The sequence below is a fragment of the Xanthomonas sp. D-109 genome, from assembly GCF_017746095.1.
GTDB classification, from domain to species: domain Bacteria; phylum Pseudomonadota; class Gammaproteobacteria; order Xanthomonadales; family Xanthomonadaceae; genus Xanthomonas_A; species Xanthomonas_A sacchari.
Map to the genome: position 1 here is coordinate 1 of NZ_JAGHWV010000021.1, position 54,867 is coordinate 54,867.

A 54,867-nucleotide genomic window follows, 5' to 3' on the forward strand; every position below is an offset into this window, starting at 1 on the left:
GCCGGTGCCGGCGCCTCGGCGGCAGCCGGTGCCGGCGCCGGACGCGCCTTGACCACGCGCACGCCACGCGCCTTCATCCAGGCGTCGAACTCCTCGGCGGTCATGCGCTTGCCGTTCTGGCTCATGTCGAACCGCCAGGGGGTGTTGTCGAACGCGGTAGCCGGCTTGTAGGCGGCCGGATCGTTCGGCTTCACCGCGCCAGGGGTGGCGTTGGCCAGGCTCTGGCAACCTTCGGCGCGCAACCGCAGCAGCACGCGGTCCAGCGACTGGTCGCTGCTGTAGGACTGGGTCAGCACGCCGCTGGGCATGCCCAGCTGCACGTTGCGGCTGAACAGTTCCGAAGCGACCGGTGCGGCGACCGTCGCCGGCAGCGCCAGCGGCTTGGGCAGCAGATCGCCGGAGCAATCCGGTGCGGCGTGGGCCGCAGGAATCAGGGCAAGCGCGAGCAGGCTGGCCGTCACGATACGCAGCATCGGTTTTTTTCCATTCAGGCGAGTCGACGAGCGAGTGTAGGCAGGCCCCGGCGTGCTTTCAACTGTTACCGGCACTACATGCGCTAAATAATTGGGATTGCTGAAAAAGTTCAGCTTGAACGCTTCGCAGGCACAGGTCGGCGCCCGGTCTCCGCGTAGGAGCGGTTTAGCCGCGATGGGCATTTCTGGGAACGTCCGTCGCGGCTGAAGCCGCTCCTACGGCGACAAAGCGAGGACAGCGCAACGCATGCCCCACCCCACAAAGACAAAGCCCGGCACGAGGCCGGGCTTTGCTTGAGACTGGAAGCGTCCGATTAGTTCTGGACGTTCAGCTCGGTACGACGGTTCTTCGCACGGCCTTCCGGATTGTCCGAACCATCCGGGTTGGTGTTCGGGGCAATCGGACGGCTCTCGCCGTAGCCGATCGGACCGACCAGACGCGAAGCGTCCACGCCGTTCTTGGTCAGGTAGTCGTACACGACGCGGGCGCGGCGCTCGGACAGCTTCTGGTTGTAGGCTTCGGTACCCTTCGAGTCGGTGTGACCGGCAACCTCGACGCGCAGGTCGGGGTAACGCTTCAGGATCTCGGTGGCCTCGCCCAGGATCGCCACGGCGTCCGGACGCAGGTTCGCCTTGTTGAAGTCGAAGTTGACGCCCTTCAGGTCGATCGACACCGGCACCGGGCAGCCGTCCGGACCGATGGTCTGGCCAGGCTGGGAGTTCGGGCACTTGTCGTCGCAGTTGTTGACGCCGTCACCGTCGTCGTCCAGATCGGCGCAGCTCGGCGCAGCGGCCGGCGGCGGCGGCGGGGCGACCGGGGCAGCCGGCGGCGGGCCCAGCGGGATCACGACGCCGACCGAGGCCAGCACGTCGCCGAACCAGTTCTGCGACGGAGCGGCAACGCTCTGGTCGTCGAAGTCAGCGCGGTAGGCCACTTCGGCACGCACGGCAACGCGCTTGTCGAAGGTGGTCTGCAGACCGACGCCGGCCTTGGCGGCAAAGTTGCCGTCCTTGCGCTGGCCCGGGGAGACCGGACCGCCGGTGTCGAACTCTTCTTCCGAGCGCTGGTAGCCCAGGCCGAACAGCAGGTACGGGTTCCAGCCGCGGCCTTCCTGGATGAAGTGGCGACGCAGGTCGAACGAGATGCCGTACTGGCTCCAGTTCAGGTCCTGGTTCTTGTCGAAGTTCGGGTTCTGATAGTTCAGCTCACCGTCCAGCGACCAGTTCGGGTTGATGAACTTGCCCAGCCCCAGGGTGACGAAGGGCGCATCGTTGGTGGTGCGGTCCTTGTCCTGGAAGTTGAAACCAGCCGAACCGGTCAGGTACCAGCGGTCGTCGAATTCCTGCGCGGACGCTGCCTGGGCGACGGCCAGACCGCCCAGCAACGCGGCGGTGAGAATTTTCTTGTTCATTAATACAACTCCTTGTTTCGGGGAGATAGAAACCGGTAGAGGCATGGTTCAGTACAGATGTCTCGTCACATCCAGACGGCCGTTTCCGCACGCCATCGCCGCGCACATTATGCGCGGCATAGTGAAGATGGCGTTAACGAGCACGTAACATGTGAAAGTCAACGCCAGCCGCTGCCAGGCCGTGGATACACCCTATACAGCTTGATGAAATCCCGCAATGCGGCAGGCGCATGACCGTTTGCGGTCGTAGACAAGGACCCGCAGGGCGACCCAGGTCTCACCCTGGCCGTGCCCACGGCGGCGGGTCCGCCAACTCGGCCTGCATGAACTCGACGAAGGCCCGCACCCGTGGCGGCACCAGCCGGCGCTGCGGCATCACCGCGTAGATGCCGGTCTCGGTCAGCGGGTAGTCGGGCAGCACCTGGCACAGCCGTCCCTGCCGCAGGTCCTCGGCCACGTGCCATTCCGAATGCAGGGCGATGCCCTGGCCGTTGACCGCGGCATCGCGCAGCACCTCGCCGAAGTTGGTCTCCAGCGGCCCGGCCACGCGCACCGCGATCTCGCCGTCGGGTCCCTGCAGCCGCCAGGTGTCCTGGCGGCCGTCGCTGCCGGTCAGCAGCAGGCAGGCGTGCGCGGCCAGGTCGGCCGGCGTGGCCGGGGTGCCGTGGCGGCGCAGGTAGTCGGGCGAGGCGCAGAGCATGCGTCGATTGCCGGCCAGGCGCCGCGCGACCAGGCTGGAGTCGCGCAGGGTGCCGATGCGGATCGCCAGATCGAAACCTTCGCTGACCAGGTCCACGACGTTGTCGCTCAGGTGCACGCTCAGCCGCACCTGCGGATGCAGGGCCATGAAGCGCGGCAGCACGGGCGAGACATACAGGCGCCCGAATGCGGCCGACATCGTCACCCGCAGGGTGCCGGCGGCGCTGGCGCCGGCCTGGCGCAGGCCGCCGGCCAGCGACTCCAGGTCCTCGACCAGCGGCCGCCCCTGCTCGGCCAGTTGCAGGCCTTCCGGGGTCGGGTGCAGGCGCCGCGTGGTCCGGTGCAGCAGACGCACGCCGAGCGCGCGTTCCAGCCGCTGCAGCCGCTGGCTGGCCACCGCCACCGACAGGTCCAGGCTGCGCGCGGCGGCGCTGATCGAGCCGAGGTCGAGCACGCGCAGGAACAGGGCGATGTCGCCGATCCGGTCCATTGTGTGGATTCCATTGAAAGTCGTTCAATATTTTTACTGTTTTTACTGAAGACATGCAGACCTAGGCTGCCGTCCTCCCGCCACTTCCGGAGCCGCCGCATGGCCGCCTCGCTCGCTCCACCTCCCCAGCAACCCGCTGCAGGACGCACGCCGCTCGCGCTGTATGCGCTGACCGCCGGCGCCTTCGGCATCGGCACCACCGAGTTCGTGATCATGGGCCTGCTGCTGCAGGTCGCCGCCGACCTGCGGGTCAGCCTTCCGGCCGCCGGGCTGCTGATCTCCGGCTATGCGCTGGGCGTGTTCCTCGGCGCGCCGCTGCTGACCGTGGCCAGCCGGCGCTGGCCGCGCAAGCGCGTGCTGCTGGCGCTGATGCTGGTGTTCACCGCCGGCAACCTGGCCTGCGCACTGGCGCCGAACTACGCCGCGCTGATGGCGGCGCGGGTGGTGACCTCGCTGGCGCACGGCACCTTCTTCGGCGTCGGTGCGGTGGTCGCCACCACCCTGGTGCCGCCGCAGCGCAAGGCCTCGGCGATCTCGACCATGTTCACCGGCCTCACCGTCGCCACCCTGCTCGGGGTGCCGGCCGGCGCCTGGCTGGGCCTGCACTACGGCTGGCGCGCCACGTTCTGGGCGGTGGCGGCGATCGGCGCGCTGGCCACCGTGGTGATCGCCGCGCTGGTGCCGGCCAACCGCGCCGCACCGGCGGCCGTGCCGCTGCGCGAGGAACTGCGCGCGGTCGGCCGCGCGCCGGTGCTGCTGGGCCTGGCGACGACGGTGCTGGGCTATGCCGGCGTGTTCGCCGTGTACACCTATGTGCAGCCGCTGCTGACCCAGGTCACCGGAGTTTCCGAGAGTGCGGTGTCGCCGCTGCTGCTGGTGTTCGGCGTGGGCATGATCGTCGGCAACCTGCTTGGCGGACGCCTGGCCGACCGCCGCCCGCGGCAGGCGCTGCCGCTGAGCCTGGGCGTGCTGGCAGTGGTGCTGGCGGCGCTGACCCTCGCCCTGCCCTCGGCGCCGGCGATGGCGCTGGGCATCGGCCTGCTGGGCGTGGCCGCGTTCGCCACGGTGGCGCCGCTGCAGGTATGGGTGCTGGGCAAGGCCGGCGAGGCCGGCCGGCATCTGGCCTCGAGCCTGAACATCGGCGCGTTCAACCTGGGCAATGCGCTGGGCGCCTGGCTCGGGGGCCTGGTGCTCGGCCATGGCGGCAGCCTGTCGCAACTGCCCTGGGTGGCGGCACTGCTGACCCTGGCCGGACTGGCGGTGGCGCTGGGCGCGCTGCGGCTGTCGCCGGCCACCGCCACACCCGCCGCCAATCACGGCGCGGGTTGCGCCGCCGGCGGTGCGGCATGAGCCGGCCGATGGCGACGGCCGCGCTGGCGGCGGCGCTGCTGGGCACGGCGATCATGGCGGATGCCGCACCGCGCGACTGGATCGCGACCTGGCAGGCCAGCCCGCAGCCGCTGTGGAGCGCGGACTTCCCGTTCCCGACGCAGACGCCGTTCCACCTGTGGCGGCAGACCGTGCGCCAGGTGGCGCGGGTCAGCCTGGGCGGCAACGAGGTGCGGGTGGAACTGAGCAACGCCTATGGCGATGCGCCGCTGCACATCGGTGCGGCGTCGCTGGCGCTGGCCGGCGACGGCGCGGCAATCCTGCCCGGCTCGCAGCGACCGCTGCGCTTCGGCGGCAGGACCGAGGTGACCGTGCCGCCGGGCGCGCCAGTGCTCAGCGACCCGGTGGCGCTGAGCGTGCCGGACCTGGCCCGGCTCAGCATCAGTCTGTACCTGCCGCAGCCGACCGCACCGTCCACCTTCCACTGGGAGGGCCTGCAGAGCGCATGGCTGACCGAGGGCGAGCGCACCGCCGACGCCAGCCTGGCCGACGCGACGGCGCTGCCGGTGCGGCTGTTCGTCAGCGGCATCCAGGTGCGCCGAGCCGATGCCATCGGCGCGGTGGTGGCGCTGGGCGATTCGATCACCGACGGCGCCGCCTCGACGCCGGGGCAGGACCGGCGCTGGCCGGACCAGTTGGCCACGCGGCTGGCCGCGCAGCGGGTGGCGGTGCTCAACGCGGGCATCTCCGGCGGGCGCGTGCTGCGCGACCGCATGGGCCAGAACGCGCTGGCGCGGCTGGACCGCGACGTGCTGGCGCAGCCCGGCGTGCACACCGTGATCCTGCTGATGGGCATCAACGACATCAGTTGGTACGGCACGCCGTTCGCGCCGGACGATGCGCCGGTGTCGGCCGAGGACCTGATCGCCGGCTACCGGCAACTGCTGCAGCGCGCGCAGGCGCGCGGGCTGCGGGTGATCGGCGCCACCCTCACCCCGTTCGAGAGCGCGCTGCCGGACTCGCCGATCCCCGGCTACTACAGCCCGAAGAAGGAGGCCGTGCGCCAGCAGGTCAATGCCTGGCTGCGCGCCGGCAACGGCTTCGACGCGCTCCTGGATTTCGATGCGCTGCTGCGCGACCCCGCGCACCCCACGCGGATGCGTGCGGATTTCGACTCGGGCGATCACCTGCATCCCGGCGATGCCGGTTACGCGGCCATGGCCGAGGCCGCTGCGCAGTTGCTCGGCGCCACCGCGCCCGCTCCCACCTCCGCTGCGACCGACGCCGTCGACACCGACGCGGCGGGGCGCTGACGCCTTCTCTCTCCTCACTTCCCCCTTCGCCATCAGGAGTTCTCCATGGAATACCGTCATCTCGGCGCATCCGGCTTCAAGGTCCCCGTGCTCAGCTTCGGCACCGGCACCTTCGCCGGCACCGATCCGTTCTTCGCCACCTGGGGCAATTCGGACGTGCATCAGGCGCGGCGCCTGATCGACATCTGCCTGGAGGCCGGCGTCACCCTGTTCGACAGCGCCGACGTCTACTCCGGCGGCGCTGCCGAATCGGTGCTGGGCGCGGCGATCAAGGGCCGCCGCGACCAGGTGCTGCTCTCGACCAAGGCCGGTTTCCGCTTCGACCGCGCGGCGCCCAACAGCGTCGGGTCCTCGCGCTTCCATTTGATCCGCGCAGTGGAGGCGGCGCTGACCCGCCTGGGCACCGACTATCTCGACCTGTTCCAGTTGCACGGCTTCGACGCGTACACGCCGGTGGAAGAAACCCTGTCCACGCTCGACGACCTGGTGCGTGCCGGCAAGATCCGCTACCTCGGCGTGTCCAACTTCTCCGGCTGGCAGTTGATGAAGTCGCTGGCGGTGGCCGACCGCCACGGCTGGTCGCGCTATGTCGCGCACCAGGCCTACTACTCGCTGATCGGCCGCGACTACGAGGAAGAACTGATGCCGCTGGGCCTGGACCAGGGCGTGGGTGCGCTGGTGTGGAGCCCGCTGGGCTGGGGCCGGCTGACCGGCAAGCTGCGTCGCGGCCAGCCGCTGCCGGACAGCAGCCGCCTGCACGACAAGGCGGTCACCGAGGCCGGCCCGCCGGTGGAGGACGAGCGCCTGTACCGCGTCCTCGACGCACTGGAGGCGATCGCCGCGGAGACCGGCAAAAGCGTGCCGCAGATCGCGCTGAACTGGCTGCTGCAGCGGCCGACGGTCAGCAGCGTGATCATCGGCGCACGGACCGAGGAGCAGTTGCGGCAGAATCTGGGGGCGGTCGGCTGGACCCTCGAAGCCGCCCACCTGCAACAACTGGATGCAGCCAGCGCCGCGGTGCCGGCGTATCCGTCCTGGCACCAGCGCGGCTTCGCCGAGCGCAACCCGCGGCCGGTCTGAGCCGCGGCCGTGCCCTCCTTTCCCTCACGTCCAGGAGCCTCCATGAAAGCGGTCGCCACCCTCCATCCCCTGCCGATCGACGATCCGCAGTCGCTGCACGACCTCGACCTGCCGACCCCGCCCGCGCCCGGCGGCCACGACCTGCTGGTGCGGGTCGAAGCGGTATCGGTCAATCCGGTGGACACCAAGGTCCGCGCCAAGGGCGCGAGCGACGGCCAGCCCAAGGTGCTGGGCTACGACGCCGCCGGCGTGGTCGAGGCGGTCGGGCCCGAGGTCGACGGCTTCGAGCCGGGCGACGAGGTCTACTACGCCGGCGACATCACCCGTGCCGGCAGCAACGCGCAGTACCAACTGGTGGATGCGCGCATCGTCGCGCGCAAGCCGGCCACGCTGGACTTCGCCCAGGCCGCGGCGCTGCCGCTGACCACGCTGACCGCCTGGGAGTTGCTGTTCCAGCGCATGCCGTTCGACTTCGACGACGCGCGCAACCGCGGCCGCCGCCTGCTGGTGATCGGCGGCGCGGGCGGGGTCGGCTCGATCGCGATCCAGTTGGCGCGGCATGCCGGCTTCGAGGTGATCGCCACGGCCTCGCGGCCGCAGACCCGCGACTGGTGCCTGCAACTCGGCGCGCACCACGTGATCGACCATCGCCAGGAGCTGGCGCCGCAATTGCATGCGCTGGGCATCGACCAGGTGGACGCGGCGCTGAACCTGGCCGACACCGACCGCTACTGGCAGGCGCTGGGCGAGCTGCTGGCGCCGCAGGGCCACGTCGGCCTGATCGTCGAGCCGAGCGGTCCGCTGCACATCGGCGACCCGTACAAGGCCAAGTGCATCGGCATCCACTGGGAAATGATGTTCGCGCGCGCCCGGTTCCGCACCGAGGACATGATCGAACAGCACCGCATCCTGGCGCGCACCGCCAGCCTGGTGGACGCGGGCGAACTGCGCACCACCCTGACCGAGACACTGAGCCCGATCAACGCCACCACCCTGCGCGAGGCACACCGCCGCCTGGAGTCGGGCAGCACCATCGGCAAACTGGCCCTGGTCGGCTGGGGCTGAGCAGGCGGCGCAGCGATCGGAACATTGGTGCGATCGCCCCGCCGTCCGTAACCGCTCCTGCTGGTGCTGTTGCTGTGCTTTCGCTGTGCTTTTGATCTACCGGGTCCCCTCAGCGCGGCAGACGCGGCGGGGAAAAACCCGAAGGGCGGCGCACATGGATGTGCGCCGTTCGCGGCAGGGGCAGGATGCCCCTTCCGCGAATCCCCGTCGTGGCTGCGAACCCGGAGCGCGCAGCGCGGAGGGCGCGCTGCGGGGTGTGCTTTCTTTTGGTTACTTTTCTTTGCACAAGCAAAGAAAAGTAACCCGCGCCAGCGGAAGCTTTCGCTCTTGATTCAAAGCTTCATGCTTCAAATCGCAGCGTCAGAACGAGTGCAACCTCAACTTCACCGTAAGGCATGGAAGGGCACGTAGGCCAACACCCCTCTTGCCGCCAGCCAGGTTTCACGGCACCCTGCGCCCTTCCGTACGCCTGCGTATCCACGCCATGTCGCCCGCCCCCGGCCAGCCCGACCCCACCCCCACCGCCTACCCGCACCTGTTCGCCCCGCTGGACCTGGGCTTCACCCAGCTGCGCAACCGCATCCTGATGGGCTCCATGCACACCGGCCTGGAAGACCGCGCCCGCGACTTCCCCAAACTGGCCGCGTACTTCGCCGAGCGCGCCGCCGGCGGCGTCGGCCTGATCGTCACCGGCGGCTTCGCGCCGAACGTGGTCGGCTGGCTGAAACCGTTCGGCGGCAAGCTGTCGTGGCCGTGGGAGGTACGCCCGCACCGGCAGGTGACCGCCGCGGTGCACGCGCACGGCGCCAAGATCTGCCTGCAGTTGCTGCACGCCGGGCGCTACGCCTACCACCCCTTGTCGGTGGCGCCGTCGAAACTGAAGGCGCCGATCAATCCGTTCACCCCGCGCGCGCTGTCGGCGCGCGGCGTCGAACGCCAGATCGACGCCTACGCCCATGCCGCCAAGCTGGCGCGCGAGGCCGGCTACGACGGCGTGGAAGTGATGGGCTCGGAAGGCTATCTGATCAACGAGTTCATCGCCCCGCGCAGCAACCTCCGCAACGACGCCTGGGGCGGCGACGCCGCCAAGCGCATGCGCTTCGCGGTGGAGATCGTGCGCCGCATCCGCGCCGCCTGCGGGCCGGACTTCATCATCGTCTATCGGCTGTCGCTGGTGGACCTGGTCGAGGACGGCAGCGACTGGCAGGAGATCGTGCTGCAGGCGCAGGCGATCGAGGCCGCCGGCGCGACCCTCATCAACTCCGGCATCGGCTGGCACGAAGCACGCGTGCCGACCATCGCCACCTCGGTCCCGCGTGCGGCGTTCGCGGCGGTGACCGCCAAACTCAAGCCGCACGTGCGGCTGCCGCTGATCGCCACCAACCGCATCAACATGCCCGACGTGGCCGAGCGCATCCTCGCCGGCGGCGGCGCCGACATGGTGTCGCTGGCGCGGCCGCTGCTGGCCGACCCGGAATGGGCGAACAAGGCGCAGCGTGGCCAGGCGCAGGCGATCAACACCTGCATCGCCTGCAACCAGGCCTGCCTGGACCACGTGTTCGAGAACAAGACCGCCAGTTGCCTGGTCAATCCGCGCGCGGCCGCCGAGACCGAACTGAACTACCTCCCGACCCGCGCGCCCAAGCGCATCGCCGTGGTCGGCGCAGGCCCGGCCGGCCTGGCCTGCGCCACCGTGGCCGCACAACGCGGCCACCGCGTCACCCTGTTCGACAGCGCCAGCGAGATCGGCGGCCAGTTCAACGTGGCCAAGCGCATTCCCGGCAAGGAGGAATTCCACGAGACGCTGCGCTACTTCCGCCACCAGATCGACGCCACCGGCGTGGAGTTGCGCCTGCACACCACCGCCGATGCGGCGCTGCTGGCCGACTTCGACGAGGTGGTGCTGGCCACCGGCATCGTGCCGCGCGCGGTGGACTTCCCCGGCGCCGACCATCCCAGCGTGGTCAGCTATCTGGACGTGCTGCAGGGCCGGGTGCAGGCGGCGGACAAGGTGGCGATCATCGGCGCCGGCGGCATCGGCTTCGATGTCGGCGAGTTCCTGGTGCACGCCGGTGCGTCGACCGCGCTGGACCCGGCGCGGTGGATGGCCGAGTGGGGCGTGGACCCGCAGTTCGAAGGCCGCGGCGCGCTGTGCAAGCCGCGCCCGGAGCCGCCGGCGCGCAGCGTGTGGCTGCTGCAGCGCAGCCCGGGCCGGCCCGGCGCGCGGCTGGGCAAGACCACCGGCTGGATCCATCGCGCCACGCTCAAGGCCAAGGGCGTGACCATGCTCGGCGGCGTCGAATACCTGGGCGTGGACGACAGCGGCCTGCGCATCCGCGTGGACGGCGCCGAGCAAGTGTTGCCGGTCGGGACCGTGGTGGTCTGCGCCGGCCAGGAACCGCGGCGCGACCTGCACGCGACGCTGCAGGCCGCCGGCCGCGGCGCGCACCTGATCGGCGGCGCCGACGTCGCCGCCGAACTGGACGCCAAGCGCGCCATCGCCCAGGGCAGCCGGCTGGCCGCGCAACTTTAGGCATGGTCCGCCGGTAGCCGGGAGTCCGCCGGCCAGGGCAGCGGACTTGGTGCTGTCGCATCGCGAGGCTATAAGCCTGGGCATGCCGCGTCCCTCGCCCCTGCCCGCCCTGCCCCAACTGCCGCAAGCGGCCTTGGCGGCGTATGCCGGCGCGCATTTCGGCAAGAGCCTGCTGTGGTACGCCGGCGAACTGCTGCTGATCTATTCGCTGACCGAACATGCTGGGCTGCGCGCGATCGCGGCCGGGCTGGTGCTGGCGTTGGGCCTGCTGCTCAGCGCCGCGATCGGCCTGGGCGCCGGCTGGGGCCTGCGCCGGCGCCTGCGCGACGTGCGCAGCGCCGGGCGCCTGCAATGGCACGGCCTGGCCGCCGCGGCGCTGGCGCTACTGCTGGTGTTCGCCGCGCCGTTGCTGCCGCCGCCGTGGCGGCTGGGCTACGTGCTGGCGGTGAGCCTGCTGTTCCGGTTGGCCTACGCTGCCTGCGACGTGGCCCAGAACACCTTGCTGAGCCTGGCGCAGTGGCCCTGGCGCGGCCACGACGGCGCCAGCGCGCTGCGCCTGGCCGGCAGCGGCGCCGCGGCCTTGCTGATCAGCAGCGTGGTCGGTGCGGTGCTGGCGCGCGGCACCGATGGCGGCAGCCTGGCGCTGCAGGCCAGCGCGGTGCTCGCAGCGGTGGCGATGCTGTGCGCCTGGCAGTTGCAGCGGGTGCTGCGCGGTACCGCGGTCCACCCGTCACCAGCCGACGCCACAGCACTGGCCGCAAACGACCAGGCGCCCTCCTGGCGCGCGATTCCCTGGCAGCCGCTGGCGCTGATCGCGGCGGTCTCGCTGACCCTGCCCGCGTTCACCAAGCTCGCCCCGTACGTGGCCGCCTACGGCCTGCTCTCGCCCGGCTGGGGCAGCGCGGTCCTGATCGCCTATGCGCTCGGCACGGTGCTGGTGCAACCGTTGGCCGCGCGCTGGGGCCGACAGCGCACGCCGACGCAACGGCTGGCCTGGCTCGGCAGCGCCCTGCTGCTGTGCGCGCCGCTGTTCGCGCTGGCGTTGCCGGCGCAGCCGCTGCTGAGCCTGGCCGCGGCCGCCTGCATCGGCGCCATCGGCGGCAGCGGCGGGCAACTGGTGTGGGCCTGGCATGCGCAGTGCACCGCGACCCGGGCGGTCGCCGAGCACGCGCTGTGCTTCGCCGCGCTGACCGCGGCCGCGCAGGTCGCGCTGGCCGCCGGGGTGGTGCTGATCGGCGTGCTGCTGGATGCGCTGGACTACCGCGACGGGCACTGCCTGCTGCTGTGCTGGGCGATGGCGGCCGGCCCGCTGCTGTGCGGGGCGTTGTGCCTTCTGCTGGCATGGCTCACCGGGCGCGGCCGATCGCCTCCGCTCGGTGCCGGCCTGGCGGCGAACGCGAGCAGCGGCTGAGACCGCGGCGCACGGTCGACGCCGCCGCGATGCACCGCGAGCGAGCGCCTGGCCAGCAGCATCCGCAGCACACCGCGGCGCGACGCACGGCGCCCGCTGCTGCAGGACTCAGGCGAAAAACGCCCGCTGCAGCGGCATCAACGCCGCGCCCAGAGTCACCGCGTCGCCGACGGTGCGGGCGATGCACAACTGCGGCAGCGGCGGCGCCAGGCCATGCCGGTTGGGCGCGCGCGGAATGCGGATACGCTCGATCAGGCGCTGCGCGATCGCGGCCGGCAGACGCCCGCCGATCACGATCGCCTGCGGATCCAGCGCGTAGGCCAGGTAGGCGCACAGCTGCGAGAACGGTGCCTCGGCCATGTCCAGCCAGGCGTCCACGCCCGGCGTGTGCGCGTCGATCGCGCTGAGCATCTGCTCGACCCCGGCGTAGTCCTGGCCGGCGGCGCGCACCAGCGACAGCAGCGCGTCCAGGTTCGGATAGGCCATGCCGCCGACGGTCCAGATGCCGCCGAACTCGCCGGCGTTGCCGCGGTAGCCGCGGAACAGCCGGCCATCGGCGATGATGCCGCCGCCGAAGCCGTTGGTCAGGTGCAGGTAGACGAAGTCGCGGCAGTCGCGGCCGACCCCGTACAGGCTCTCGGCCACCGCCGCCGCCGCGCCGTCGTTCTCCAGCGTGACCGTGCCGCCCAGGGCCTCTTCCAGGATCGGCACCAGGTCGACCTGGGTCCAGTCCTCCAGCGCCGGCGGCCCGGCCATCTGCCGGCCCTGCCCGGTGAAGAACGCCGAGATCGCCATGCCGGTGCCGACCACCCGCGCCGGGTCCACTCCGCTCTCGGCCAGCAGTTCGGCACGGAACCGCTGCAACTGCGCCAGCACCGGCGCGCGGCGCATGTCGGCCAGGCCGATGCGGCGCTGGCCGCGCACGTTGCCGGCGAAATCCACCAGCGCCAGCGCCACCACGTCGCCCATCAGGCCGATGCCGAAGGCATAGGCGTAGTCCGGCGCCAGCCGCACGTCGACGCTGGGATTGCCGCGGCCCTCGGCGGCACGGGCGCTGAGCTGGACCATGCGGTCCTGCACGAACCCCTGCAGCAGGCGCGCGACGGTGGGCTGCGACAGGTCCAGGTCGCGGCTCAGCGCCGCCTGGGTCTGCACCCCGGTCTTGAACACACGGTCGAGCAATTGGCGGCCGCCGGCACTGACGCGCGGCGGAAAGTCGGAGTACGGCATAGGGGGCGGAAGCGTGATGGATGCACGACCGCGACAACCTAGCACGTGGACATAGAAGTTTCATACATGGTAAATAGTATTAACCCCACATTCTTTTACTGGGGGTCTTCATGCGTACCAATCATCCGCACCCGAGCCTGCTGGCACTGGCGCTCGCATCCATTCTCGGCAGCGCCGCTGCCGTCCATGCCGAGGACGCGCCCGCGCCGCCGGCCGACGCCACCACCACGCTGGACCAGATCGTGGTCACCGGTACGCCGCAGGGCCAGTCGCAGAAGGACGCGCCGTTCGCGATCAGCGTGGTGTCCAAGGAACGCCTGGAGCGCAGCACCCCGAGCAGCAGCGTGGACATGCTGCGGGCGGTCCCCGGCTTCTCCGCCGAGCCTTCCGGCGGCCAGGGCGGCGGTCAGAACCTGTACGTGCGCGGCCTGCCGGCGGGCGGCTGGTACTACGTGCAATACCAGGAAGACGGCCTGACCCTGTTCGACGAGCCGCAGGAAAGCTTCTTCAACGTCGACACCCTGTTCGCGCTGGACATGATGACCGAGCGCCTGGAAGTGGTGCGCGGCGGTACCTCGCCGCTGTTCGCGACCAATGCGCCGGGCGGCACGGTCAATGCCATCACCCGCCACGGCACCGCCACGCCCGAAGGCGCGGTGCGCATGACCGTCGGCAGCGACGGCCTGCGCCGCGAGGACGCCTACAGTTCCGGCCCGCTCAGCGAGAACGTGCTGTACAGCATCGGCGGCTACCACCGCAGCGACGACGGCCTGCGCCGCACCGGCTACACCGCCGACCAGGGCGGCCAGTTGCGCGGCAACCTGACCTTCCTGATGGGCGATGCGGTGCTCGACGTCGACGCCAAGTATTTGAACGACCGCACCACCTTCTACAACCCGATCCCACTGGCCGACCCGCGCAATCCGTCGCAATCGCTGTCGGCGCTGATCGACCCGCTGGACGGCACGCTGCTGTCCAACGACCTGCGCCACACCACGGCCCTGACCTTCGACGGCACTACACCGCTGGCGCGCAACCTGGACCTGGCCGACGGCATCCACAGCAAGGTCAAGCAACTCGGCACGCACCTGGAATGGGACCTGGGCGACGGCCTGACCCTCAACAACCGCATGCGCTTCGTCGATGCGGAGGTGGACTACACCGCGCTGTTCTCCGGCGCCGCACCCTACGACGCCGGCGCCTACCTCAACACGCAACTCGGCCGTGCGCGCAGCGGCTTCGGCGCGCGGGTGGCGCGGGTCGGCTACGTCACCACCCGCAACGGCGCCGCCTACGATCCGGCCGCGGCCGACGGCCTGGTGCTGGAGAGCGGCCTGTGGAATGCGCGTACCCATCTGCGCACGCTGTCCGACGACCTGCGCCTGAGCAAGGCGTTCGACGACACGGCGCTGGGCCAGCACACGCTCACCGCCGGCCTCAATGTGCAGCACTTCGAGTACCGCCAGGACCGGCTGCAGAACACCGTGCTGACCACGCTGCAGAACAACGCGCAGCGGCTGGACGTGCTGGCCTACGACGCCACCGGCAACGTGGTCGGCTCGGTCACCCAGAACGGCTTCGTGCGCTACGGCAACGGCGTCACCAGCGGTTTCGCCAACGGCACCTACCTGTCGCCGTACCTGTGGGATTCGGTGCGTTTCGGCCGCCTCGGCCTGGATGCCGGTGTGCGCTACACCCGCTACAACGCCAATGGCGGCGTCGACGCCACCACCACGCGCAATCTCGGCGATCCGACCACGCTGGCCGACGACAACGTCGGCGGCCTCAGCGGCGCGTTCAGTCCGCGCACCGATCATCGCCACGCCACGCAGTGGACGCTCGGCGCCGAGTTCGCGCTCACCCCGCAGTTGCAGACCTTCGCCCGCTACACCCAGTCGCAGCGCCTGCCGCGGCTGCAGAACGTCTACCAGACACAGAACGCCGACGTCACCGACATCGACCAGGCCGAGGCCGGCCTGCGCGGCAGCTTCGGCGACACCTTCTCGTTCTCCACGGTCGGCTTCTGGAGCCGCTTCAACGATCTGTCGATCAGCGCCATCGTGCTCGACGGCAGCGGTGCGGTGCAGAGCCTGGCGCTGGTCGGCAAGACCCGCACGCTGGGCCTGGAATCGGAGTTCACCTGGCGGCCGTCGCCGCTGTTCGGCATCACCGGCTCGGCGACGCTGCAGGATCCGCAGACGCGCGGCCTGAGCAACGCGACCACCGGCCTCAGCTACGGCGACCTGGACGGCAAGCAGATCTCGCGCATTCCCAAGTTCATGGCCTCGCTCAGCCCGACGCTCTACTTCGACATCGACGGCCGGCCGCTGGAACTGTCGGCCACCGCCTATCGCATGGGCCAGCGCTATGTGGACTACACCAACGCCACCGCCCTGCCCGCCTACACCACCTACGACCTGGGCCTGTTCGCGCGGCTGACCGACCACCTGGAACTGCAGATGCACGCCGCCAACGTCAGCAACGCGCTCGGCCTGACCGAAGGCAATGCGCGCGTGGACACGCTGTCCGGGCAAGGCACCGCCGACGCGATCTACGCCCGGCCGATCTTCGGCCGCAACTACAACGCGTCGCTGACCTGGAGGTGGTGAGCATGCGCTGCCGGAGACTGCTGATGAGCGCAGCGCTGTCGTTGCCGATGCTGGCCCTGGCGGCGACGCCGAGCCTGCCCGAGCGCCTGCGCGATCCGCACGGGCCAGCGCTGGTGGTGTCGCACCGCGCCTGCTGGACGTTCGCGTCCGAGAACACCCTGGACGGCATCGCCGCATGCATCGCGCGCGGCGTGGACATGGTCGAGATCGACGTGCGCACCAGCCGCGACGGCGCGCTGGTGCTGATGCACGACGACACCGTGAACCGCACCACCGATGGACACGGCGCGGTGGCCGACCTGACAGCGGCGCAGATCGCCGCCTTGCGCGTACGCAGCCAGGGCGGCGGACGCGACAGCACGCTCACCGTGCGGCATCCACCGACGCTGGCGCAGGCCCTGGCCGCGGCGCGCGGCAAGGTGCTGGTGAACCTGGACATCAAGGCCGCGGCACTGGAGCAGGTGATCGACGTGGTGGAGGCAGCCGGCGCGCAACGCGACGTGCTGCTCAACGTGCCGCTGGACGTTTCCGCAGCGGTTCTGCAGCGCGCGCGCAAGGCCGACATCGCGGTGCAGGCACTGTACCTGCAGCGCGCGTCGACGCTGCCGCCCGAGCAGGCCCTGCGCCGCGCCGCCAGCTTGCAGCCGGCGGTGGTGCAGTTGATGTTCGACGACCCGGCAGTGCTGGACATCGCGCAACGCGAACTGGCGCCGCACACGCGCCTGTTCGTCAACACCATGACCAACGACATCGCCAGCGGCAGGCCGATGCGGCTGTCGGCCAACTACACCGACCAGCGCGCGCTGCGCGATCCGGCCGCGGTCTGGGGCGGGCTGCGCACGCATGGCGTCAGCATGATCCAAACCGACGAACCGTTGGCATTGCAACGCTACCTGCACGGCGCGGACACGCCACGGTAGCCGGTCTCGGTCCAAATCCCGGCGACGCCCCGCGGTGGACCACGCGGGGTGTCGCCAGGAGCTCAGTTTCAGACGGGTGGCATGCAACGCCAGGACGATGCCCGTCGCTTCGAGCATTGCGCTGCAGACGACCACGCCCATGCGTCCGTCGCTTACAGTGCGTTGCGCTTGCTTCACTTCATTCCATCAACCCCGAACGGAAGAGAGAGCACATGAAACTGCCCAAGAAACCCGCCAAGGTTCTCGCCCTGGCCCTGGCCTGCGCGTCGCTGGCCGCCCTGTCCGGCACGGCGTCGGCCGCCAACAACTGGAACCCCCAGCGCATCCTCAGTGCGATGAAGAGTCCGTACCAGGGCAACCGCGCCGACGTCGCGGTGATCGCGCACCGTGGCGTGGTCAGCAATGGCTGCCCGGAAAACTCCACCTGCTCGATCCTCAGCACCTACAACAACAACATCGAGGCCATCGAACTGGACGTCAAGCAGGACGCCGACGGCCTGCTGTGGCTGTTCCACGACCAGAACGCCGGCCGCGTGGTCGACCACGATCCGCCGTTCTACATCTTCCAGAACGCGACCAATCCCTCCGGCTGGAATCCGGACATCCGCACCCTCACCGGGCATGAGCTGATCAATTCGTTCCTGCGCGACAAGAACTTCGCCAAGACCAACTACCGGCCGACCTCGCTGGCCTCGGCGCTGAACACCGTGGTCACCAGCGCCAATCACATGGTGGTGGTGCTGGACCTGAAGACCCTGGACGCGGTCTCGCGTGCCGCCGATCAGGTGCATGCGTTCCGCATGGACAACCAGGTGGTGCTGAAGTTCAGCGCCTCGCTGCTGGCACGCAATCCCAGCGACATCACCCGCTACACCAAGGGTGTGGCGTTCGCGCCGACCGTCTACGCCGGCGACATGGACAACCTCGCCGACGGCGGCTACCTGGGCCTGTGCGGCACGATCAGCCCCAACACGCCGTTCTGCCGGGTCAACGCCTGGATCACCCAGGTGCGCGGCCAGAACGGCTTCGCCTGGCTGGAGATCGGCAACAAGCAGCCGCGCCGCGGCGACCCGACCGCCGAGCTGCTGGCCGACAACCAGGCGCAGAAGCGCGCGATCGGTGCGTTCTCGCCGGTGCCCGAGTACCGCCTGAGCAGCCATGACGGCCAGCACTACGTGCGCAGCAACGGCACCTGCTGTGCGTCGCTCAGCGACTACCTGTCGCGCACCAAGTACTTCGGCAACGAGGCCGCCGACGATCGTCCGGACTTCCGCGGACAGGTCACCGCCGGCTTCACCAGCATCATCACCGACGACCCGCTCAGCGTGATCCGCGCCAACGTGCCGCGCGATACGACCCGCTACAACTGACCATCGCATGGTCGCGCCGGGGAGTTCGCCGCTCCCCGGCCCTGCACGGCGCCACCGCGCCGTGCAGTCCGTCCGACGCTTTCAGGAGTTTCGACATGCGTTCCGCTCCCCGCCCCCGCTATCTGCTTCTCGCGCTGCTGGTCGCCGGCGCGTGCATGCCGCTGTTGCAACGCGCAGCGACCGCGCATGGCGCACACGCGGCGGCACCCGCGTCCCTCGCCACGCATCCGCAGGCCGGCAACGCCAGCGCGCGGACGCCGCTGCCGATGCACGCCGCGCCGGCCACCGGCAGCACCGTGCCCGGGCCGCCCGCGAGCGCGGTGCTGGCCGCAGCGCAGGCACTGCCGGCCGACTTCCAGGCCGATGTGCTGTTGCGCCTCGCCACGTCCCCCGATCTGCCGACGCAAGGCGACGGCGACCGAACCGCCGCCGCGCAACGGCTGACGCAACAGGCTGCGGCACTGGCCGAACGCGCACAACGGCGCATGCCCGGCCTGGCCCGCGTCGGCAACATCGACGATGAGCGCGACGACGAATTGCGCGCGCCGCGCACCGCGGGACTGGACCGGCTGTCGCTGCAGACGCGCGCCGCCCAGCGCGCCACACCGGCGCAGGCGCAGACGGTGTTCGCCACGCTGCCGACGCCGCAGGCCGGCAGTTGCGCTGCGGACACTCTCGACGATCCCAGCCCGACCTATGCCTTGGCCACCGCACTGCAGCCGGCGCAACCGGCGACGCGCGCGCGTGCACTCGCCACACGCGTGGACGCGGCGCAACACGAAACCGATACCGCGCCGGCGCTGAAGATGGTGTTGGCCGGCGCGCCGCTGGATAGCGCCGGACAGGCACATCTCGCCGACAGCCTGGCGCGCATGTTCGAACGCATCCGCGGCGACGATGCCGGTTTCACCGCCACCGAACTCAGCGTGGCCGGCGATATGCCGCTGGTGCTGCAACAAGTGTCCGACAGCGCAGTGCGCGAGCAACTGCACGCCGCCTACCGCAGCTACGTCGCCGCGCACCTTGCGCAGACGCGCTGCCCGTCGAGCCTGCTCGGCAACCACTGGCTGCTGGAGCAGCGCTTCGTCGCCGAACTGCCGGCCGATCGTATCGTGCCGGCAGCGCCAGTCCCCGCGCAGTCGCTCGACGCCGATGCGATCTCGCTCATCCGCCAGGCCGGCTACAACATCCGTACGCAGTTGCTGGACCCCACCGCCAGTGCGGGCGATCCCGCTACGGAAAAGGCATCGATGGAATTCCTCGACCAGCTCGACCACGGCGTGCTGCAGCAGACCGCGGCCGGCGACGACAGTGGCCGCGTGCAGCGCGCGCGCCTGCGCGAACTGCTGCGTTATCTCGAGTACGCGCCGGCTGGCGCGGCGCGCGACCGCGGCATGAGCCTGCTTGCCACGTTGCTGAGCGGCCCCTACTACGCACGCGATCACGACACCTGGTTCGGCGATCTGCACGTGCTCGCCGAGCAAGCGCAGCGTTGGCCGGATCGCGACCAACGCCTGGCGCAATTGAGCGGACACGCCGATCCGGTGGTGAAGGTGTACGCGATGCTGATGCAGCGCAAACAATTTCCCTGAGCGTGATGTCCTCCATTGCGGCACTGCACCATGCCGTCGCGCAGCCAGACGCGACGGCAGTGCCGCAGAGCGAGATGTGAACCCTGTCAAGGCACGGGGTTCAGTTGCGATTCGGGAAGCGGCGCCTATTGTGCGCCCCTCTTCCGATCCGCCCATCTTGGCGGGTCCCGCCGGACTTCAGATTGCCGGCACCCGGGCGGCCCGTGACAGGCCGCCTCCCCATGACGCCAAGCCGCATCGCTTGCCGCGCCACTCCGGCGCAGCGCCACGACCACGGCCCATACGGAGCAAGGAGTACGATGAAACTGGCCTGGATTCTCTGGCTGTCGCAATTGTTGCCGCAACCCGCTGCCGATTCGCTTTGCCTCAGCACCACCGTGTACCTGGAAGCGCGCGACCAGACGCTGCGCGGACAGCAAGCCGTCGCCGAAGTCGCGCTGCGTCGCCTGGACAGCGGCCTGTGGGGCGATTCCATGTGCGAGGTGGTCACCGCACGCAAGCAGTTCGCGCCGGGCCTGGTGAAGCCGGGCACGGAACTGAAGAACGACGATGCCTGGGCCGATGCGGTCAAGGTCTCCTTCGACGCCGAGCGCAACTGGGCATTGCCGCAGGGCCAGCGCAAGGAGATCGTGCCCGGCGCCAGCCACTTCGCCGCGCATGCGATCGCCAGCCCGAGCTGGCGCAACGCCTACCAGGTCGCGACCATCGGCGACCACACGTTCTATCGCGTGCAGAAGCTGCGCCCGCGCAACGCGTCGTAAGCGTTCGCCGCGCAGGCACGTCCTGACGCAGGCTCCCGCGCGCCACGCATGGCGCGCCATGATCGCCAAGCGCCCCGCGCAGCGGGTACGCTCTTGCGTTCTCACCGATGCGGAGCCGCCTTCCATGAAACTCTATTCCAAGCCCGGCGCCTGTTCGCTGGCCGATCACATCGCGCTGCGCTGGGCCGGATTGCCTTTCGAGCTGAAGCTGCTCGACGCCGCCGCGATGAAGGCGCCCGCGTATCTGGCGATCAATCCGGCCGGCGCGGTGCCCGCGCTGCAGATGGACGACTGGGTGCTCACCCAGAACTCGGCGATCCTCAACTACATCGCCGATCTCGCGCCCGACGCCCACCTGGCCGGCGACGGCAGCCCGCGCAGTCGCGCCGAGGTGCAGCGCTGGCTGGCCTTCCTCAACGCCGATCTGCATCCGGCCTTCCATCCGCTGTTCGGCAGCACCCGCTATCTCGACGATGCCGCGGTGATCGCCCGCACCCAGGAGCATGCACGCGAGCGCGTGCGCACGCTGTACGCGCGCGCGGAAGCTGCGCTTGAACAGCAGACCTGGCTGGGCGGCGCGCGCCGTTCCATCGCCGATGCGTACCTGTTCGTCACCCTGCGCTGGGCGCGCGCGCAGCAGATCGCGCTCGGCCCCAATCTGCAGCTGCATTTCGAACGCATGTCCGCCGATCCGCAGGTGCAGGCGGCGCTGCAGGCCGAAGGGCTGAGCTGATCGGCGCTGCGAACGCCGGCGCGTCTGCGCCGGCATCGCAGGCCGCACGTCAACCGCGCAAGGCGCGACGGATTTCCTCCAGCGCACCGGGATCGTCCAGCGTCGACAGATCGCCCGGATCGCGCTGCTCGGCCAGCGCCTGCAACGAACGCCGCAACAGTTTTCCCGAGCGCGTCTTCGGCAGTGCCTGCACCAGATACACCTGCGCCGGCCGCGCTACCGCGCCAAGACGCTCCACCACGCACTGACGCAGTTCCTCGACCACCGCCGCGGCATCCGGCGCAGCCTGCTTCAGCGTCGCGAACACCACCGGCACCTGCCCCTTCAACTCGTCGTGCATGCCGATCACCGCCACTTCGGCCACGTCGGCGTGGCCGGCGATGGCTTCCTCGATCTCGCGCGTGCCCAGCCGATGCCCGGCGACGTTGATCACGTCGTCGGTGCGGCCAAGGATGAACGTGTAGCCGTCCTCGTCGCGGATCGCCCAGTCCAGCGAGCTGTACAGCAACGTGTCGAAGTGGCTGAAGTAGCTGCGCAGGAAGCGCGCGTCGTCGTTCCACACCGTGGTCATGCAGCCCGGCGGCAACGGCGGCTCGATCACCAGCACGCCCTTGCGCCCGGCCGGCACCTCGACACCGTGCTCGTCGACGATGCGCGTGCGATAGCCGAGATTGGGGAAGCCCGGCGATCCCGGCTTGACCGGCCGCAGTTCCACGCCCGGCAGCAGGGTCAGCACCGGCCAGCCGGTCTCGGTCTGCCAGTAGTTGTCGATCACCGGCTTGCCCAGCGCCTCGCCGATCCACAGCGCGGTCGGCTCGTCCAGCGGTTCGCCGGCCAGGAACAGATAGCGCAGCGCGCTCAGGTCGCGTTCGCGCAGGTAGCGCGCCGGATGCTTCTTCAGCACGCGGATCGCCGTGGGCGAGGAAAACATGGTGCGCACCCGGTACTTCTCGCACAGCGCCCACCACACGCCCGGGTCCGGCTGCACCGGAAGCCCTTCGTACAACAGCGAGGTCGCACCGACGATCAGCGGACCGTACACGTTGTACGAATGCCCCACCGCCCAGCCCACGTCGGAGGTGGAGAACATGGCCTGCCCGGGGCCGCAGTCGAACACCGTGCGCATCGACAGCGCCAGCGCCACCGCATGCCCGCCGACATCGCGCTGCACGCCCTTGGGCTTGCCGGTGGTGCCGGAGGTGTACAGCAGGTAGCTGGGTTCATTGGATTCCAGCCACACCACCGGCACCTGCGCATCGCCGACGTCGGCACGCAGCTCGGCATAATCCACGTCGCGCCCGGGCACGCGCGGCTGCGCCGGATCCAGCCCGCGCGAGACGATCAGCACCTTCGGCGGCGGCGCGCTGGCTTCGGCGCACGCCGCATCGACCAGCGGCTTGTAGGGAATGCGCTTGCCGCCGCGGCTGCCGGCATCGGCGGCGATCAGCAACTTGGGCCGCGCATCGTCGATGCGCAGCGCCAGGTTATGCGCGGCGAAGCCGCCGAACACCACCGAGTGCACCGCGCCGATGCGCGCGCAGGCCAGCATCGCGTACACCGCCTCGGCCATGTTCGGCATGTAGATGACCACGCGGTCGCCGCGCTGCACGTCCAGCCGCTGCAGCACCGCGGCGAAGGCGTTGACCTCGCGGTGCAGCTGCGCATAGGTGATCTCCTGGGTCTGCCCGGTTTCGCTGGACACCGCGACCAGCGCCAACTGCGCGGCGCGCGCCGGCAGGTGCCGGTCGACCGCGTTGTGGCACAGGTTGGTCAGCCCGCCCGCGAACCAGCGCCGGAACGGCGGCGTGTCGTATTCCAGGATCGTCTGCGGCGGGCGCTCCCAGTGGATCGCCCTGGCCTGCTCGGCCCAGAACTCTTCGGGCCGCTCGATCGAACGCCGGTACAGCGTCGCGTAGTCCATGCCACCCCTCCCAAGGCCGGTGCACCGGCTCCGAGCATAGTCCTTCGGCGGGGAGGGCGTCGTTCCGACCTTGGTCGAAGGGGCCTAGACGGACAACGCGGATCCAGCTTCAGTGCAGCGCGCGCTGTCAGACCCTTGAACGAAGCTGCCACGACGCCGTGTCAGCTCGGGGTGTCCCTGGCGAGCCAAGCCCTCACCGGCGCCACGGTCTCAGCAAAGGTCTGGAACCGTTCTTCGCGAATGAAGTCGTCGTCGGGATACCCGAACCAGTAATGCACGGCCACGTGCTGCCCACGGCGTCGCACGTCCACCGAGTGCGTCTTCTTTTCGCCGAGCGCGAACAAGAGCGGCACCGTGCCATCCCACCTGCAGTATGCGAAGTACCCTTCTGGGACCAACACGTTTACAAGTCGCTCGATCTCAACCGCGTCATCAGTGCGATGCATACAAAATTTCTTCACCACGATTCACCAGTGCTGCGAGACACCTCGGCTCGGGCGCGCTTCGTCAGGCGCGCTCATCGACCGCATGCAGCAATACCAGGTTCGCGCAGTCTTCCGACTCGAGCACCCATCCTGCGGTCGGCGTGTCGATCATGATGCCTTCGCCGAACTCCGACCGAAACCACGCTCTTGATGCGACGTCTTCTTCGGGAGGAAAGTCGTCGGTGCTGATGACAAAGAGCACTCGCGACGGGCGTTCGTCATTGCGCCACTTGACCAGGTCGCCACGACGAACAGGCGTCGTTGTACCGGGGTAGCAGGGACTGGACATGGCTCGCCTCACGCCTGGATCGAGCCGCGCCGCAATGCGGCGTCGGCTGGTCGAATCGCCGGAGACGGACCTACTTCCCCGGCACCGTAAACGTCACCACCACATTCCCCGGCGCCTGCTCGAAGCGCGTGGCCACCGAATCCTTGCTGAGTTGCACGATCTGCGCCAGCGGCTTGTGCGGCACGCCCTGGAAGTTGACCGTGACCTGGACCAGCGAGCCGTTCGCCCAGTTGAAGCCGACCGCGGGCTTGCTGCCGACCGATTTCTCCAGGTCGGCAGCCACCTCCTGCGAATGCGCGTACGCATTCTTCATCGTGTCGACGGCGCCGCATGCGGTGAGCGCCAGCAGCACTGGCGCGCAAAGAAAACGCAAGTTCATCGTGCGCTCCTAAATCGTCGAGCTATTGCTTCTGTGCCGCCTTGTCCGCCGACGCCGCACGCGGCGGCGCCTGCTTCACGTAGCGGTCGAACCACTCCAGCATTTCCGCAACCACGTCCTCGTTGGACTCGCGCGCGGTGTACCAGTGCGGTTCGAACGGCAGCAGCACCAGCCGCGCGGTGCCGCCGAGGCCGCGGATGGCCTGGAACATGCGCGGGGCCTGGGTGGTCTCGGTGCCGGGGTTGGCGTCGTCCATGCCGTGCACCAGCAGCAGCGGCTCGTTGATCTTGTCGGCGTGGAAGAACGCCGAGGCCTGCGCGTACACCTCCGGCGCGGCCCAGAACGAGCGCCGCTCATTCTGGAAGCCGAACGGGGTCAGGGTCTTGTTGTAGCTGCCGCTGGTCGCCACGCCGGCGCGGAACAGGTCGGTGTGCGCCAGCAGGTTGGCCGCCATCAGCGCGCCGTGGCTGTGGCCGGTGACGCCGATGCGGTTGCGATCGACCACGCCCAGCGCCACCGCCTTGTCCACCGCCGCCTGGGCGTTGTCGACCAGTTGCTGCAGATAGGTGTCGTAGGCGGTCTTGGGGTCGCCGACGATCGGGAACGCGGCATCGTCGATGATCGCGTAACCCGCCAGCAACAGCAGTTGGTAGGAATGCAGGCGGGTGAAGTCGCGGTCGTTGGCGCCGCTGACCTGGCCGGCCTTGGACGCATCGGCGTAGTCCAGCGGATAGGCGTAGAGGATCGCCGGCACCCGCGTGCCTTCCTTGTAGCCGGGCGGCGTGTACAGGGTGAAGGACAATTCCACCCCGTCCTTGCGCTTGTAGGTCACCAGGCGCTTCTTGATCTGCCGCACCAGCGGGGTCGGATCGGGGAAGCGGGTCACCGGCGTCAGGCTGGAGGCGACCACCGCCTCGCCCGCCGCCGCGGCTGGCTGCGGCTGGCCCAGCGTGCGCAGGTACACGTTCGGCGGGTCGCTCGGCGACTGCCGCCAGGTCAGCAGGCGGGTGGTGTCGTCGCCGGCGAACCCGGCAAAGGCCTCGTCCACGTCGGCGCCGCTGCGGAAGAGGCGCTGGGTCTTGCCGCTCGCAAGCTCGTAGCGGTCCAGGAACGGCCGGTCGCCGCTCGGGGTGGCGCCCTGCCCGCTCAGGAACAGCGCACCGTTGTCCTCATGCAACACGTACTCGCCGTTGGCCAGGCGGCGCAGTTCGGGCGTGCCGGGATCGGCGTACAGGTCGTCGGTGGACAGGTCGAACAGCACCCGCCCGGCGCTGCCGGGGCTATCGGCGTCGAGCAGCGTGGTGCGGCGCCAGTGGCGGTTCTCGTCGTACTCGTCCAGCAGCGCCTGGCCGCCCTGCGCGAACCAGTTCAGGCCGGCATAGCGCTGGGTCACCTTGGCCAGTTCGCGCGGCTTGCCGGTGAACGGCGCCGCCAGGGTCAGCAGCCTGTCGCGCGCAGGAACGCTCGTCTTCCAGTCGCCGCCGTCCAGCGCCTCGGCCCAGACCAGCGTCGCCGGCTGGTTGGCACGCCAGCTGTAGGCGCGCGGCCCGGTCGGCACCCCGTGCACCGGCACCCGGTCGGCCACCGGCAGGTTCGCCAGCACCCGCTCGCTGCCGTCGGCCAGGTCCAGCACCGCCACGTCGTGGGCGAAGCGGCCGTAGGTGGTGACGTAGGAATACGGGCGCTGCAGGCGCTCCACGCGCACGTGGCGACCGTCCGGCGCACCGTCGACCGCCGAGTACACCGCCGGCTTGCCGACCGTGCGCAGCTTGCCGCTGGCGGCGTCCACGGTGACCAGTTGCGAGGTGGCGTAGTAGGTGAACTGCGCCTCGTCCTCGGGGCTGGACAGGGTGTCGCGGGCCTCGTAGGTGCTGCTCTCGCCCTTGCCGCGGATCGCTTCCTTGACCTCCGGCCCCGGCGGCACCGCCGCCTTCACCGGCGCCGGCCCCAGATCCTGCGGCACCGCACGCACCAGCAGCGTGTCGCTGCCGCCCAGCCACTGGATCTCGCCGCCCAGCACCGGATTGAGCTGCACGCCGTCGATGCGGCGCACCGCGCCGGTGGCGACATCGCCCAGCCACAGCTCGACGCGGTCGGCGGCGGTGTTGTTGAAGGCGAAGCGGCGCCCGTCCGGCGACCACACCGGCTGCGCCGGGCAGGCGCCGGCCGGCAGGGTCACCGCGGTCTGCTTGCCGCTGGCCACGTCGACCAGGCTGAAGCCGTCCAGGCAGGCGCGGATGCCGTAGCCGTTGGACATGTCGTGGCGGGCATGGGTGCGCGGTTCCACGCGCACCCCGGCCAGCTTCAGGTACGGCTCGGCGACGCGCGCGATCGGCGGGTAGGCCTGGCGTTCCACCAGCAACAGGGTGCGGCCGGTCGGATCCAGCCGCGGCGACGGATTGAGCGGGGCGCGCATCACGCCGAGCAGCGGCTCGGGCGGTTGCCGATAACCGCTGTCGGCGGCGGCATGGGCGGTAACAGGCAACGCACTGGCGAGCGCCAGCACGCCGATCCAGCGGAACGGCATGAGCATGGTCGAAATCCCCTTTCGAATGACCCCGGCAACCTAGCACGGCCGCCGCGCCGCGGCCGAGCGCCGAAGGTCATGCCCTTGCCCGCCCGCGCGCCGCGCTCAGGCCGGCGCCAACGCCTGCTCGGCGGCCAGCGCCGCGACCACGCTGGGACGCTGCGCGATGCGTGCGACGTAGGCGGCCAACGCCGGAAGCGCGTCCAGCGACAGGCCGAACCGCGGCAGCCAGCCGAGCACGGTGAACAGATAGGCATCGGCCACGCCGAAGCGCTCGCCGAGCAGGTATGGCCGCGCATGCAGCGCCGCCTCGGCATGGGCATAGCGCTGCAGCAGCCGGGTGGCGACCGCGGTGCGCCGCTCCGGTGCCAGCCCGGCGTCGAACAGCGGCACGCTGCCGGCATGCAGTTCGCTGTTGATGAAGGCCAGCCACTCGTACAGGCGATAGCGCGGCAACGCATCTGCGTCCGCGGGCGGCGCCAGCGCCGCCTGCGGACAGCGGTCGGCCAGGTACAGCAGGATCGCCGGCCCTTCGGTCAGCACCTGGCCGTCGTCCAGTTGCAGCGCGGCCACGTAGCCCTTGGGGTTGATCGCGAGGTAATCCCCGCCTTCTTCGGTGCGCTTGCTGCGGTTGTCCACGCGCAGCAGCCGGAACGGCAGCTGCAGTTCGCGCAACACGATGTGCGGCGCCAGGGAACAGGCGCCAGGAGCGGCATAGAGGAGCATCGGAACGTCTCGCAGCGGCGCCGGACAGTCGGCGCACGCAGTGTGCGCAGCACGGCGGCCTGCAGAGAAACAAGAATCTCAGTGCGGGTCAGTAGCGCCGCTGATGGCTTCGTCCAGGAACTCGCGCAATTGCAGCGCGGCCGGTGCCGCTTGCGCAGCGGCGACCAACGCGAAGCGGCGCTGCAGCCGCGGCTGCAAGGGCAGCACCTGCACGCCGTCGCGCTCGGCCGGCAGCACCGACGCCGGCAGCAGGCTGGCGCCCGCGCCATCGCGCACCAGCGCCCAGGCGCTGGACCAGTCGCGCACCTGCAGGCGCAGGTCGGCGATCGCCAGCCCGGCGCGTTCGGCCAGGCGTTGCGCATGCAGCCAGCAGCCGCCGGTGGCCAGCACGAACGGCAGCGCAAGCAGTTCCGCCAGGGCGATGTCGCGCGCCTGCGGACGCGCCAGCGCCGGCGGCAGCACCGCCAGCCATTCATCGCGGCCGAACACCGTGGCATCGCGCTCCGGCGCCGGATCCAGCACCACGCCCAGGTCGACCGTACCCGCCGCCAGCCAGGCCTCGACCTCCTCGTCGCTGCCTTCCAGCCAGACCACGCCCGTGTCCGGATGCGCCCGCTCGAACGCGCGCAGGCGCGGCGCCAGCCACGACCGCGACGAGGCGAAGCCGGCCACCCGCAGCGAGGCCGCCGCCGCCGCACGCTGCACCCTGGCCAGGGCCTGGATCTGCCCCAGTTCGGCCAGCATCGCCCGTGCATGCGCCAGCGCCCGCACGCCGAACGGGGTCGGCCGGACCCGCCCGCGCTCGCGCAGCAGCAGCGCCGCGCCGAGCACGTGTTCCATCTGCGCGATGGCCTGGCTGGCGCCGGACTGGGTGATGCCGCAGCGCGCGGCGGCGGCGCTGATGCTGCCGCACTCGACGACGGCGACGTACAGCCGCCAGTGGATCAGATTCATCATGTCGGGCTCCCACAACGCGAAACGCCGGGCGGTGCCCGGCGTTCCGTGACGACGCGATCGCGCTGGCGATCAGCCCAGCAGGTGGGCCACGCCGCTGCGCTCTTCTTCCAGCTCGGCCAGGGTCTTGTCGACGTACTTCTGGCTGAAGTCGTCGATCGGCAGGTCCTTGACGATGGTGTACTTGCCGTTCTCGGTGGTAACCGGGAACCCGAAGATCACGCCTTCCGGGATGCCGTAGGAGCCGTCGGACGGCACGCCCATCGTCACCCACTTGCCGTTGCTGCCCAGCACCCAGTCGCGCACGTGGTCGATGGCGGCGTTGGCGGCCGAGGCGGCCGAGGACAGGCCGCGCGCTTCGATGATCGCCGCACCGCGCTTGCCCACGGTCGGGATGAAGGTGCCGGCATTCCATTCCTGGTCGTTGATCGCCTCGGCGATGGAAGCGCCGTCGGCGGTGGCGAAGCGGTAGTCCGGGTACATGGTCGGGCTGTGGTTGCCCCACACCACCAGCTTCTCGATGCCGCCGACCGGCTTGCCGAGCTTGAGCGAGAGCTGGCTCAGCGCGCGGTTGTGGTCCAGGCGCAGCATCGCGGTGAAGTTCTTCGGGTTCAGGTCCGGCGCCGACTTCATGGCGATGTAGGCGTTGGTGTTGGCCGGGTTGCCGACCACCAGCACCTTGACGTCGCGCTTGGCCACCTTGTTCAGCGCCGCGCCCTGCGCGGTGAAGATCTTGGCGTTCTCCAGCAGCAGGTCCTTGCGCTCCATGCCCGGGCCGCGCGGACGCGCGCCGACCAACAGGGCGATGTCGGCGTCCTTGAACGCCACTTCGGCGTCGTCGGTGCCGACCATGCCGGCCAGCAGCGGGAACGCGCAGTCTTCCAGCTCCATCATCACGCCCTTCAGCGCGGCCTGGGCCTTCTCCATCGGCAGTTCCAGCAACTGCAGGATCACCGGCTGGTCCTTGCCCAGCATTTCGCCGGAGGCGATGCGGAACAGCAGGGCATAACCGATCTGGCCGGCGGCGCCGGTCACGGCAACACGAACGGGTGCTTTCATGGGGGATTCCTCTGCTAAGAAAGTGGGTGGGGTGGATCAGTAGACGCGATAGCCCAGCGGCTGCAGGTGCAGGTCCAGGGCGGCGGTGTCGTAGCCTTCGACCACGTGCTGGCCGATCACGGTGATCGGCACGCCTTCCAGGCCCAGCGCGGCAGCGGCCTGGCGACCGGCCTCCTGCTCCACGTCCAGGACCGTGTAGCGGACCTGGGCGCGGGCGAAATCGGCCTGTTGCCGGCGGCAGTAGCCGCACCAGTCGGCGGCGAGCATGACGATGCCGTCGTCGCCGGTCAGTCGCCGCGGGTCGCCCGCGGCCAGTGCGGCCGACGGCGCCGGGTCCGCGCTGCGCCACCAGGCATGCACGCCGCTGCCGATGGCGAGCAGCAGCAGGCACAACACAAGGGGGCGCATCGTCATCGGCGGTCGGGTGCGGCAATCAATCGGGAAAATGGTAGCACGCAGGCTCCGCGCGCCCGGCCGCAGGGCCGGTCGCGCGGACAGCGCCGGATCAGGCGTCGAGGGTGCGGTTCCACTCGGCGACGCGGTCGGCCTTGGCCGCCAGCACCGCGTCGGCATCGCCTTCGATGGTGATCTTGTTGATCACGTCGCCCTGGGCGACGCTGTCGACCACGTCCAGGCCCTCGAGCACCTTGCCGAACACGGTGTGCTTGCCGTCCAGCCACGGGGTGGCGGTGTGGGTGATGAAGAACTGGCTGCCGTTGGTGCTGGGGCCAGCATTGGCCATGGACAGCACGCCGCGCTCGTGGCGCACGCCGTTGTTGGTCTCGTCCTCGAAGCGGTAGCCCGGGCCGCCGCGGCCGGAGCCTTCCGGGCAACCGCCCTGGATCATGAAGTCGGCGATCACGCGGTGGAAGTTCAGCCCGTCGTAGAAGCCGCGCTTGGCCAGGTTCACGAAGTTGGCCACGGTCAGCGGGGCCTTGTCGGGATACAGCTCGATCTTGATCGGGCCGCGGGCGGTGTCGAAATGGGCGATCAGGGACATGGGATTCCTTGGAAACGGGGGCGTCATGAGGGGCGCATAGGATACACGGCGCCTCGTTCAGGCTTCGCCCGCGCCCGCCGCCGGCGCCTGAACGGGCCCGCCCGGCCCACCGCCGCCGGGCGCCGGCAGGCGCCACGGGATCCGGGTATACTAGGTGGCTTCCTTTCCTTCCTTCTGGCGCCGGCTGGCCCCCTTTCGCATGTCCATCGAAAATCTTCGCAATATCGCCATCGTCGCCCACGTCGACCACGGCAAGACCACCCTCGTCGACTGCCTGCTGAAGCAGTCCGGCACCCTGTCCGAGCGCACGGTGCTGGCCGAGCGCGTGATGGACAGCAACGACCAGGAAAAGGAACGCGGCATCACCATCCTGGCCAAGAACACCGCCATCACCTGGCAGGGCAACCGCATCAACATCGTCGACACCCCCGGACACGCCGACTTCGGCGGCGAGGTGGAGCGCGTGCTGTCGATGGTGGACACCGTGCTGATCCTGGTCGACGCGATGGACGGCCCGATGCCGCAGACCCGCTTCGTGACCCAGAAGGCGTTCGCGATGGGCTTCAAGCCGATCGTGGTGGTCAACAAGATCGACCGCCCGGGCGCGCGTCCGGACTGGGTAATCGACCAAGTGTTCGACCTGTTCGACAAGCTCGGCGCCACCAACGAGCAGCTCGACTTCCCGATCGTCTACACCTCGGCGCTGAACGGCTACGCCTCGCTGGACGACAGCGTGCGCGACGGCGACATGACCCCGCTGTACGAAGCGATCATGCAGCACGCGCCGAAGCCGGACGTGGATCCGGACGGCCCGTTCCAGATGCGCATCAGCCAGTTGGACTACAACAACTTCGTCGGCGTGATCGGCATCGGCCGCATCCAGCGCGGCGTGCTGAAGAAGAACATGCCGGTGGCGGTGATCGACCGCGAAGGCAAGAAGCGTCAGGGCAAGGTGCTGCAGGTGCTGGGCTTCCTGGGCCTGGAGCGCATCGAGCAGGACAGCGCGCAGGCCGGCGACATCGTCGCCATCTCCGGCATCCAGGAACTGACCATCTCCGACACCGTGTGCGCGCTGGAAGCCCCTGAGGCGCTGCCGCCGCTGACCGTGGACGAGCCGACCATCTCGATGACCTTCCAGGTCAACAACTCGCCGTTCGCCGGCAACAAGGACCTGTCCGGCGGCAAGTTCCTGACCAGCCGCCAGCTCAAGGACCGGCTGGAGCGCGAGACCGTGCACAACGTGGCGCTGAAGGTGCAGCAACTGGAAGACGCCGACAAGTTCCTGGTCTCCGGCCGCGGCGAACTGCACCTGTCGGTGCTGATCGAGAACATGCGCCGCGAGGGCTTCGAACTGGCCGTGTCGCGCCCGGAAGTGATCATCAAGGAGATCGACGGGCAGCTGATGGAGCCGGTCGAGCAGTTGGTGGTGGACATCGAGGAACAGCACCAGGGCGGCGTCATGGAGAAGCTGGGCATCCGCAAGGGCCAGCTGAAGAACATGGAGCCGGACGGCAAGGGCCGCGTGCGCCTGGACTACATGATCCCGGCACGTGGTCTGATCGGCTTCCAGAACGAGTTCCGTACCCTGACCCAGGGTTCGGGCCTGCTGTTCCACGTGTTCGACCACTACGGCCCGAAGGAACAGGGCGCCATCGCCAAGCGCCAGAACGGCGTGATGATCGCCAATGCGCCGGGCGCCACCCCCGCCTACGCGCTGGGCCCGCTGGAAGAGCGCGGCCGCCTGTTTGCCGCCGAAGGCGACAACGTGTATGAAGGGCAGCTGGTCGGCATCCACTCCAAGGACAACGACCTGACCGTCAACGCGATCAAGACCAAGCCGCTGACCAACATGCGTGCCTCGGGCAAGGACGATGCGATCAAGCTGACCCCGGCCATCAAGTACACGCTGGAGCAGGCGCTGGACTTCATCGAGGACGACGAACTGGTCGAAGTCACCCCGAAGGAGATCCGCTTGCGCAAGAAGCACCTGACCGAAAACGAGCGCAAGCGCGCCGGCCGCGCGGGCTGAGCGGCAGCGCACGCCCATGGCCGCCGACAAGGCGTACAACCCGGATCCGCATGCGCATCCGGGCCTGCACCTGATCGCACTGCTGGAGGCCGGCAAGGGCCTGCTCGCGGTGCTGGCGGCCACGGGACTGGAACTGATGGGTCCGGCCCCGCTGCGCGCGGGGGTGGACCGGCTGATCGTGCGCTTCAGCCTGGACCCGGACCACGGCGCCCTGCCCTCGCTGCTGACCATGATCAACCCCGGCGCGGTGCACCTGGCCGCCGCTGGCATGCTCGCCTACGGCGTGCTGCACATCATCGAGGCCTGGGGCCTGTGGCGCGCCAAGGCCTGGGCGTCGCTGCTGGGCTGCATCTCCGCGGCCATCTACCTGCCGTTCGACGTCTACGCGATCGTGCGCCACCCCGGCTGGGCGTCGTGGGCGGTACTGGCGATCAACCTCGCCGTGGTCGGCATCCTGGCCCGCGACCTGGTGCGGCGCCGGCGGCATCCTCCGGCCTGAGCCGCATTGCCCGATGCAAGAGGCGGGACGCCGCTGCTGCAGCGTGTCGCTCGACACAGCGCATCGCTACCCTGATTTGGCCCAACGCCTGGATGTTGCCTGGCGCCAGGCCAGCCGCCACGAGTCCCTAATGCCCATCACGCTGCGCATGGACGCATTTCACGCAATGCCATTCCCACCGCGCTAAAGCGTTCATTCGTCTACAGAATCGACCGCACCTGCCGATGCTGTTTTGGCGTAGTTTGGGCGCGTCCGGAACGCGTGCCATGACGGCCAGCCGGCCGATGGCGGAGACTGGCACAGGGGGATTCCAATGCGGTTCGCAGAAGCGATGGGGTGGAGTGTGGCGGCGCTGTTGTGCGCAGGCTTGAGCGCCTGCGGCAGTGCGGTCGGCGACAAGGGCACCGCAGCGTCCAACGGGGCCAGGCAGCAGCCGACGCCCCTGGCTGCAGGCACGTCCGCCACGGCTGCAGCCGCCGTACAGCACGCCGCCCTGTTCGATGCGAAAGACAGCGGGGCCCTGATCCGCTATACCAGCCGCACCCCGACCCGCACCCCGACCGGACACGACGGCGCGTTCGCCCTGTACCCGATCACCGTCAGCGAGGCGCATGCCATCAAGGCCAGCGTCGACGGCACGATGACGTTGCCGACGCCCGACGGAAAGACCCTGCAGATCAGCTATCTGAGCCGGCGCGACGCCAAGGGCGGCATCTGGACCTGGGTCGGGCGGGTGGCCGGCCAACCGGTGGGCAATGAAGCGGTCATCAGCTTCGGCAAGGACGCGGTGTTCGGATCGCTGGGCACCATCGATGGCATGACCTACCAGCTCACCACGATCGAAGGCAAGCCCTACATCATGGCGGCCGTCAGCGCCGACCTGCATTCCGCCGGCAGCCGCACCGATGGGCGGAAGCTGGCCGATGCGGTCATCCAGTTGCCCGCGGGCGACACCGCACAGGGCTATATCGCTGGGTACAGCAGCCTGGCGCAGGTCAACGCGCAGGCGGGCAGCACCTCGACCAACACGATCGATGTGCTGCTCGGCTATACGCCCGGCTATCGTGACTACCGCGGCGGCATCACGGCGATCGACACGGTGCTCACCAATCTGGTGGAGACGGCGAACCTGTCCTTCTCCAACGCCAACATCAATGTGCGCTACCGGCTGGTTGGGACCGTGCAGGTCGACTACCCGGACAACACGCTGAACGACGGCACCCTCAACGAACTCACCGGCGTCAGCCAGGCCACGGCCGCGGCGCTGGTGCCGCTGCACGACGCGCGCGATCGCCTCGGCGCCGACATGGTCGGACTGGTGCGGCGCTTCAATGGCGCCCAGCAGAGTTGCGGTGTCGCCTGGCAATCCGGCGGCACCGATTCGCGCTGGGGCTACGCGGTGATCTCCGATGGCGTGGACGGCGGTTACTACTGCACCCGCGGCACCCTCGCCCATGAGTTCGGCCATCTGCTCGGCTCCGGCCACCAGCACGAGACCGGCCAGGAACCGGGCTTCAATTTCGGCCATCGCAGCGACGTCGGCAGCTTCCACACCACGATGGCCTACGCGATCAACGGGCAAAGCGAGATCCTGGTGTATTCGTCACCGTCGATCACCACCTGCAACGGACAACCCTGTGGCGTCCAGGATCAGGCCGACAACGCCCGCGCCTTCCTCACGACGGTGCCTAACGTTGTCCAGTACCGGCAGACCGTGGTGCCATTCGACGATTCCAGTTCCCCCGGACAGATCGTGGGCCCGTCCGGCAAATGTGTCGATGTCACGAATGGAGAGACAGGCAACGGCACCCCCATCCAGGTATGGGACTGCAACGGGTTCCGCCAGCAGAAGTGGTCGCTCCAGCGCGGCAGCCGCAGCCTGCGCGGCCAGGGGACCGATAAGGTCCTCGACATCAGCGGCATAAGCCGCGCCGACGGCGCACCGATCCAGTTCTACCAATCATTGAACACAGCGAATCAGGCCTGGTACTTCACCAATGCCTCGCTCATCGCCACTGGCGGCAAGGTACTGGACGTGGTGGCGTACGGATCGGCCAATGGCGTGCCGCTACAACTATGGGACAACCTCGGCGGGGCCAACCAGCGCTGGTCGTTCAACCCCGCGAGCGGCGAAATCAGGGTCTCGACCGGGCGCTGCCTGGATGTCGTGAATTTCAGCACCACCCCCGGAGCGCCGGTGCAGATCTGGGACTGCAATGGCACCAAGAACCAGGCCTGGCAGCTCGGCAAGAACGGCGCGATCGTGGGTTACGGCGGCAACTGCCTGGAACCAGTGAATACGGCCCAGAATGGCACGGCCATCCGGATGGCCACATGCACCGGCAGCAACGCGCAAGCATGGCGGATTCGCGGGCAGATCCGCAGCGAATTGCACGGCAAGTGCCTGGACGACTCTGCCGGCGGCAGCCGCAACGGCGCGCGCGTGCAGATGTGGGAATGCCTCGGTAACGTCAATCAGCTCTGGGAAGTCCAGTCCAACTGACGTAGTCGCTGGCCACCAGCCAGGCGCTCGCGTGCATATCGCTTGCGCCAGCCGTAGCTGCGTTTCCAGGTAGCCAGGCAGCTCATGCGGCGCCGCGCTGCGCGGAAGCGGGCGCAGCCCCATCCTCGGCACCCGGCGAACGCATCGCCTCCGAATCGCTGGCGCGCACCGGCGGATGCGATAGCCGCACCGGCTCCGGCGCCACTTCCGCGCGCAGCAGCGGCAAGGCGTAGGCATGCTCGCGCACCAGGAAATCCAGCATGCGTTCGCGCACGATGCAGCGCAGGTCGAAGGCATCGCCGGAGTTGCGTGCGCTGACCAGCAGGCGCACCTGGATCGTGCGCTCGCTGGTGTCGGTCACCTGGGTCACGCAGACCCGTCCGTCCCAGAGCGGCTCGCTCTTGCAGATGCGCTCCAGCTCGGCGCGCACCTGCGCGATCGGCGTGCGGTAGTCCAGCCACAGGAACGCGGTGCCGAGCAGGTCGGCGCTGTTGCGCGTCCAGTTCTGGAACGGGTTCTCGATGAACCAGGTCAGCGGCACCACCATGCGCCGCTCGTCCCAGATCCGCACCACCACGTAGGAACTGCCGATCTCCTCGATACGACCCCACTCGCCTTCGACGATGACCACGTCGTCGAGACGGATCGGCTGGGTCAGCGCGATCTGCAGGCCGGCGATCAGGTTGCCGAACACCGGCTTGGCGGCGATACCGGCGACCAGGCCGATGATGCCGGCCGAGGCCAGCAAGGTGGTGCCGATCTGCCGCACCGCCGGGAAGGTCAGCAGCACGATCGAGGTGCCGACCAGGATGATCGTGCCCATCGCCACCCGCGCCAGCACCCGGGTCTGGGTCTGCACGCGGCGCGCGGTGAGGTTGTCCGCCACCTCGATCGGATGGCTGCGCAGGATCGCCGTTTCCAGCGCCGCCACGCCGCGCACCAGCAACCAGGTCACGCAACCGATCATGCCGATGTGCAGCAGGTGCTGCAGGTCGGTCAACGCCTTCTCGTCCAGCGGCGTGGATTCGAGCGCGAAGCTGAGCATCAGCATCGGCAGCAGGAACGCGACCGGCACGCTGATCACGCGCACGATGCGCGCGCGGCGGTAGTCGCGGCCGCGCATGCGCTGGGCGATGCGCAACAGCAGCCACCAGGCCAGGAAACCGAGAATCAGTGCGGCGCCGATCGGCAGCGTATAGGCACGCCAGGGCACCCAATGAAGATCGAGGGTCAAGATGCGCTCCTGTGTCGGGGGGGGGAGGAGTCGCGACAGTCTGGCAGCGCGGGGATTAGCGCGATGTCGAGCGGGTGCGGCGGCGCCCGGGCGACGACCGCCATCGCGGAGGACACCGCGCCTGTGCACGTTTCAGAAACCAGTTGCGTCCCGACCCGCTGCGCAATGTCGCAGCAAAGGTCGTTGCACACTGCCTGCGTCGACGCGCGCTGCGCGCGCCGCCGGCGACAGCAAGCGATTACGCCAGCGGCGTGGCGACGGTACGCCCGTTCTGCTTGCGCACGATCGCCATCGCGATCTCCAGCGACTGCTCGTAGTTCAGGCGCGGATCGACGCTGGAGCGGTAGGCGCGCTCGAGGTCGCGCTCGGTCAGTTCGCGCGCGCCGCCGGTGCACTCGGTGACGTCCTCGCCGGTCAGCTCCAGATGCACGCCGCCCAGCCGGGTGCCGGCCGCGGCATGGATGTCGAACGACTGCTCCACCTCGCCCAGGACGTTCTGGTAGCGGCGGGTCTTGTAGCCGTTGCTGGTGCTCTCGGTGTTGCCGTGCATCGCATCGCACACCCACAGCACGCGGCGGCCGTCGCGCTTCACCGCGTCCAGCAGCGGCGGCAGCTTCTCGGCGATCTGCGCCGCGCCCATGCGGTGGATGAAGGTCAGCCGGCCCGGTTCGTCTTCCGGATTGAGCACGTCGATCAGACGCAGCAACTGATCCGGCTGCGCCGACGGTCCGACCTTGATCGCGATCGGATTGCGGATGCCGCGGAAGTACTCCACGTGCGCGCCGTCCAGCGCCGCGGTGCGCATGCCGATCCACGGATAGTGCGTGCTGAGGTTGAACCAGCCCCACTGCCGCGGCACCTCGCGGGTCAGCGCCTCCTCGTAGGGCAGCAGCAAGGCCTCGTGCGAGGTGTAGAAATCGACGCGGTTGAGGTTGTACAGCTGCGCGCCGGACAGGGTCTCCATGAAGCGCACCGCATCGCCGATCGAGGCCACCATCTTCTGGTAGTCCTCGGCCAGCGGCGAATAGCCGACCCAGCTCAGGTTCCAGTACTCGGGATGGTGCAGGTCGGCGAAGCCGCCGTCGATCAGCGCACGCACGAAGTTCATGGTCATCGCCGAACGCGAGTGCGCGGTGATCATGCGTCGCGGATCCGGCACCCGCGCCTGCGCGGTGAACTCCGGGCCGTTGACCACGTCGCCGCGGTAGCTGGGCAGGGTCACGCCGTCGCGGGTCTCGGTATCGGCCGAGCGCGGCTTGGCGTACTGCCCGGCATAGCGGCCGACCCGTACCACCGGCAGGCGCAGGCCGTGGACCAGCACCAGGCTCATCTGCAGCAGCACCTTGAGCCGGTTGGAAATGGTGCCGGATTCGCAATCGTTGAAGTTCTCCGCGCAATCGCCGCCCTGCAGCAGGAAGCGCTTGCCCTCCTGCGCCTCGGCCAGCTGCTTCTTCAGCGCGAAGATCTCCCAGGACGTAACCAGCGGCGGCAAGTGCCGCAGTTCCGCCAGCGCGGCCTCCAGCGCCTGCGGGTCCGGATACACCGGCATCTGCAGCGCCGGCCGCTCACGCCAACTGGCAGGTGACCAGGACGGCGAGGGGGAGGCGGATACGGCGGCGGCGGACAGATTCATGAAAGGACTCCTTGGCAGTGTGCGATGTTCGCAGAGCCGGGGCGCGCCGCATAGCGCCGCACCCCGGTCACGCTGGCAGCGCCGCGACATGAACGGCAAGCAACACCGCGACGCCACCATGACTTCCGGCCTACGCCGGCGTTTTTGCGAAAGCACACTGTTATTAAGTAACAACTCCTCCCCTTCGGTCCGCCTCGCCATGACACCTCGCCCCCTCTCCTCCGCCATCGCCCTGGTCCTGCTGCTCGCCCCCGGCCTCGTCTTCGCCGCGGACGCTACCGACAGCACCGCTGCCGCCGAACCGACCGTCGATCTCGACCCGGTCACGGTCACCGCCAAGCTGGAAGCCGCGCGCAACGCGCTGTCGCCGGACATCGGCAGCAGCCAGTACGCGATCAGCGCCGAGGACATCGCGCGCCTGCCGCTGGGCGCCTCCACCCCGCTCAACCAGGTGCTGTTGCAGGCGCCGGGCGTGGTCCAGGATTCCTACGGCGGCGTGCACGTGCGCGGCGACCACGCCAACCTGCAGTACCGCATCAACGGCGTGATGATTCCCGAGTCGATCTCCGGCTTCGGCCAGACCCTGGACCCGCGCACGATCAAGAACATCCGCCTGCTCGACGGCGCGCTGCCGGCGCAGTTCGGCGACCGCACCGCGGCGGTGGTCGACATCACCACCAAGAACGGCGTGGAACTGGGCAACGGCGGCAGCGTCGGCATCACCGGCGGCTCCTACGGCACGCTCAACCCCAACGCCTCGTGGTGGGGCAGCGACGGCCGCTTCAGCTGGTTCGCCAGCGGCAACTACCTGCAGAACCGCATCGGCATGGAGAACCCGACCGACAGCGACAACCCGATCCACGACAAGACCCACCAGGGCAAGGGTTTCGCCGACCTCAGCTACCTGCTGAACGAGAACACCCGGCTCAGCCTGCTGGTCGGCTACGCCAACAACCGCTTCCAGATCCCCAACAACCCGGGGCAGACGCCGGCGTTCACCTACCAGGGCACCAGTACCTTCGATTCCTCCCAGCTCGACGAGAACCAGCGCGAGAACACGCGCTTCGGCACCCTGGTGCTGCAGGGCGCGCTCGGCGACACCAGCTACCAGCTATCGGCCGGCCAGCGCTACAGCAGCGTGGCCTTCTCCCCCGACATCGCCGGCGACCTGATCTTCAACGGCATCGCCTCGCAGGTGCAGCGCGCCAACCGCGCCAGCACCCTGCAGGCCGACTTCTCCACGCCGTGGGGCAGCACCCACACCCTGCGCTACGGCGTGTACGGCAACTTCGAACACGCCAACGCCAGCAACAACGCCTATGTGTTCCCGGCCAACGACGACGGCAGCCAGAGCAGCGACGTGCCGCTGTTCATTCCCGACGGCAGCCGCTTCCACGCCAGCACCTACGCGGTGTACCTGCAGGACGAATGGCAGCCGAGCGACGCCTGGACCATCAACTACGGCGTGCGCGGCGACCGCTACAAGGCCTTCGGCACCACCGAGGGCCAACTCAGCCCGCGCCTGGGCGTGGTCTGGCACGCCAGCGACAGCACCACCCTGCACGCCGGCTACGCACGCTACTTCACTCCGCCGGCCACCGAGCTGATCTCCACCAGCGACATCGCCCTGTACGACGGCACCACCAACCAGCAGTCGCCGAACGGCGCCTCGACCAAGCCGCTGAGCGAGCGCAGCGACTACTACGACCTGGGCATCTCGCAGATGGTCGGCGACCACCTGACCCTGGGCCTGGACACCTACTACCGCAAGGCCGATCGCCTGCAGGACGAAGGCCAGTTCGGCGCCGCCTACGTCTACTCCACCTTCAACTACCGCTACGGCCGCATCCGCGGCGCCGAGTTCAGCGCCGACTACAGCAACGGGCCGATCAACGCCTACTTCAACGCGGCCTACAGCAAGGCCATGGGCAAGCAGGTGATGACCAGCCTGTACAACTTCGACCCGGATGCGCTGGCCTACGCCAACGACCACTGGATCCACCTGGACCACGACCAGAAGCTGACCTCCTCCGGCGGCATCAACTACGCCCTGGCCGAGGACAGCCGCATCGGCGCCGACTACCTGTTCGGCAGCGGCCTGCGCACCGACGCCGACGGCGTGCCCAACGGTGGCGAGCTGCCGGCGTACTTCCAGCTCAACCTCAGCGCCGGCCACGACTTCGCCCTGGCCAGCAGCCACCCGCTGCACGCGCAACTGGCGGTGCTCAACGTGCTCGACCGCCACTACCAGTTGCGCGACGGCGGCGGCATCGGTGTGTTCGCGCCGCAGTGGGCGCCGCGCCGTGGTGTGTACCTGAGCCTGCAGCAGGACTTCTGAGCAAGGCCCTGACGGCGGCCTGCGGCATGTCGATCGGCGTGCCGCAGGCCGCGACACAGTGAACGACGGTGGTTGTGGCGGACTGATGCAAACGCAACGGCGGCCAGTAGGCGGCTCCCGGTCGGTTGAGGGGCCACCGCCAACCGCCGGGTAAGATGCATCCGGACCACCCGATCAAGGCACGTCCAGCAATTCAGCGAGGCCGCGCGCCGCGTCGTGGCCGTGGGATCGCCCAGCGGAGGCAGCGCCACACGGCATGCCGATCGCACACGAACCGCCACGACGCATTGCCATGCCCCCGTCCAGACAGGTTTCGCACATGCGCAAGTACCTGTTCGCCGCCTTCGCGGCCACCCTCCTCGCCTGCGCTGCGCCATTGCCGGTGCATGCCGAACGCGTCACGGACTTCCGGATGCCGATCGTCGTGGAAGGCGTCGACTACGATCTCGCCGCACGCGTGTATCGCCCCACGGGCCACGGTCCGTTCCCGCTGATCGTCATCCACCACGGCACACCCGCGGACAAGCGCAAGCTCGTCGACACCCGCCTTGGCTTCGCCCGCGCCGCGCGTTGGTTCGTCGCCCGCGGCTATATGGTGGTGCTGGCGCTGCGGCCCGGCTACGGCAGCTCCAGCGGCAGCTATCTGGAAGGCGCAGGCAATTGCCACGACGTCGATTTCGTCGCCGCCGGGCACAGGATCGCGGCGGCCGAGGCGGCGATCGTCGACGCCGCCGCACGCCTTCCCGACGTGGACCCGCAGCGCATCGTCGTGGTCGGCCAGTCCGCCGGTGGCCTCGGCGCGGTGGCGCTGGCCGATGCGCCGCCGCCGGGCGTGCGCGGCGTCATCAGCTTCGCCGGCGGGCGCGGCAGCAACGGCAAGGAGGTCATCTGCGCCGGCGAGGACCGCCTGATCGCGGCGGAGAAGACCCTGGGCGCGGCCAACACGCTGCCGCAGCTATGGCTGTACGCCGAGAACGATCACTTCTTCCGACGCGAACTGGCGCACCGCATGTATGCCGCCTACCGCGCCGGCTCGACGCCGCCGGTGAGCTTCGTCGATCTGCCGCCATTCGGCGACGACGGCCACAAGACCTTCGCCCAGGCCGATCCGTCGGTGTGGGCAACACCGGTGGCGGCGTTTCTCGCCCAGGTCCTGCCGCAGGCGGCGAAGGTGCCTGCGCAGGCCGGTCTCGGGCCAACGACGGAGGCGCCAGCCAGGTAGGCCGCAGGATCGCAGGGCGACCTGTACGCGACGACAGCGAGCGCCAACGCTTCCCAGCGTGACCGCGGCACCGCCCAGCAACGCTGCCGCCAGGCGCCCGGTCAGGCCGGGCGATTGACGCGCAGCAGGTGCACGCTCAGATCAACGTGCGCTTGCGGCTCTTGAACCCGGCATAGAGCGCGAACACGGCCAGCAGCACGAAGCAGATCAGGCACCACATCGGCATCGACAGGCCAAGGAAACGCCAGTCGATGTTGCCGCAGTCGCCGGTGCCGGTCAGCACCCGGCGCAGCACCTCGAACGGCCCCATGGTCTCGCGCAGGAAGCTCAGCGGCGGGCCGCAGGAGGCCATCGGGTCCGGGAACAGCTGCACCGAGACGTGCTTGGTGGAGATGCCGGCGCCCACGAGCGCGGCCAGGAACCCCAGCACGCCGTAGATCTTGCGTCCGCCGGCACTGCGCGGCCCATGCAGGGCACCGAGCAGGAACAGCACGCCCAGCGCGGCGAAGGCGATGCGCTGGAAGATGCACAGCGGGCACGGTTCGATGCCCAGCCGGTACTGCACGAAGATCGCATAGCCCAGCAAGCCGGCGCAGATCAGAAAGCCGAGCAGGAACTGCGCGCGGAAACCCCAACGTAACGGATTCATCGGACTCGAACTCGCATCGACGATCCGCGCATTATCCGCGATCGTGCGCTCCATCACCATGCGCCCCGGCGCTTTTGCAACCGTTCGCCAGCCCGGCGACAACGGCGCTACCAATCCCGAATCCCGACTCCCCAATCCCCGCCCCAAAAGCAAAAAAGCCCGGACATGCCGGGCTTCTTGCTACTGCAGGGGCGGACCGATTACTCGGCCACTTCCTCGGCCACGGCCGGGCGGTCGACCAGCTCGACGTAGGCCATCGGCGCGTTGTCGCCGGCGCGGAAGCCGCACTTGAGGATACGCAGGTAGCCACCCGGGCGCGCCTGGTAGCGCGGGCCCAGCGTGGTGAACAGGGTGCCCACCGCTTCCTTGTCGCGCAGGCGCGCGAACGCCAGGCGGCGGTTGGCGACGTTGTCGACCTTGGCCAGGGTGATCAGCGGCTCGGCGACGCGGCGCAGTTCCTTGGCCTTAGGCAGGGTGGTCTTGATCAGCTCGTGCTTGATCAGCGACGCCGCCATGTTCTTGAACATCGCTTCGCGGTGGGCGCTGGTGCGGCTGAACTTACGGCCGGATTTCTGGTGACGCATGGGTTGGGATTCCTATGGAAGAGTGGGACTGTTGGAGATCGCTGTCGCCGTCCTGGCGCTGAATGTGGACTGCGGATGGTCCGTGCCGGCCGTCCCTGACCGGGCGACGTCGCGGGCTTGGCGACCCGTCGACGTGGTGATGCGGATGAAGCGAACCACACGCGGCCGATGCCTTGCGGCACCGGCCGGATGCGCAAAACTCAGCCGAGCATGCCGTGCTGGGCGACGCCGGCCGGCGGCCAGTTCTCCAGCTTCATGCCGAGCGACAGGCCACGCTGGGCCAGCACTTCCTTGATCTCGGTGAGCGACTTCTTGCCCAGGTTCGGGGTCTTGAGCAGCTCGACTTCGGTCTTCTGGATCAGATCGCCGATGTAGTAGATGCTCTCGGCCTTCAGGCAGTTGGCCGAACGCACGGTCAGTTCCAGATCGTCGATCGGACGCAGCAGCACCGGATCCACGCCGTTGCTGGCCGGCTTGGCCGCGCCACGGTCGCGATGGGTGAAGTCGCCGAACACCGACAGCTGGTCGCTGAGGATGTCGGCGGCGGTGCGCACGGCTTCCTCGGCATCGATCGTGCCGTTGGTTTCGATGTCCAGGACCAGCTTGTCCAGGTCGGTACGCTGCTCGACGCGGGCCGACTCGACCGCGTAGGCGACGCGGCGCACCGGCGAGAACGAGGCGTCCAGGACCAGGCGGCCGATGGTGCGGGTCTCTTCGTCCGGACGACGACGCGCGGCGGCCGGCTGGTAGCCGAAGCCACGCTCGATCTTCAGACGCATGTTGATCGCCGTGTCCTTGGTCAGGTGGCAGATCACGTGGTCGTTGTTGAGGATCTCGACGTTGTGGTCGGTCTTGATGTCGGCGGCAGTGACCGTGCCCGGACCCTGCTTGGACAGCGACAGCGTGGCGCTGTCACCGGTATGCATGCGGATGGCCACGTCCTTGAGGTTCAGCAGGACTTCCAGCACGTCCTCCTGCAGCCCTTCGACCGTGGTGTACTCGTGCAGCACGCCGTCGATCTCGACTTCGGTGATCGCGAAGCCGGGAATCGAGGACAGCAGCACGCGACGCAGGGCGTTGCCCAGCGTATGCCCATACCCGCGCTCCAAGGGCTCGATCACGACCTTGGCGCGGTTGTCGGTAAGGCGTTCGATCTGCGGCCCACGCGGGCGCAGAACCTGGTTGGCGGTAACCGTCATGTTGCGGGTTCTCCTGACGAGCCTCCGTGGACCGGAGGCTCTCCGATGTGATTACTTCGAATACAACTCGACGATCAGCGCTTCGTTGATGTCGGCAGGCAGGTCCGCACGGTCCGGCACGGCCTTGAAGATGCCGCTGAACTTCTTCGAATCGACCTCGACCCACGACGGGTTCAGGTCATGCGTTTCGGCAACGGTCAGCGCTTCCTGCACGCGAAGCTGCTTCTGCGCCTTTTCCGACAGGGCGATCGCGTCGCCGGCCTTGACCTGGTACGAGGCCAGGTTCACCGACTTGCCGTTGACCAGCACGCCACGGTGCGACACCAGCTGGCGCGCGGCCGGACGGGTGACGGCGAAGCCCATGCGATAGACAACGTTGTCCAGGCGGGTTTCCAGCAGCTGCAGCAGGTTCTCGCCGGTGTTGCCCTTCTTGGTCGAGGCCTTCTTGTAGTAGTTGCGGAACTGACGCTCCAGCAGGCCGTAGATACGCTTGACCTTCTGCTTTTCGCGCAGCTGGGTGGCGTAGTCGGACAGCTTGCCCTTGCGGGCGGTCGCGCCGTGCTGGCCGGGCTTCTGCTCCAGCTTGCACTTGGAGTCCAGCGCACGCGCCGGGCTCTTGAGGGAAAGATCGGCGCCTTCGCGGCGCGCGAGCTTACAGGTAGGACCGATATAACGAGCCATTTCTTATCGCTCCTTTAGACGCGACGCTTCTTCGGCGGACGGCACCCGTTGTGCGGGATCGGCGTCACGTCGATGATGTTGGTGATCTTGTATCCGACGTTGTTCAACGAACGGACGGCGGACTCGCGACCCGGACCCGGGCCCTTGATGCGCACTTCCAGCGACTTCACGCCGTAGTCGAGCGCAGCGCGCCCGGCCTTCTCGGCGGCCACCTGCGCCGCGAACGGCGTGGACTTGCGCGAACCGCGGAAACCGGCGCCACCGGAGGTCGCCCAGGACAACGCATTGCCCTGACGGTCGGTGATGGTCACGATGGTGTTGTTGAACGAAGCGTGGACGTGGGCGACGCCGTCGGTGACGACGCGCTTGATCTTCTTCTTGGTCTTTGCTGCTGCGGGCTTAGCCATGTCGGTCCCTTACTTCTTGATCGCCTTGCGCGGACCCTTGCGGGTGCGGGCGTTGGTACGGGTGCGCTGACCGCGCAGGGGCAGGCCACGACGGTGGCGCAGGCCGCGGTAGCAGCCCAGGTCCATCAGTCGCTTGATGGCGATGCCGATTTCGCGACGCAGGTCGCCTTCGACGATGTACTTGCCGACTTCGAGACGCAGGCGCTCGATTTCCGGCTCGGACAGGTCGCGGATCTTGGTGGTCGAGGTCACGCCTGCGGCTTCGCAGACCTTCTTCGAACGGGTACGGCCGATGCCGTAGATGCTTTGCAACCCGACCCAGACGTGCTTCTGGGCTGGCAGGTTGACGCCTGCAATACGCGCCATGACGCGGTTCTCCAACTGAGTGATGGCCCGACGGCGCACCACGGCGCCATCCGGCAGGATGGATCAAAAAGTGAACTTGTAAGTCTAGCAAGGTCTCGGGTTACATGGAAGCCCGCGGAACCGCAAGGTTCCGCAAGCCCGGCATGGGGAGTGTGCCCATGCTCCGGCGCCGGACGTCGTTGACAGGGAGAAACCTCCGCCCTGCCGCCCGCGCTACTCCAGCGCAGGACCACCACGTCTCACCCGCGCACGAGACCGCTGCACGGGCCGCCCTTCAAGTCGGAAGACTGCGCCCGGGAGCCGGGGCGTCTTCGCGGAAGGATTCAAACAGTATAGCAATCAACCGCGGGCAAAACCGCCGCCGCGCGAGCCACCCTTGAGGTTGGCCTTCTTCAACAGGCTTTCGTACTGGTGCGACATCAGGTGCGCCTGAATCTGCGCGATGAAGTCCATCACCACCACGACCGCGATCAGCAGCGAGGTGCCGCCGAAGTGGAACGAGGTGCCGAGCTGGGCACGCATCACTTCCGGCAGCAGGCACACGATCACCAGGTACACCGAGCCGGCCGCGGTCAGGCGGGTCAGCACGCCGTCCACGTAATCGGCGGTGGCCTTGCCCGGACGGATGCCCGGAATCAGCGCGCCGGACTTCTTCAGGTTGTCCGCGGTTTCCTGCGAGTTGAACACCAGCGCGGTGTAGAAGAACGCGAAGCCGATGATCAGCGCAGCGAACACGATCATGTGCACCGGCTCGCCCGGGCCGAGCGCATTGGCGATGCGCTGCAGCACGCTGCCGAAGGTGCTGTTGGAGGCGGCCTGGCCCGACCACATCGACAGCGTCGCCGGGAAGGCGAGGATGCTCGAGGCGAAGATCGGCGGAATCACGCCGGCCATGTTGAGCTTCAGCGGCAGGAACGAGGTCTGGTTCATGTACGCGTTACGACCGCCCTGGCGGCGCGCGTAGTTCACCGTGATCCGCCGTTGCCCGCGCTCGACGAACACCACGAACAGGGTGAAGGCGAGGATAGTCAGCACGATCAGCAGCAGCGCGATGAAGCTCATGTTGCCGTCGCGGAAGGCCTCGACGGTCTGGATCGCCGCCGCCGGCAGGCCGGCGACGATGCCGGCGAAGATGATCAGCGAGACGCCGTTGCCGATGCCGCGCTCGGTCACCTGCTCGCCGACCCACATCAGGAAGATGGTGCCGGCGGTCAACGCGATCACCGCGGTGAGCACGAAGCCCATGCCGGGGGCGTACACCACCGGCGCGCCGCCCGGTGCGGTCTGGTTCTGCAGCGCCAGGGCGATACTGCCGCCCTGCACCACCGCCAGCAGCACCGCGCCGATGCGCGAATACTGGGTGATCTTGCGCCGGCCCGACTCGCCTTCCTTCTGCATCGCCTTCAGCGACGGGAAGATGTGCGTGGCCAGCTGGATCACGATCGATGCCGAGATGTACGGCATCACGTTCAGCGCGAAGATGCTGAAACGGTGCAGGGCGCCGCCCGAGAACATGTTGAACATGTCCACGATGCCGCCGCCCTGCGCCTGCATCAGCGCAAGCATGGCTTCGGGATTGACGCCCGGCACCGGCACATAGCAGCCGATGCGGTAGACGATCAATGCGCCGATGACGAACAACAGGCGCTGGCGAAGTTCCGTGAACTTGCCGAGCCCGCCGCCGAGATTCCCCATGCCAGCCTGCGCCATCTGCGTGTTACTCCTGCACGCTGCCGCCGGCAGCTTCGATTGCCGCCTTGGCACCGGCGGTCGCGGCGACGCCCTTCAGCACGAACTTCTTGGTCAGTTCGCCCTTCAGGACCACCTTGGCCTTCTTCGCGGTGCTCGGGACCAGCTTCGCGGCGCGCAGCGCGGCGAAATCGATCTCGCCAGCCGGCAGGTTGTCGAGCTGGTAGGACAGCACTTCGGCGGTGTCCTTGGCCATCTTCGAACGGAAGCCGATCTTCGGCAGACGGCGCTGCATGGGGGTCTGACCGCCTTCGAAGCCGGCCTTGATCTTGCCGCCGCCCTTGCGCGCGAACGAACCCTTGTGGCCGCGGCCGGCGGTCTTGCCCAGGCCGGAACCGATGCCGCGACCGACGCGGGTGCGCTCGGTGCGCGCGCCCGGCGCGGGCTTCAGATCATTCAGATGCAAAGTCATGGTCGATTACTCCTCAACCTGGACGAGGTACTGAACCTTGTTGATCAGGCCGCGCACTTGCGGGCTGTCCTTCAGTTCGCGCACATCGTTGAGCTTGTTCAGGCCCAGGGCACGCACCGACAGGCGGTGACGCGACTGGGTACCACGCAGGCCGCGCACCAGGCGCACCTTGACGGTCTTGGTGGATTCATTAGCCATGGGTCAGATCCTCCACCTTCTTGCCGCGCTTGGCCGCGATGCGGGCCGGCGACTGCATGTCTTCCAGGCCGCGCAGGGTGGCGCGCACCAGGTTGATCGGGTTGCGCGAACCGACGGCCTTGGCCAGCACGTTCTTCACGCCCACCGCTTCCAGCACGGCGCGCATCGCGCCGCCGGCGATCACGCCGGTACCTTCCGAGGCCGGCATCATGAACACGCGCGCCGCGCCGTGGCCGGACTTCACCGGGTGCCACAGGGTGCCGTTGTTCAGATCGATGTTGAGCATGCCCTTGCGCGCATACTCCATCGACTTCTGGATCGCGACCGGCACTTCGCGCGCCTTGCCGTAACCGAAGCCGATCTTGCCGTTGCCGTCGCCGACCACGGTCAGCGCGGTGAAGGTGAACTGGCGACCGCCCTTGACCGTCTTGCTGACGCGGTTGACCGCGACCAGCTTCTCGATCATGCCGTCGTCGACTTTCTCTTCGCGGTTGCGGTCGCGATCACGACCCCGCGGTGCACGCTGTTCTTCAGCCATTGTGATGTCCTTGATAGAGGAAAAGATTTACGGCTTCGTTGCCGCTTGTGGTTGTGGTCTGGAGCCGTGTTCCCCGGACGCGCGCAGAAGGCGCGCCAAGGTCCGATGCAGCCCGCATCGACGGGACGGGCACGGCATCGCCGCACCCGCAAGGATCAGAACTGCAGGCCGCCTTCGCGCGCGGCGTCGGCCAGCGCCTTGATGCGGCCGTGGTAGCGGTAGCCCGAGCGGTCGAAGGCGACCTTCTCGACGCCCGCGGCCTTGGCGCGCTCGGCGATCAGCTTGCCGACCTTGGCGGCGGCGTCGCTGTTCTTGCCGTTCTTCAGGCCGTCCTTGACGTCGGCCTGCAGCGTGTTCGCCGCGGCGAGCACCTTGGAGCCGTCGGCGGTGAAGACCTGCGCGTACAGGTGCTGGCCGGTGCGCAGCACCGACAGGCGGGCGACGCCGAGCTCGCGGATGTGAGCGCGGGTCGACTTGGCGCGACGCAGGCGGGCGATGTTCTTGTTGATGGTCATGTCTGTGTCCTACGGAAGCTGAAGGAAGCGAGGCGTTCGTGGGGAATCCGGCCTCGCGAGGCCGGACTCCTGGCGGAAGGACCTGGCTTAGGCCTTCTTGGCTTCCTTGCGAATGATGGCTTCACCGGCGTACTTCACACCCTTGCCCTTGTAGGGCTCCGGCGGACGGAAACCGCGGATCTTGGCGGCGACTTCGCCGACGCGCTGCTTGTCGGCGCCCTGCACCAGGATCTCGGTCTGCGTCGGCGCGGTCAGGGTGATACCCTCCGGCGCGACGAACACGATCGGGTGCGAGAAGCCGAGCGCCAGGCTCAGGTCCTTGCCCTGCATCGTGGCGCGGTAGCCGACGCCCACCAGCTCGAGCTTGCGCTCGAAGCCCGCGGACACGCCCTGCACCATGTTCGCCAGGATGGCGCGGACGGTGCCGGTGATGGCGATGTGCGACGGATCGTTCGCCGACAGCGTGGCGACACCGTTTTCCTGCTTGATTTCGACGCCGGCCGGCTTGGCCAGCGACAGGGTGCCCTTCGGGCCCTTGACGCTGAACTGATCGGCCTGGACGGTGAGTTCGACGCCCTTCGGGAGGGAGATCGGCTTCTTGGCTACGCGGGACATATGAGTGCTCCTTCCCTTAGGCCACGAAGCACAGGACTTCGCCACCGACGCCGGCCTGACGGGCCTGCGCATCGGTCATGATGCCCTTGGACGTGGAAATGATGGCAACGCCCAGACCGCCGAGAACCTTCGGCAGCTCGGTCTTGCCGCGGTACTGGCGCAGACCCGAACGCGACACGCGCTTGAGCGTATCGATGACCGGACGGCCCTCGAAATACTTCAGCACGATTTCCAGTTCGGACTTGTTGTTCTCGATCGCGTTGACGCGCAGATCGCTGATGTAGCCTTCGGCCTTCAGCACTTCCGCGATCGCAACCTTGATCTTGGAGGACGGCATCTTCACCGTCGGCTTGCCAACCGCGGCCGCATTCTTGATGCGGACCAGCAGGTCGGCGATGGGATCAGTCATGCTCATGGTGTCTACCTTTGAGTGCACCGATATCCGCTTTCGCGAAAATCTTGTGTGGTGGAGCGGTGGAATGACGCAGGGGGTGAAGCGCAGCCGCCGGAGGAACCCGCGGCGGCTGCCATACCCGTCCCTGCCGCGAGGCAAGGAGCGGGAGTATACGACAAAAAGTCCGACTTGCGTCGGACTCGTTGTCTGAACGACACGCGGGCGGCCAGACCGCCCTGCCCGGCCCCGCGAACGGGACCGGCGCCGCTGGAATTACCAGCTGGCCTTGCGCAGGCCCGGAACGTCGCCGTTCATGGTCGCCTTGCGCAGCATGTTGCGGCCCAGGCCGAACTTGCCGTACACGCCACGCGGGCGGCCCGACAGTTCGCAACGGGTGCGCTGGCGGCTCGGCGACGAATCGCGCGGCAGCTTCTGCAGCTTGGTCACGGCCTCGGCCTTCTCGTCGTACGAGGCGGTGCCGGAGGCGATGATCTTCTTCAGCGCATCGCGCTTGTCGGCGAACTTCTTCGCCAGCTTCTTGCGCTTGATGTCGCGGTTGACCATGGAGGTCTTTGCCATCTGTAAATCCTCGGGATTCGAGAGTGGGGATTGGAGATTTTCAGAACCCGGGATGTGACGGGCGCAGCGCCCTTTCCATCCCGAATCCCGAATCCCGAATCCCGGCTGTCAATCAGTTACGGAACGGGAACTTGAACGCTTCGAGCAGCGCCTTGGCTTCGGCGTCGGTCTTGGCGGTGGTGGTGATGGCGATATCCATGCCGCGGATCGCGTCGACGGCGTCGAAGTCGATTTCCGGGAAGATGATCTGCTCCTTCACGCCCATGTTGAAGTTGCCGCGGCCGTCGAACGAACGCCCCGAGACACCACGGAAGTCGCGCACGCGCGGCAGCGAGATGTTGATCAGGCGGTCCAGGAACTCGTACATCTTGGCGCGACGCAGCGTGGTCTTGCAGCCGATCGGCCAGCCATCGCGGATCTTGAACGAGGCCACCGAGATGCGCGACTTGGTCACCACCGGCTTCTGGCCGGAGACCTTGGCCATGTCGGCAACGGCGTTTTCCAGGATCTTCTTGTTCGTCGCGGCTTCGCCCACGCCCATGTTCAGCGTGACCTTGACCAGCTTCGGCACTTCCATCGGATTGGTGTAACCGAACTTCTTCATCAGAGCCGGTACCACTTCTTCCTTGTAGATCTTTTCGAGACGGGAAGTCATTGTGTCATTCCTCAGGCGTCGAGCGCCTCACCGCTGGAGCGGAACACACGCAGTTTGCGTCCATCCTCCAGCACCTTGAAGCCAACGCGGTCGCCCTTGCCCGTGGCCGGGTTGAGGATCGCAACGTTGGAGATATGGATCGACGCTTCGCGCTCGACCACGCCGCCGGCGACGCCCGCCTGCGGGTTCGGCTTGGTGTGGCGCTTGACGATGTTCGCGTTGGAGACGACCACGCGGTCGCCGTCGACGCGGACGACTTCGCCCTGCTTGCCCTTGTCCTTGCCGGTGGTGACGACGACCTGGTCGCCCTTCTTGATACGGTTAGCCATGTGTATGTCCTCCGCTCACAGCACTTCGGGAGCGAGCGAGACGATCTTCATGAACTTCTCGGAACGCAGCTCGCGGGTCACAGGCCCGAAGATGCGCGTACCGATCGGCTCCTGCTTGTTGTTGAGCAACACCGCGGCGTTGCCGTCGAAGCGGATCAACGAACCGTCCGGACGACGCACACCCTTGCGGGTACGCACGACGACGGCGTCGTAGACTTCGCCCTTCTTGACCTTGCCGCGCGGGATCGCGTCCTTGACGGTGACCTTGATGATGTCGCCAATGTGCGCGTAGCGGCGCTTGGAGCCGCCGAGCACCTTGATGCACATCACTTCCTTGGCACCGGAATTGTCGGCGACGTCGAGGTAGCTCTGCATCTGGATCATGATTCAGATCTCCCTTATTCGGCCGCGCGGGTGACGATTTCCACCACCCGCCAGTTCTTGGTCTTGGACATCGGCGCAATCTCGGTCACGCGCACGACATCGCCTTCGTTGCAGGCGTTGTCGGCATCGTGGGCGTGGAGCTTGGTCGAGCGCTTGATGTACTTGCCGTACAGCGCATGCTTGACCTGACGCTCCACCAGCACGGTGACGGTCTTGTCCATCTTGTTGCTGACCACACGGCCTTCGACCGTGCGCAGCGTCTTGCTTTCGTTATTGTCGCTCATCGCGGCCATCCTTACTTCGTGCTGCCGAGCAGGTGCTTGACGCGAGCGATCTCGCGGCGCACCCGGCGGGTTTCGTGAGTCTTCGGCAGCTGCCCGGTGACCTGCTGCATGCGCAGGGCGAACTGCTCCTTGCGCAGATCGGTCAGGTGGGCCTTCAGATCGTCGGCCGACTTCTCGCGGAGTTGTTTGATGTCCATCAGCGTACCGTCCGGGTCACGAAGGTGGTGGTCACCGAAAGCTTGGCAGCGGCCAGGCGGAACGCCTCGCGCGCGACATCTTCGCCGACGCCTTCGATTTCATAGATCATGCGACCGGGCTGGATCTGCGCGACCCAGTACTCGACGTTACCCTTACCGGAGCCCATTCGCACTTCGATCGGCTTCTTGGTGATCGGCTTGTCCGGGAACACGCGGATCCACATCTTGCCGCCGCGCTTGACGTAGCGGCTGATCGAGCGGCGTGCCGCTTCGATCTGGCGCGCGGTCAGCTGACCGTGCGCCGTGGCCTTCAGCCCGTACTCGCCGAAGCTGACGGCGTTTCCGCTCCACGCCAGGCCGTCGTTACGACCCTTGTGCATCTTGCGGTATTTGGTTCGCTTGGGTTGCAACATTGCCGTTACCTCGCTTCACGGGCCGGACGCGACGGACGGTCGCCACGGTCGCCGCGATCGTTACGATCGTTGCGCGGGGAATCGTCCTGCTTTTCCTGGCCAACCTGGGAGAAATCGAAGATCTCGCCCTTGTAGATCCAGACCTTGATGCCGATGATGCCGTAGGTCGTCTTGGCTTCGGCGAAGCCATAGTCGATGTCGGCACGCAGCGTGTGCAGCGGCACGCGGCCCTCGCGGTACCACTCGGAACGGGCGATTTCCGCACCGTTCAGACGGCCGGCGACGTTGACCTTGATGCCCAGGGCACCCAGGCGCATCGCGTTGCCGACCGAGCGCTTCATCGCGCGGCGGAACATGATGCGACGCTCCAGCTGCTGCGCGATCGACTCGGCGACCAGCTGCGCATCCAGCTCCGGCTTGCGCACTTCGGTGACGTTGATGTGGGCGGGGACGCCCATCATCTCGCTCACTTCCTTGCGCAGCTTCTCGATGTCCTCACCGCGCTTGCCGATCACCACGCCCGGGCGGGCGGTGTGGATCGTCACGCGCGCGGTCTTGGCCGGACGCTCGATCAGGATCTTGCTGATGCCCGCCTGCGCCAGCTTCTTGCGCAGCATTTCGCGGACCTTGAGGTCGGCTGCCAGGTAACCGGCGAACTCGGCCTTGTTGGCGTACCACTTGGAATTCCAGTCCTTGGCGATACCCAGGCGGATTCCGATCGGATGAACTTTATGACCCATCGTCTTTTCCTTTCCGCTTACTTGGCGGCGCCCACAACCACAGTGATGTGGCTGGTGCGCTTGAGGATGCGGGTACCGCGGCCTTTCGCCCGCGCCATGAAACGCTTCAGGGTCGGACCTTCATCAACCATGATGGTCTTGACCTTCAGCTCGTCGACATCCGCGCCCTGATTGTTCTCGGCATTGGCGATCGCCGACTCCACCACCTTCTTGATCAGGTGGGCAGCCTTCTTGTCCGAGAACTTCAGCAGGTTGACCGCCCGCTCGGCGGAAAGACCGCGCACCTGGTCGGCGACCAGGCGGGCCTTCTGCGGGGAGATGCGCGCGGTGCGCAGGATTGCTTTCGCTTCCATCGTCATCTCTCCTTACCGGCTCGACTTCTTGTCGCCACCGTGACCCTTGAAGGTCCGGGTGACGGCAAATTCGCCGAGCTTGTGGCCGACCATGTTCTCGTTGACCAGCACCGGAACGTGGTTCTTGCCGTTATGCACGGCGATGGTGAAACCCACCATCTCCGGCAGGATCATCGAGCGACGCGACCAGGTCTTGATCGGACGCTTGCTACCGGCCGCGGCCTCCACCTTCTTGACGAGGTGGTGATCGACGAACGGGCCCTTCTTGAGTGAACGTGCCATGGTCGATTAGCCCCTACGATCGCGGACGATGAATTGTTCGGTGCGCTTGTTATGGCGCGTCTTGTAACCCTTGGTCGGGACACCCCACGGGGTGACCGGATGCGGATTACCCTGACCGGCCTTCGCCTCACCACCACCGTGCGGGTGGTCGACCGGGTTCATGGCCGCACCGCGAACGGTCGGACGCACGCCACGCCAGCGCTTGGCGCCCGCCTTGCCCAGCTTCTCGAGGTTGTGCTCGTCGTTGCCGACTTCGCCGATGGTGGCGCGGCACTCGGACGGCACCTTGCGCATTTCGCCGGAGCGCAGACGCAGGGTGGCGTAGATGCCTTCACGCGCGACCAGCTGCACCGCGGCGCCGGCGGCACGCGCGATCTGCGCGCCCTTGCCCGGCTTCAGCTCGATCCCGTGGACGGTGGTACCGACCGGGATGTTGCGCAGCGGCAGGGTGTTGCCGGTCTTGATCGGCGCATCCGAACCCGCAATCACCTGGTCGCCGGCCTTCAGGCCCTTCGGCGCGATGATG

57 protein-coding genes (1 of these 57 only partly in view) are annotated in these 54,867 nt (G+C 68.3%); 17 read left to right on the forward strand and 40 right to left on the reverse strand.

Features of this window, described 5'->3' with window-relative positions:
- From J7357_RS17450 to J7357_RS17460, 3 genes are all read right to left on the reverse strand, one after another.
- Nucleotides 1–473 (reverse strand): hypothetical protein (locus J7357_RS17450; RefSeq protein WP_209248451.1); only part of this gene is annotated, 473 nt, incomplete at its 3' end.
- 314 nt (nt 474–787) lie between these two features.
- On the reverse strand, nt 788–1,885 hold the full coding sequence (locus tag J7357_RS17455) for an OmpA family protein (protein ID WP_160966123.1): 1,098 nt from the start codon (nt 1,883–1,885) through the stop codon (nt 788–790).
- A 277-nt stretch (nt 1,886–2,162) separates the two neighbouring features.
- Nucleotides 2,163–3,074 (reverse strand): LysR family transcriptional regulator, encoded by a 912-nt coding sequence (locus tag J7357_RS17460; RefSeq protein WP_209248453.1) that lies wholly within the window; start codon nt 3,072–3,074, stop codon nt 2,163–2,165.
- Nucleotides 3,075–3,173: 99 nt separating this feature from the next.
- On the opposite strand from J7357_RS17460, the gene J7357_RS17465 reads away from it, so the two are divergent.
- The 6 genes from J7357_RS17465 (at nt 3,174) to J7357_RS17490 (ending at nt 11,805) form a co-directional block, all read left to right on the forward strand.
- The gene (locus tag J7357_RS17465) at nt 3,174–4,424 is read left to right on the forward strand and encodes an MFS transporter (protein ID WP_209248455.1); all 1,251 of its coding nucleotides are present in this window, start codon (nt 3,174–3,176) and stop codon (nt 4,422–4,424) included.
- The gene (locus J7357_RS17470; protein ID WP_209248457.1) at nt 4,421–5,716 is read left to right on the forward strand and encodes an SGNH/GDSL hydrolase family protein; all 1,296 of its coding nucleotides are present in this window, start codon (nt 4,421–4,423) and stop codon (nt 5,714–5,716) included. The genes J7357_RS17465 and J7357_RS17470 overlap by 4 nt, the downstream gene beginning before the upstream one ends.
- Before the next feature lie 45 nt (nt 5,717–5,761).
- Nucleotides 5,762–6,796: an aldo/keto reductase gene (locus J7357_RS17475; protein WP_209248459.1), complete on the forward strand. Its 1,035-nt coding sequence runs from the start codon at nt 5,762–5,764 to the stop codon at nt 6,794–6,796.
- 42 nt (nt 6,797–6,838) lie between these two features.
- Nucleotides 6,839–7,861: a zinc-binding alcohol dehydrogenase family protein gene (locus J7357_RS17480; RefSeq protein ID WP_209248461.1), complete on the forward strand. Its 1,023-nt coding sequence runs from the start codon at nt 6,839–6,841 to the stop codon at nt 7,859–7,861.
- Between the two features lie 484 nt (nt 7,862–8,345).
- Complete coding sequence (locus J7357_RS17485) at nt 8,346–10,394, forward strand: NADPH-dependent 2,4-dienoyl-CoA reductase (RefSeq protein ID WP_209248463.1); 2,049 nt, start codon at nt 8,346–8,348, stop codon at nt 10,392–10,394.
- 82 nt (nt 10,395–10,476) lie between these two features.
- Nucleotides 10,477–11,805, forward strand: coding sequence for an MFS transporter (locus J7357_RS17490; RefSeq protein WP_209248465.1), 1,329 nt, complete (start codon nt 10,477–10,479; stop codon nt 11,803–11,805).
- Nucleotides 11,806–11,913: 108 nt separating this feature from the next.
- Here the strand turns inward: J7357_RS17490 and J7357_RS17495 are convergent, their stop codons facing one another.
- Nucleotides 11,914–13,035 carry an ROK family protein gene (locus J7357_RS17495; protein WP_209248466.1) on the reverse strand — a complete coding sequence of 374 codons (1,122 nt, stop codon included), beginning with the start codon at nt 13,033–13,035 and terminating at the stop codon, nt 11,914–11,916.
- A 110-nt stretch (nt 13,036–13,145) separates the two neighbouring features.
- Between J7357_RS17495 and J7357_RS17500 the strand changes: the two genes are divergently transcribed.
- The 6 genes from J7357_RS17500 (at nt 13,146) to J7357_RS17525 (ending at nt 21,020) form a co-directional block, all read left to right on the forward strand.
- Nucleotides 13,146–15,644, forward strand: coding sequence for a TonB-dependent receptor (locus tag J7357_RS17500; RefSeq protein WP_209248468.1), 2,499 nt, complete (start codon nt 13,146–13,148; stop codon nt 15,642–15,644).
- A 23-nt stretch (nt 15,645–15,667) separates the two neighbouring features.
- On the forward strand, nt 15,668–16,564 hold the full coding sequence (locus J7357_RS17505; RefSeq protein WP_209248470.1) for a glycerophosphodiester phosphodiesterase family protein: 897 nt from the start codon (nt 15,668–15,670) through the stop codon (nt 16,562–16,564).
- Nucleotides 16,565–16,776: 212 nt separating this feature from the next.
- Complete coding sequence (locus J7357_RS17510) at nt 16,777–17,934, forward strand: glycerophosphodiester phosphodiesterase family protein (RefSeq protein WP_209248472.1); 1,158 nt, start codon at nt 16,777–16,779, stop codon at nt 17,932–17,934.
- A 95-nt stretch (nt 17,935–18,029) separates the two neighbouring features.
- Nucleotides 18,030–19,526: a hypothetical protein gene (locus tag J7357_RS17515; RefSeq protein WP_244667633.1), complete on the forward strand. Its 1,497-nt coding sequence runs from the start codon at nt 18,030–18,032 to the stop codon at nt 19,524–19,526.
- A gap of 299 nt (nt 19,527–19,825) precedes the next feature.
- Nucleotides 19,826–20,287, forward strand: a complete 462-nt coding sequence (locus tag J7357_RS17520) for a cell wall hydrolase (RefSeq protein ID WP_010340474.1) — start codon at nt 19,826–19,828, stop codon at nt 20,285–20,287.
- A 124-nt stretch (nt 20,288–20,411) separates the two neighbouring features.
- On the forward strand, nt 20,412–21,020 hold the full coding sequence (locus J7357_RS17525; RefSeq protein WP_209248474.1) for a glutathione S-transferase N-terminal domain-containing protein: 609 nt from the start codon (nt 20,412–20,414) through the stop codon (nt 21,018–21,020).
- Between the two features lie 49 nt (nt 21,021–21,069).
- Here the strand turns inward: J7357_RS17525 and prpE are convergent, their stop codons facing one another.
- From prpE to J7357_RS17575, 10 genes are all read right to left on the reverse strand, one after another.
- A complete protein-coding gene (gene prpE / locus J7357_RS17530) occupies nt 21,070–22,941 on the reverse strand; it encodes a propionate--CoA ligase (protein ID WP_209248476.1) in 1,872 nt (623 codons plus the stop codon).
- A 161-nt stretch (nt 22,942–23,102) separates the two neighbouring features.
- Complete coding sequence (locus tag J7357_RS17535; protein ID WP_152237991.1) at nt 23,103–23,294, reverse strand: hypothetical protein; 192 nt, start codon at nt 23,292–23,294, stop codon at nt 23,103–23,105.
- Nucleotides 23,295–23,448: 154 nt separating this feature from the next.
- On the reverse strand, nt 23,449–23,715 hold the full coding sequence (locus tag J7357_RS17540; protein ID WP_209248478.1) for a hypothetical protein: 267 nt from the start codon (nt 23,713–23,715) through the stop codon (nt 23,449–23,451).
- Between the two features lie 70 nt (nt 23,716–23,785).
- Entirely contained in the window at nt 23,786–24,094 is a 309-nt protein-coding gene (locus J7357_RS17545) for a hypothetical protein (RefSeq protein ID WP_209248480.1), read from the reverse strand.
- Between the two features lie 22 nt (nt 24,095–24,116).
- Complete coding sequence (locus J7357_RS17550) at nt 24,117–26,627, reverse strand: prolyl oligopeptidase family serine peptidase (RefSeq protein ID WP_209248481.1); 2,511 nt, start codon at nt 26,625–26,627, stop codon at nt 24,117–24,119.
- 99 nt (nt 26,628–26,726) lie between these two features.
- Complete coding sequence (gstA, locus tag J7357_RS17555) at nt 26,727–27,347, reverse strand: glutathione transferase GstA (protein ID WP_209248483.1); 621 nt, start codon at nt 27,345–27,347, stop codon at nt 26,727–26,729.
- 78 nt (nt 27,348–27,425) lie between these two features.
- The gene (locus J7357_RS17560) at nt 27,426–28,304 is read right to left on the reverse strand and encodes a LysR family transcriptional regulator (protein WP_209248485.1); all 879 of its coding nucleotides are present in this window, start codon (nt 28,302–28,304) and stop codon (nt 27,426–27,428) included.
- Nucleotides 28,305–28,373: 69 nt separating this feature from the next.
- Nucleotides 28,374–29,360, reverse strand: coding sequence for a malate dehydrogenase (locus J7357_RS17565; RefSeq protein ID WP_209248487.1), 987 nt, complete (start codon nt 29,358–29,360; stop codon nt 28,374–28,376).
- A gap of 36 nt (nt 29,361–29,396) precedes the next feature.
- The gene (locus tag J7357_RS17570) at nt 29,397–29,774 is read right to left on the reverse strand and encodes a glutaredoxin family protein (RefSeq protein ID WP_244667634.1); all 378 of its coding nucleotides are present in this window, start codon (nt 29,772–29,774) and stop codon (nt 29,397–29,399) included.
- Nucleotides 29,775–29,865: 91 nt separating this feature from the next.
- Entirely contained in the window at nt 29,866–30,360 is a 495-nt protein-coding gene (locus J7357_RS17575; RefSeq protein WP_010340465.1) for a peptidylprolyl isomerase, read from the reverse strand.
- Nucleotides 30,361–30,559: 199 nt separating this feature from the next.
- On the opposite strand from J7357_RS17575, the gene typA reads away from it, so the two are divergent.
- The 3 genes from typA to J7357_RS17590 all read left to right on the forward strand — a co-directional run bounded on the left by typA (nt 30,560) and on the right by J7357_RS17590 (nt 35,391).
- Nucleotides 30,560–32,389, forward strand: coding sequence for a translational GTPase TypA (typA, locus tag J7357_RS17580; RefSeq protein WP_010340464.1), 1,830 nt, complete (start codon nt 30,560–30,562; stop codon nt 32,387–32,389).
- A 16-nt stretch (nt 32,390–32,405) separates the two neighbouring features.
- Nucleotides 32,406–32,888, forward strand: a complete 483-nt coding sequence (locus J7357_RS17585) for a DUF2127 domain-containing protein (RefSeq protein WP_010340463.1) — start codon at nt 32,406–32,408, stop codon at nt 32,886–32,888.
- Nucleotides 32,889–33,201: 313 nt separating this feature from the next.
- The gene (locus tag J7357_RS17590; protein WP_244667635.1) at nt 33,202–35,391 is read left to right on the forward strand and encodes a ricin-type beta-trefoil lectin domain protein; all 2,190 of its coding nucleotides are present in this window, start codon (nt 33,202–33,204) and stop codon (nt 35,389–35,391) included.
- A gap of 82 nt (nt 35,392–35,473) precedes the next feature.
- Here the strand turns inward: J7357_RS17590 and J7357_RS17595 are convergent, their stop codons facing one another.
- Both J7357_RS17595 and J7357_RS17600 read right to left on the reverse strand, forming a co-directional pair.
- On the reverse strand, nt 35,474–36,625 hold the full coding sequence (locus J7357_RS17595; protein ID WP_209248489.1) for a mechanosensitive ion channel domain-containing protein: 1,152 nt from the start codon (nt 36,623–36,625) through the stop codon (nt 35,474–35,476).
- 238 nt (nt 36,626–36,863) lie between these two features.
- Nucleotides 36,864–38,258 carry a 3-deoxy-7-phosphoheptulonate synthase class II gene (locus J7357_RS17600; RefSeq protein WP_209248491.1) on the reverse strand — a complete coding sequence of 465 codons (1,395 nt, stop codon included), beginning with the start codon at nt 38,256–38,258 and terminating at the stop codon, nt 36,864–36,866.
- A 199-nt stretch (nt 38,259–38,457) separates the two neighbouring features.
- Here J7357_RS17600 and J7357_RS17605 point away from each other — a divergent pair, with 199 nt between their 5' ends.
- Both J7357_RS17605 and J7357_RS17610 read left to right on the forward strand, forming a co-directional pair.
- On the forward strand, nt 38,458–40,596 hold the full coding sequence (locus J7357_RS17605) for a TonB-dependent receptor (RefSeq protein WP_209248493.1): 2,139 nt from the start codon (nt 38,458–38,460) through the stop codon (nt 40,594–40,596).
- Between the two features lie 319 nt (nt 40,597–40,915).
- Nucleotides 40,916–41,818 carry a CocE/NonD family hydrolase gene (locus J7357_RS17610; RefSeq protein ID WP_209248495.1) on the forward strand — a complete coding sequence of 301 codons (903 nt, stop codon included), beginning with the start codon at nt 40,916–40,918 and terminating at the stop codon, nt 41,816–41,818.
- 136 nt (nt 41,819–41,954) lie between these two features.
- Here the strand turns inward: J7357_RS17610 and J7357_RS17615 are convergent, their stop codons facing one another.
- From J7357_RS17615 to rplB, 24 genes are all read right to left on the reverse strand, one after another.
- Entirely contained in the window at nt 41,955–42,467 is a 513-nt protein-coding gene (locus tag J7357_RS17615) for a disulfide bond formation protein B (protein WP_209248497.1), read from the reverse strand.
- Nucleotides 42,468–42,667: 200 nt separating this feature from the next.
- Nucleotides 42,668–43,051, reverse strand: a complete 384-nt coding sequence (rplQ, locus tag J7357_RS17620) for a 50S ribosomal protein L17 (protein WP_010340456.1) — start codon at nt 43,049–43,051, stop codon at nt 42,668–42,670.
- A 200-nt stretch (nt 43,052–43,251) separates the two neighbouring features.
- Nucleotides 43,252–44,250 carry a DNA-directed RNA polymerase subunit alpha gene (gene rpoA, locus J7357_RS17625; protein WP_010340455.1) on the reverse strand — a complete coding sequence of 333 codons (999 nt, stop codon included), beginning with the start codon at nt 44,248–44,250 and terminating at the stop codon, nt 43,252–43,254.
- Nucleotides 44,251–44,301: 51 nt separating this feature from the next.
- Entirely contained in the window at nt 44,302–44,931 is a 630-nt protein-coding gene (gene rpsD, locus J7357_RS17630) for a 30S ribosomal protein S4 (RefSeq protein WP_010340454.1), read from the reverse strand.
- A 14-nt stretch (nt 44,932–44,945) separates the two neighbouring features.
- Complete coding sequence (gene rpsK / locus J7357_RS17635) at nt 44,946–45,338, reverse strand: 30S ribosomal protein S11 (protein ID WP_003470632.1); 393 nt, start codon at nt 45,336–45,338, stop codon at nt 44,946–44,948.
- A 9-nt stretch (nt 45,339–45,347) separates the two neighbouring features.
- Nucleotides 45,348–45,704, reverse strand: a complete 357-nt coding sequence (gene rpsM, locus J7357_RS17640) for a 30S ribosomal protein S13 (protein WP_010340453.1) — start codon at nt 45,702–45,704, stop codon at nt 45,348–45,350.
- 339 nt (nt 45,705–46,043) lie between these two features.
- Nucleotides 46,044–47,414, reverse strand: coding sequence for a preprotein translocase subunit SecY (secY, locus tag J7357_RS17645; protein WP_010340452.1), 1,371 nt, complete (start codon nt 47,412–47,414; stop codon nt 46,044–46,046).
- Between the two features lie 7 nt (nt 47,415–47,421).
- The gene (rplO, locus tag J7357_RS17650; protein ID WP_010340451.1) at nt 47,422–47,865 is read right to left on the reverse strand and encodes a 50S ribosomal protein L15; all 444 of its coding nucleotides are present in this window, start codon (nt 47,863–47,865) and stop codon (nt 47,422–47,424) included.
- A gap of 6 nt (nt 47,866–47,871) precedes the next feature.
- Nucleotides 47,872–48,063: a 50S ribosomal protein L30 gene (gene rpmD / locus J7357_RS17655; RefSeq protein WP_010340450.1), complete on the reverse strand. Its 192-nt coding sequence runs from the start codon at nt 48,061–48,063 to the stop codon at nt 47,872–47,874.
- Entirely contained in the window at nt 48,056–48,601 is a 546-nt protein-coding gene (gene rpsE / locus J7357_RS17660) for a 30S ribosomal protein S5 (RefSeq protein ID WP_010340449.1), read from the reverse strand. Before rpsE ends, rpmD begins: the two co-directional genes overlap by 8 nt.
- A gap of 155 nt (nt 48,602–48,756) precedes the next feature.
- Complete coding sequence (rplR, locus tag J7357_RS17665) at nt 48,757–49,116, reverse strand: 50S ribosomal protein L18 (RefSeq protein ID WP_160967017.1); 360 nt, start codon at nt 49,114–49,116, stop codon at nt 48,757–48,759.
- Between the two features lie 87 nt (nt 49,117–49,203).
- On the reverse strand, nt 49,204–49,731 hold the full coding sequence (gene rplF, locus J7357_RS17670) for a 50S ribosomal protein L6 (RefSeq protein ID WP_160967015.1): 528 nt from the start codon (nt 49,729–49,731) through the stop codon (nt 49,204–49,206).
- A 16-nt stretch (nt 49,732–49,747) separates the two neighbouring features.
- On the reverse strand, nt 49,748–50,146 hold the full coding sequence (gene rpsH / locus J7357_RS17675; protein ID WP_010340446.1) for a 30S ribosomal protein S8: 399 nt from the start codon (nt 50,144–50,146) through the stop codon (nt 49,748–49,750).
- 252 nt (nt 50,147–50,398) lie between these two features.
- A complete protein-coding gene (rpsN, locus tag J7357_RS17680; protein WP_010341607.1) occupies nt 50,399–50,704 on the reverse strand; it encodes a 30S ribosomal protein S14 in 306 nt (101 codons plus the stop codon).
- 112 nt (nt 50,705–50,816) lie between these two features.
- Entirely contained in the window at nt 50,817–51,359 is a 543-nt protein-coding gene (gene rplE / locus J7357_RS17685; RefSeq protein ID WP_010341606.1) for a 50S ribosomal protein L5, read from the reverse strand.
- Between the two features lie 11 nt (nt 51,360–51,370).
- Complete coding sequence (gene rplX, locus J7357_RS17690) at nt 51,371–51,688, reverse strand: 50S ribosomal protein L24 (RefSeq protein ID WP_010341604.1); 318 nt, start codon at nt 51,686–51,688, stop codon at nt 51,371–51,373.
- 15 nt (nt 51,689–51,703) lie between these two features.
- On the reverse strand, nt 51,704–52,072 hold the full coding sequence (gene rplN / locus J7357_RS17695; protein ID WP_003486699.1) for a 50S ribosomal protein L14: 369 nt from the start codon (nt 52,070–52,072) through the stop codon (nt 51,704–51,706).
- Nucleotides 52,073–52,086: 14 nt separating this feature from the next.
- Nucleotides 52,087–52,356 carry a 30S ribosomal protein S17 gene (gene rpsQ / locus J7357_RS17700; protein WP_010341599.1) on the reverse strand — a complete coding sequence of 90 codons (270 nt, stop codon included), beginning with the start codon at nt 52,354–52,356 and terminating at the stop codon, nt 52,087–52,089.
- Nucleotides 52,357–52,367: 11 nt separating this feature from the next.
- Nucleotides 52,368–52,553, reverse strand: coding sequence for a 50S ribosomal protein L29 (gene rpmC, locus J7357_RS17705; RefSeq protein WP_010341597.1), 186 nt, complete (start codon nt 52,551–52,553; stop codon nt 52,368–52,370).
- Nucleotides 52,553–52,966 (reverse strand): 50S ribosomal protein L16, encoded by a 414-nt coding sequence (rplP, locus tag J7357_RS17710; RefSeq protein WP_003470657.1) that lies wholly within the window; start codon nt 52,964–52,966, stop codon nt 52,553–52,555. Before rplP ends, rpmC begins: the two co-directional genes overlap by 1 nt.
- 5 nt (nt 52,967–52,971) lie before the next feature.
- Entirely contained in the window at nt 52,972–53,706 is a 735-nt protein-coding gene (gene rpsC / locus J7357_RS17715) for a 30S ribosomal protein S3 (protein ID WP_010341595.1), read from the reverse strand.
- A 17-nt stretch (nt 53,707–53,723) separates the two neighbouring features.
- The gene (gene rplV, locus J7357_RS17720) at nt 53,724–54,059 is read right to left on the reverse strand and encodes a 50S ribosomal protein L22 (RefSeq protein WP_003470663.1); all 336 of its coding nucleotides are present in this window, start codon (nt 54,057–54,059) and stop codon (nt 53,724–53,726) included.
- 12 nt (nt 54,060–54,071) lie between these two features.
- Complete coding sequence (rpsS, locus tag J7357_RS17725; protein ID WP_003470666.1) at nt 54,072–54,341, reverse strand: 30S ribosomal protein S19; 270 nt, start codon at nt 54,339–54,341, stop codon at nt 54,072–54,074.
- Between the two features lie 6 nt (nt 54,342–54,347).
- Nucleotides 54,348–54,867, reverse strand: the 3' portion of a protein-coding gene (rplB, locus tag J7357_RS17730; protein WP_010341593.1) for a 50S ribosomal protein L2. It continues 308 nt past the right edge of the window; the window shows 520 of its 828 coding nt (coding positions 309–828); its start codon lies beyond the right edge, outside the window; its stop codon occupies nt 54,348–54,350.

What these genes read in the sequence shown, in the direction of transcription:
- J7357_RS17455 (WP_160966123.1), bottom strand. Translation starts at nt 1,885, where the DNA reads ATGAACAAGAAAATTCTCACCGCCGCGTTGCTGGGCGGTCTGGCCGTC.
- J7357_RS17460 (WP_209248453.1), bottom strand. Translation starts at nt 3,074, where the DNA reads ATGGACCGGATCGGCGACATCGCCCTGTTCCTGCGCGTGCTCGACCTC.
- J7357_RS17465 (WP_209248455.1), top strand. Translation starts at nt 3,174, where the DNA reads ATGGCCGCCTCGCTCGCTCCACCTCCCCAGCAACCCGCTGCAGGACGC.
- J7357_RS17470 (WP_209248457.1), top strand. Translation starts at nt 4,421, where the DNA reads ATGAGCCGGCCGATGGCGACGGCCGCGCTGGCGGCGGCGCTGCTGGGC.
- J7357_RS17475 (WP_209248459.1), top strand. Translation starts at nt 5,762, where the DNA reads ATGGAATACCGTCATCTCGGCGCATCCGGCTTCAAGGTCCCCGTGCTC.
- J7357_RS17480 (WP_209248461.1), top strand. Translation starts at nt 6,839, where the DNA reads ATGAAAGCGGTCGCCACCCTCCATCCCCTGCCGATCGACGATCCGCAG.
- J7357_RS17485 (WP_209248463.1), top strand. Translation starts at nt 8,346, where the DNA reads ATGTCGCCCGCCCCCGGCCAGCCCGACCCCACCCCCACCGCCTACCCG.
- J7357_RS17490 (WP_209248465.1), top strand. Translation starts at nt 10,477, where the DNA reads ATGCCGCGTCCCTCGCCCCTGCCCGCCCTGCCCCAACTGCCGCAAGCG.
- J7357_RS17495 (WP_209248466.1), bottom strand. Translation starts at nt 13,035, where the DNA reads ATGCCGTACTCCGACTTTCCGCCGCGCGTCAGTGCCGGCGGCCGCCAA.
- J7357_RS17500 (WP_209248468.1), top strand. Translation starts at nt 13,146, where the DNA reads ATGCGTACCAATCATCCGCACCCGAGCCTGCTGGCACTGGCGCTCGCA.
- J7357_RS17505 (WP_209248470.1), top strand. Translation starts at nt 15,668, where the DNA reads ATGAGCGCAGCGCTGTCGTTGCCGATGCTGGCCCTGGCGGCGACGCCG.
- J7357_RS17510 (WP_209248472.1), top strand. Translation starts at nt 16,777, where the DNA reads ATGAAACTGCCCAAGAAACCCGCCAAGGTTCTCGCCCTGGCCCTGGCC.
- J7357_RS17515 (WP_244667633.1), top strand. Translation starts at nt 18,030, where the DNA reads ATGCGTTCCGCTCCCCGCCCCCGCTATCTGCTTCTCGCGCTGCTGGTC.
- J7357_RS17520 (WP_010340474.1), top strand. Translation starts at nt 19,826, where the DNA reads ATGAAACTGGCCTGGATTCTCTGGCTGTCGCAATTGTTGCCGCAACCC.
- J7357_RS17525 (WP_209248474.1), top strand. Translation starts at nt 20,412, where the DNA reads ATGAAACTCTATTCCAAGCCCGGCGCCTGTTCGCTGGCCGATCACATC.
- prpE (WP_209248476.1), bottom strand. Translation starts at nt 22,941, where the DNA reads ATGGACTACGCGACGCTGTACCGGCGTTCGATCGAGCGGCCCGAAGAG.
- J7357_RS17540 (WP_209248478.1), bottom strand. Translation starts at nt 23,715, where the DNA reads ATGTCCAGTCCCTGCTACCCCGGTACAACGACGCCTGTTCGTCGTGGC.
- J7357_RS17545 (WP_209248480.1), bottom strand. Translation starts at nt 24,094, where the DNA reads ATGAACTTGCGTTTTCTTTGCGCGCCAGTGCTGCTGGCGCTCACCGCA.
- J7357_RS17550 (WP_209248481.1), bottom strand. Translation starts at nt 26,627, where the DNA reads ATGCTCATGCCGTTCCGCTGGATCGGCGTGCTGGCGCTCGCCAGTGCG.
- gstA (WP_209248483.1), bottom strand. Translation starts at nt 27,347, where the DNA reads ATGCTCCTCTATGCCGCTCCTGGCGCCTGTTCCCTGGCGCCGCACATC.
- J7357_RS17560 (WP_209248485.1), bottom strand. Translation starts at nt 28,304, where the DNA reads ATGATGAATCTGATCCACTGGCGGCTGTACGTCGCCGTCGTCGAGTGC.
- J7357_RS17565 (WP_209248487.1), bottom strand. Translation starts at nt 29,360, where the DNA reads ATGAAAGCACCCGTTCGTGTTGCCGTGACCGGCGCCGCCGGCCAGATC.
- J7357_RS17570 (WP_244667634.1), bottom strand. Translation starts at nt 29,774, where the DNA reads ATGACGATGCGCCCCCTTGTGTTGTGCCTGCTGCTGCTCGCCATCGGC.
- J7357_RS17575 (WP_010340465.1), bottom strand. Translation starts at nt 30,360, where the DNA reads ATGTCCCTGATCGCCCATTTCGACACCGCCCGCGGCCCGATCAAGATC.
- typA (WP_010340464.1), top strand. Translation starts at nt 30,560, where the DNA reads ATGTCCATCGAAAATCTTCGCAATATCGCCATCGTCGCCCACGTCGAC.
- J7357_RS17585 (WP_010340463.1), top strand. Translation starts at nt 32,406, where the DNA reads ATGGCCGCCGACAAGGCGTACAACCCGGATCCGCATGCGCATCCGGGC.
- J7357_RS17590 (WP_244667635.1), top strand. Translation starts at nt 33,202, where the DNA reads ATGCGGTTCGCAGAAGCGATGGGGTGGAGTGTGGCGGCGCTGTTGTGC.
- J7357_RS17600 (WP_209248491.1), bottom strand. Translation starts at nt 38,258, where the DNA reads ATGAATCTGTCCGCCGCCGCCGTATCCGCCTCCCCCTCGCCGTCCTGG.
- J7357_RS17605 (WP_209248493.1), top strand. Translation starts at nt 38,458, where the DNA reads ATGACACCTCGCCCCCTCTCCTCCGCCATCGCCCTGGTCCTGCTGCTC.
- J7357_RS17610 (WP_209248495.1), top strand. Translation starts at nt 40,916, where the DNA reads ATGCGCAAGTACCTGTTCGCCGCCTTCGCGGCCACCCTCCTCGCCTGC.
- J7357_RS17615 (WP_209248497.1), bottom strand. Translation starts at nt 42,467, where the DNA reads ATGAATCCGTTACGTTGGGGTTTCCGCGCGCAGTTCCTGCTCGGCTTT.
- rplQ (WP_010340456.1), bottom strand. Translation starts at nt 43,051, where the DNA reads ATGCGTCACCAGAAATCCGGCCGTAAGTTCAGCCGCACCAGCGCCCAC.
- rpoA (WP_010340455.1), bottom strand. Translation starts at nt 44,250, where the DNA reads ATGACGGTTACCGCCAACCAGGTTCTGCGCCCGCGTGGGCCGCAGATC.
- rpsD (WP_010340454.1), bottom strand. Translation starts at nt 44,931, where the DNA reads ATGGCTCGTTATATCGGTCCTACCTGTAAGCTCGCGCGCCGCGAAGGC.
- rpsK (WP_003470632.1), bottom strand. Translation starts at nt 45,338, where the DNA reads ATGGCTAAGCCCGCAGCAGCAAAGACCAAGAAGAAGATCAAGCGCGTC.
- rpsM (WP_010340453.1), bottom strand. Translation starts at nt 45,704, where the DNA reads ATGGCGCGTATTGCAGGCGTCAACCTGCCAGCCCAGAAGCACGTCTGG.
- secY (WP_010340452.1), bottom strand. Translation starts at nt 47,414, where the DNA reads ATGGCGCAGGCTGGCATGGGGAATCTCGGCGGCGGGCTCGGCAAGTTC.
- rplO (WP_010340451.1), bottom strand. Translation starts at nt 47,865, where the DNA reads ATGACTTTGCATCTGAATGATCTGAAGCCCGCGCCGGGCGCGCGCACC.
- rpmD (WP_010340450.1), bottom strand. Translation starts at nt 48,063, where the DNA reads ATGGCTAATGAATCCACCAAGACCGTCAAGGTGCGCCTGGTGCGCGGC.
- rpsE (WP_010340449.1), bottom strand. Translation starts at nt 48,601, where the DNA reads ATGGCTGAAGAACAGCGTGCACCGCGGGGTCGTGATCGCGACCGCAAC.
- rplR (WP_160967017.1), bottom strand. Translation starts at nt 49,116, where the DNA reads ATGACCATCAACAAGAACATCGCCCGCCTGCGTCGCGCCAAGTCGACC.
- rplF (WP_160967015.1), bottom strand. Translation starts at nt 49,731, where the DNA reads ATGTCCCGCGTAGCCAAGAAGCCGATCTCCCTCCCGAAGGGCGTCGAA.
- rpsH (WP_010340446.1), bottom strand. Translation starts at nt 50,146, where the DNA reads ATGAGCATGACTGATCCCATCGCCGACCTGCTGGTCCGCATCAAGAAT.
- rpsN (WP_010341607.1), bottom strand. Translation starts at nt 50,704, where the DNA reads ATGGCAAAGACCTCCATGGTCAACCGCGACATCAAGCGCAAGAAGCTG.
- rplE (WP_010341606.1), bottom strand. Translation starts at nt 51,359, where the DNA reads ATGACTTCCCGTCTCGAAAAGATCTACAAGGAAGAAGTGGTACCGGCT.
- rplX (WP_010341604.1), bottom strand. Translation starts at nt 51,688, where the DNA reads ATGGCTAACCGTATCAAGAAGGGCGACCAGGTCGTCGTCACCACCGGC.
- rplN (WP_003486699.1), bottom strand. Translation starts at nt 52,072, where the DNA reads ATGATCCAGATGCAGAGCTACCTCGACGTCGCCGACAATTCCGGTGCC.
- rpsQ (WP_010341599.1), bottom strand. Translation starts at nt 52,356, where the DNA reads ATGAGCGACAATAACGAAAGCAAGACGCTGCGCACGGTCGAAGGCCGT.
- rpmC (WP_010341597.1), bottom strand. Translation starts at nt 52,553, where the DNA reads ATGGACATCAAACAACTCCGCGAGAAGTCGGCCGACGATCTGAAGGCC.
- rplP (WP_003470657.1), bottom strand. Translation starts at nt 52,966, where the DNA reads ATGTTGCAACCCAAGCGAACCAAATACCGCAAGATGCACAAGGGTCGT.
- rpsC (WP_010341595.1), bottom strand. Translation starts at nt 53,706, where the DNA reads ATGGGTCATAAAGTTCATCCGATCGGAATCCGCCTGGGTATCGCCAAG.
- rplV (WP_003470663.1), bottom strand. Translation starts at nt 54,059, where the DNA reads ATGGAAGCGAAAGCAATCCTGCGCACCGCGCGCATCTCCCCGCAGAAG.
- rpsS (WP_003470666.1), bottom strand. Translation starts at nt 54,341, where the DNA reads ATGGCACGTTCACTCAAGAAGGGCCCGTTCGTCGATCACCACCTCGTC.